Annotated in this window: 54 protein-coding genes (1 of these 54 running past the window's edge); 19 read left to right on the top strand and 35 right to left on the bottom strand. The window is 58.0% G+C overall.

What is annotated here, in order from left to right:
- Positions 1-135: 135 nt before the first annotated feature.
- Positions 136-465, bottom strand: coding sequence for a hypothetical protein (locus C8N45_RS08190; protein WP_108385716.1), 330 nt, complete (start codon positions 463-465; stop codon positions 136-138).
- Between the two features lie 449 nt (positions 466-914).
- Here C8N45_RS08190 and C8N45_RS08185 point away from each other — a divergent pair, with 449 nt between their 5' ends.
- Genes C8N45_RS08185 through C8N45_RS08170 form a run of 4 tightly spaced genes read left to right on the top strand, consistent with a single transcriptional unit; the run spans position 915 to position 4137 of the window.
- Complete coding sequence (locus tag C8N45_RS08185; protein WP_108385715.1) at positions 915-1559, top strand: histidine phosphatase family protein; 645 nt, start codon at positions 915-917, stop codon at positions 1557-1559.
- Between the two features lie 9 nt (positions 1560-1568).
- Positions 1569-2171: a glutathione S-transferase family protein gene (locus C8N45_RS08180; protein ID WP_108385714.1), complete on the top strand. Its 603-nt coding sequence runs from the start codon at positions 1569-1571 to the stop codon at positions 2169-2171.
- Positions 2171-3220, top strand: a complete 1050-nt coding sequence (locus C8N45_RS08175) for a saccharopine dehydrogenase (protein WP_168769428.1) — start codon at positions 2171-2173, stop codon at positions 3218-3220. The genes C8N45_RS08180 and C8N45_RS08175 overlap by 1 nt, the downstream gene beginning before the upstream one ends.
- Positions 3220-4137, top strand: a complete 918-nt coding sequence (locus C8N45_RS08170) for a glutathione S-transferase family protein (RefSeq protein WP_108385712.1) — start codon at positions 3220-3222, stop codon at positions 4135-4137. Before C8N45_RS08175 ends, C8N45_RS08170 begins: the two co-directional genes overlap by 1 nt.
- Positions 4138-4185: 48 nt before the next feature.
- On the opposite strand, the gene C8N45_RS08165 is transcribed toward C8N45_RS08170, so the two are convergent.
- From C8N45_RS08165 to C8N45_RS08140, 6 genes are all read right to left on the bottom strand, one after another.
- A complete protein-coding gene (locus C8N45_RS08165; RefSeq protein ID WP_108385711.1) occupies positions 4186-4512 on the bottom strand; it encodes a DUF3775 domain-containing protein in 327 nt (108 codons plus the stop codon).
- 71 nt (positions 4513-4583) lie between these two features.
- The gene (locus C8N45_RS08160; RefSeq protein ID WP_108385710.1) at positions 4584-5321 is read right to left on the bottom strand and encodes an SDR family NAD(P)-dependent oxidoreductase; all 738 of its coding nucleotides are present in this window, start codon (positions 5319-5321) and stop codon (positions 4584-4586) included.
- A 1-nt stretch (position 5322) separates the two neighbouring features.
- Positions 5323-5895: a DUF3833 family protein gene (locus tag C8N45_RS08155; protein ID WP_108385709.1), complete on the bottom strand. Its 573-nt coding sequence runs from the start codon at positions 5893-5895 to the stop codon at positions 5323-5325.
- Positions 5896-5898: 3 nt separating this feature from the next.
- Positions 5899-7125, bottom strand: coding sequence for an MFS transporter (locus C8N45_RS08150; protein WP_108385708.1), 1227 nt, complete (start codon positions 7123-7125; stop codon positions 5899-5901).
- The gene (locus tag C8N45_RS08145) at positions 7122-7880 is read right to left on the bottom strand and encodes a DUF1365 domain-containing protein (RefSeq protein ID WP_108385707.1); all 759 of its coding nucleotides are present in this window, start codon (positions 7878-7880) and stop codon (positions 7122-7124) included. Before C8N45_RS08145 ends, C8N45_RS08150 begins: the two co-directional genes overlap by 4 nt.
- Positions 7877-9175, bottom strand: a complete 1299-nt coding sequence (locus C8N45_RS08140; RefSeq protein ID WP_108385782.1) for an NAD(P)/FAD-dependent oxidoreductase — start codon at positions 9173-9175, stop codon at positions 7877-7879. Before C8N45_RS08140 ends, C8N45_RS08145 begins: the two co-directional genes overlap by 4 nt.
- A 281-nt stretch (positions 9176-9456) precedes the next feature.
- Between C8N45_RS08140 and C8N45_RS08135 the strand changes: the two genes are divergently transcribed.
- Positions 9457-9981: a sigma-70 family RNA polymerase sigma factor gene (locus tag C8N45_RS08135; RefSeq protein ID WP_211095460.1), complete on the top strand. Its 525-nt coding sequence runs from the start codon at positions 9457-9459 to the stop codon at positions 9979-9981.
- Between the two features lie 8 nt (positions 9982-9989).
- Entirely contained in the window at positions 9990-10640 is a 651-nt protein-coding gene (locus C8N45_RS08130) for a ChrR family anti-sigma-E factor (protein ID WP_108385705.1), read from the top strand.
- Between the two features lie 632 nt (positions 10641-11272).
- On the opposite strand, the gene C8N45_RS08120 is transcribed toward C8N45_RS08130, so the two are convergent.
- The 9 genes from C8N45_RS08120 to C8N45_RS08080 all read right to left on the bottom strand — a co-directional run bounded on the left by C8N45_RS08120 (position 11273) and on the right by C8N45_RS08080 (position 23091).
- A complete protein-coding gene (locus tag C8N45_RS08120; protein ID WP_108385703.1) occupies positions 11273-12511 on the bottom strand; it encodes a DNA recombination protein RmuC in 1239 nt (412 codons plus the stop codon).
- Positions 12508-14334 carry a DNA mismatch repair endonuclease MutL gene (gene mutL / locus C8N45_RS08115; protein ID WP_181868909.1) on the bottom strand — a complete coding sequence of 609 codons (1827 nt, stop codon included), beginning with the start codon at positions 14332-14334 and terminating at the stop codon, positions 12508-12510. Before mutL ends, C8N45_RS08120 begins: the two co-directional genes overlap by 4 nt.
- Before the next feature lie 101 nt (positions 14335-14435).
- Positions 14436-15746: a M16 family metallopeptidase gene (locus tag C8N45_RS08110; RefSeq protein ID WP_108385701.1), complete on the bottom strand. Its 1311-nt coding sequence runs from the start codon at positions 15744-15746 to the stop codon at positions 14436-14438.
- A complete protein-coding gene (locus C8N45_RS08105) occupies positions 15746-17077 on the bottom strand; it encodes a M16 family metallopeptidase (protein ID WP_108385700.1) in 1332 nt (443 codons plus the stop codon). Before C8N45_RS08105 ends, C8N45_RS08110 begins: the two co-directional genes overlap by 1 nt.
- Before the next feature lie 85 nt (positions 17078-17162).
- Positions 17163-17672: a DUF3035 domain-containing protein gene (locus tag C8N45_RS08100; protein WP_108385699.1), complete on the bottom strand. Its 510-nt coding sequence runs from the start codon at positions 17670-17672 to the stop codon at positions 17163-17165.
- A gap of 54 nt (positions 17673-17726) precedes the next feature.
- Positions 17727-18215, bottom strand: coding sequence for a signal peptidase II (lspA, locus tag C8N45_RS08095; RefSeq protein ID WP_108385698.1), 489 nt, complete (start codon positions 18213-18215; stop codon positions 17727-17729).
- A gap of 10 nt (positions 18216-18225) precedes the next feature.
- A complete protein-coding gene (purH, locus tag C8N45_RS08090; RefSeq protein WP_108385697.1) occupies positions 18226-19815 on the bottom strand; it encodes a bifunctional phosphoribosylaminoimidazolecarboxamide formyltransferase/IMP cyclohydrolase in 1590 nt (529 codons plus the stop codon).
- A 15-nt stretch (positions 19816-19830) separates the two neighbouring features.
- Entirely contained in the window at positions 19831-21570 is a 1740-nt protein-coding gene (locus C8N45_RS08085) for a heparinase II/III family protein (RefSeq protein WP_309498695.1), read from the bottom strand.
- Between the two features lie 243 nt (positions 21571-21813).
- Entirely contained in the window at positions 21814-23091 is a 1278-nt protein-coding gene (locus tag C8N45_RS08080) for an RsmB/NOP family class I SAM-dependent RNA methyltransferase (RefSeq protein WP_108385781.1), read from the bottom strand.
- A gap of 70 nt (positions 23092-23161) precedes the next feature.
- Between C8N45_RS08080 and C8N45_RS08075 the strand changes: the two genes are divergently transcribed.
- Complete coding sequence (locus C8N45_RS08075) at positions 23162-23335, top strand: DUF1674 domain-containing protein (RefSeq protein WP_108385695.1); 174 nt, start codon at positions 23162-23164, stop codon at positions 23333-23335.
- Between the two features lie 27 nt (positions 23336-23362).
- Positions 23363-23620: a hypothetical protein gene (locus tag C8N45_RS08070; protein WP_133175957.1), complete on the top strand. Its 258-nt coding sequence runs from the start codon at positions 23363-23365 to the stop codon at positions 23618-23620.
- 13 nt (positions 23621-23633) lie between these two features.
- Here C8N45_RS08070 and C8N45_RS08065 read toward each other — a convergent pair whose 3' ends face one another.
- From C8N45_RS08065 to dapB, 3 genes are read right to left on the bottom strand one after another with little or no spacing between them, the layout of a single operon-like run.
- Positions 23634-24299 carry an aspartate/glutamate racemase family protein gene (locus C8N45_RS08065; RefSeq protein ID WP_108385693.1) on the bottom strand — a complete coding sequence of 222 codons (666 nt, stop codon included), beginning with the start codon at positions 24297-24299 and terminating at the stop codon, positions 23634-23636.
- A gap of 31 nt (positions 24300-24330) precedes the next feature.
- On the bottom strand, positions 24331-24687 hold the full coding sequence (locus C8N45_RS08060; RefSeq protein WP_108385692.1) for a dihydrodipicolinate reductase: 357 nt from the start codon (positions 24685-24687) through the stop codon (positions 24331-24333).
- A gap of 55 nt (positions 24688-24742) precedes the next feature.
- The gene (gene dapB / locus C8N45_RS08055) at positions 24743-25567 is read right to left on the bottom strand and encodes a 4-hydroxy-tetrahydrodipicolinate reductase (protein ID WP_108385691.1); all 825 of its coding nucleotides are present in this window, start codon (positions 25565-25567) and stop codon (positions 24743-24745) included.
- Between the two features lie 98 nt (positions 25568-25665).
- Between dapB and rbfA the strand changes: the two genes are divergently transcribed.
- Positions 25666-26064, top strand: a complete 399-nt coding sequence (gene rbfA, locus C8N45_RS08050; RefSeq protein ID WP_108385690.1) for a 30S ribosome-binding factor RbfA — start codon at positions 25666-25668, stop codon at positions 26062-26064.
- A 1-nt stretch (position 26065) separates the two neighbouring features.
- Entirely contained in the window at positions 26066-26779 is a 714-nt protein-coding gene (locus tag C8N45_RS08045) for a phosphodiester glycosidase family protein (RefSeq protein ID WP_108385689.1), read from the top strand.
- Here the strand turns inward: C8N45_RS08045 and C8N45_RS08040 are convergent.
- Positions 26773-27213 (bottom strand): NUDIX hydrolase, encoded by a 441-nt coding sequence (locus C8N45_RS08040; RefSeq protein ID WP_108385688.1) that lies wholly within the window; start codon positions 27211-27213, stop codon positions 26773-26775. The two genes, C8N45_RS08045 and C8N45_RS08040, sit on opposite strands and share 7 nt — an antisense overlap.
- On the bottom strand, positions 27210-27833 hold the full coding sequence (locus C8N45_RS08035) for an SGNH/GDSL hydrolase family protein (RefSeq protein WP_245882597.1): 624 nt from the start codon (positions 27831-27833) through the stop codon (positions 27210-27212). Before C8N45_RS08035 ends, C8N45_RS08040 begins: the two co-directional genes overlap by 4 nt.
- Positions 27834-27958: 125 nt before the next feature.
- On the opposite strand from C8N45_RS08035, the gene C8N45_RS08030 reads away from it, so the two are divergent.
- Genes C8N45_RS08030 through C8N45_RS08015 form a run of 4 tightly spaced genes read left to right on the top strand, consistent with a single transcriptional unit; the run spans position 27959 to position 30068 of the window.
- Positions 27959-28867, top strand: a complete 909-nt coding sequence (locus C8N45_RS08030; protein ID WP_108385686.1) for a thioredoxin family protein — start codon at positions 27959-27961, stop codon at positions 28865-28867.
- A 27-nt stretch (positions 28868-28894) separates the two neighbouring features.
- On the top strand, positions 28895-29536 hold the full coding sequence (locus tag C8N45_RS08025) for an LON peptidase substrate-binding domain-containing protein (RefSeq protein ID WP_108385685.1): 642 nt from the start codon (positions 28895-28897) through the stop codon (positions 29534-29536).
- Complete coding sequence (locus tag C8N45_RS08020; RefSeq protein ID WP_108385684.1) at positions 29533-29712, top strand: Trm112 family protein; 180 nt, start codon at positions 29533-29535, stop codon at positions 29710-29712. Before C8N45_RS08025 ends, C8N45_RS08020 begins: the two co-directional genes overlap by 4 nt.
- 56 nt (positions 29713-29768) lie before the next feature.
- Positions 29769-30068, top strand: a complete 300-nt coding sequence (locus C8N45_RS08015; protein ID WP_108385683.1) for a hypothetical protein — start codon at positions 29769-29771, stop codon at positions 30066-30068.
- Here the strand turns inward: C8N45_RS08015 and C8N45_RS08010 are convergent.
- The gene (locus C8N45_RS08010) at positions 30046-30948 is read right to left on the bottom strand and encodes a LysR family transcriptional regulator (RefSeq protein WP_108385682.1); all 903 of its coding nucleotides are present in this window, start codon (positions 30946-30948) and stop codon (positions 30046-30048) included. The genes C8N45_RS08015 and C8N45_RS08010 overlap by 23 nt on opposite strands.
- 108 nt (positions 30949-31056) lie before the next feature.
- Here C8N45_RS08010 and C8N45_RS08005 point away from each other — a divergent pair, with 108 nt between their 5' ends.
- Together C8N45_RS08005 and C8N45_RS08000 are read left to right on the top strand one after the other, a co-directional pair.
- Positions 31057-32583 (top strand): trimethylamine methyltransferase family protein, encoded by a 1527-nt coding sequence (locus C8N45_RS08005; protein WP_108385681.1) that lies wholly within the window; start codon positions 31057-31059, stop codon positions 32581-32583.
- A gap of 9 nt (positions 32584-32592) precedes the next feature.
- On the top strand, positions 32593-33492 hold the full coding sequence (locus C8N45_RS08000) for an NAD(P)-dependent oxidoreductase (RefSeq protein ID WP_108385780.1): 900 nt from the start codon (positions 32593-32595) through the stop codon (positions 33490-33492).
- A gap of 70 nt (positions 33493-33562) precedes the next feature.
- On the opposite strand, the gene C8N45_RS07995 is transcribed toward C8N45_RS08000, so the two are convergent.
- The 3 genes from C8N45_RS07995 to C8N45_RS07985 are packed head-to-tail and all read right to left on the bottom strand — an operon-like array spanning position 33563 to position 38464.
- Entirely contained in the window at positions 33563-35803 is a 2241-nt protein-coding gene (locus tag C8N45_RS07995; RefSeq protein ID WP_108385680.1) for a glycosyltransferase family protein, read from the bottom strand.
- 39 nt (positions 35804-35842) lie between these two features.
- Positions 35843-36121 (bottom strand): hypothetical protein, encoded by a 279-nt coding sequence (locus C8N45_RS07990; RefSeq protein WP_133175956.1) that lies wholly within the window; start codon positions 36119-36121, stop codon positions 35843-35845.
- Between the two features lie 51 nt (positions 36122-36172).
- On the bottom strand, positions 36173-38464 hold the full coding sequence (locus C8N45_RS07985; protein ID WP_108385678.1) for a radical SAM/SPASM domain-containing protein: 2292 nt from the start codon (positions 38462-38464) through the stop codon (positions 36173-36175).
- 104 nt (positions 38465-38568) lie between these two features.
- Here C8N45_RS07985 and C8N45_RS07980 point away from each other — a divergent pair, with 104 nt between their 5' ends.
- Together C8N45_RS07980 and C8N45_RS07975 are read left to right on the top strand one after the other, a co-directional pair.
- On the top strand, positions 38569-40680 hold the full coding sequence (locus tag C8N45_RS07980; RefSeq protein ID WP_108385677.1) for a caspase family protein: 2112 nt from the start codon (positions 38569-38571) through the stop codon (positions 40678-40680).
- 2 nt (positions 40681-40682) lie between these two features.
- On the top strand, positions 40683-41141 hold the full coding sequence (locus C8N45_RS07975) for a hypothetical protein (RefSeq protein WP_108385676.1): 459 nt from the start codon (positions 40683-40685) through the stop codon (positions 41139-41141).
- Here the strand turns inward: C8N45_RS07975 and urtE are convergent.
- The 6 genes from urtE to C8N45_RS07945 form a co-directional block, all read right to left on the bottom strand.
- Positions 41138-41833: an urea ABC transporter ATP-binding subunit UrtE gene (gene urtE / locus C8N45_RS07970; protein WP_108385675.1), complete on the bottom strand. Its 696-nt coding sequence runs from the start codon at positions 41831-41833 to the stop codon at positions 41138-41140. The genes C8N45_RS07975 and urtE overlap by 4 nt on opposite strands.
- Positions 41833-42576 carry an urea ABC transporter ATP-binding protein UrtD gene (gene urtD / locus C8N45_RS07965; protein ID WP_108385674.1) on the bottom strand — a complete coding sequence of 248 codons (744 nt, stop codon included), beginning with the start codon at positions 42574-42576 and terminating at the stop codon, positions 41833-41835. Before urtD ends, urtE begins: the two co-directional genes overlap by 1 nt.
- The gene (gene urtC, locus C8N45_RS07960) at positions 42573-43736 is read right to left on the bottom strand and encodes an urea ABC transporter permease subunit UrtC (protein WP_108385673.1); all 1164 of its coding nucleotides are present in this window, start codon (positions 43734-43736) and stop codon (positions 42573-42575) included. The genes urtD and urtC overlap by 4 nt, the downstream gene beginning before the upstream one ends.
- 90 nt (positions 43737-43826) lie before the next feature.
- A complete protein-coding gene (gene urtB, locus C8N45_RS07955; RefSeq protein WP_108385672.1) occupies positions 43827-45761 on the bottom strand; it encodes an urea ABC transporter permease subunit UrtB in 1935 nt (644 codons plus the stop codon).
- Positions 45762-45827: 66 nt separating this feature from the next.
- Positions 45828-47057 (bottom strand): urea ABC transporter substrate-binding protein, encoded by a 1230-nt coding sequence (gene urtA, locus C8N45_RS07950; RefSeq protein WP_375342464.1) that lies wholly within the window; start codon positions 47055-47057, stop codon positions 45828-45830.
- Positions 47058-47399: 342 nt separating this feature from the next.
- A complete protein-coding gene (locus C8N45_RS07945) occupies positions 47400-48317 on the bottom strand; it encodes an alpha/beta fold hydrolase (protein WP_108385670.1) in 918 nt (305 codons plus the stop codon).
- Between the two features lie 169 nt (positions 48318-48486).
- Between C8N45_RS07945 and C8N45_RS07940 the strand changes: the two genes are divergently transcribed.
- On the top strand, positions 48487-52869 hold the full coding sequence (locus C8N45_RS07940; protein ID WP_108385669.1) for an ExeM/NucH family extracellular endonuclease: 4383 nt from the start codon (positions 48487-48489) through the stop codon (positions 52867-52869).
- Positions 52870-52938: 69 nt separating this feature from the next.
- On the opposite strand, the gene C8N45_RS07935 is transcribed toward C8N45_RS07940, so the two are convergent.
- From C8N45_RS07935 to C8N45_RS07920, 4 genes are all read right to left on the bottom strand, one after another.
- Positions 52939-53721, bottom strand: coding sequence for a hypothetical protein (locus tag C8N45_RS07935; protein WP_133175955.1), 783 nt, complete (start codon positions 53719-53721; stop codon positions 52939-52941).
- Positions 53722-53756: 35 nt separating this feature from the next.
- Positions 53757-54119: a hypothetical protein gene (locus tag C8N45_RS07930; RefSeq protein WP_108385667.1), complete on the bottom strand. Its 363-nt coding sequence runs from the start codon at positions 54117-54119 to the stop codon at positions 53757-53759.
- Between the two features lie 86 nt (positions 54120-54205).
- Positions 54206-55045 (bottom strand): dynamin family protein, encoded by an 840-nt coding sequence (locus tag C8N45_RS07925; protein ID WP_108385666.1) that lies wholly within the window; start codon positions 55043-55045, stop codon positions 54206-54208.
- On the bottom strand, positions 55045-56857 hold the 3' portion of the coding sequence (locus tag C8N45_RS07920; RefSeq protein ID WP_108385665.1) for a dynamin family protein. It continues 272 nt past the right edge of the window; 1813 of the gene's 2085 nt are visible here — the last part of the coding sequence; its start codon lies beyond the right edge, outside the window — the gene reads right to left on this strand; it ends in the stop codon at positions 55045-55047. The genes C8N45_RS07925 and C8N45_RS07920 overlap by 1 nt, the downstream gene beginning before the upstream one ends.

The following is a 56857-nucleotide window of genomic DNA, read 5'->3' as shown; positions in this document are numbered from 1 at the left end:
ACAATCCCACGCGCGGAATCGGTAAACAAGTCACCGTGGCCGCTAATTTTAAGAAACATTGAACAAAAAAGCCCCAGCCACGACATCGGGCTGGGGCTTGACGGTGAACAGGTCCGGCTGGCCGGACCCATCACATCAGTAAATGTAGAAAGACTTTTTTGCCGCTTCCTGACCATCAACCTTGACGACGGCCAACACGTTGCTTGTTGCTGGCAGGCCGGTTTTGACGCGCACGTTCGGGTTTGCACCTGCATTCAGCGTCTTGGTGCCCAGCAGCGCGCCTTGTGTGCCGGTGCGGTAGTCATAAATCTCGACCACACCGTTGCCTTCGGCCGTAATCAGGCCCAGCTCCAGAATATCTCCGGCTTCAAGGTTCGGACCAACTTCGAAATATGTTTCTGCGGCGGCGGCTGATGCTGTGACGGTTGCTGCGGCTGCGGCGAGTACGAGTGTCTTGATGGACATGATATTTTCCTTTTTTTGTGCTCACTTAGAGCGATGATTTCCATGGCGACTTTCCTGTCTGCCGCCGTTCGATGAGTTGGATATTGTCGCAAATCCCGTCGCTGTGTAGGGGCTGGGCGATCACGAAAATGGTGATAGATGTGATGCGCTTTGGTGCTTGACATGCGGCTGACCGGACTTTTCGGTGCTTCATGTGCGATTTCACACACAAATCGAAAGACCTCTGTGCGTCGTTTCACCCATTTGATGGGCAAAACCGCACCGCAATATGTCAGGCGATCACATATGACAGCCGCACTTTTTTCCGTGATTGTCAGATATTTCAGCCAGTTCACGGAAATGACAGAAAATTCGCTGAATTTCAGGGCCGCATCGCGGGCCAATGGTACATCTCAGCCGTTGCCAAGAGAGAATCCTCACCGTAACCCTGTGCATTCAGGAGGGCCGATATGGGCGAAATTATTCTGGTACGACACGGGCAGGCCAATAGTCAGGCCAAGGACGAGGCAAGTTATGACAAACTATCCGATCTGGGGCATACTCAGGCCAAGTGGCTGGGCGACTACCTATCTGACCGCGAAGCGCCGTTCGACAGGGTCATTTGCGGCAGTCTGCGTCGGCACATGGAAACAGCAGCGGGCATTGGCTATGCCACCCCGGACGTTGATCCGCGCCTCAACGAGATGGACTACTTCAATCTGGGCCAGTCTTTGGAAGATGTGCATGGCGTCCCCTTTCCCGGCCCTGATGAATTTGCAGCCCACGTCCCGCAGGTGATGGAGGCATGGCATCGCGCCGAAATTATGGGGGTCGAGACATTCGCATCATTTGAGGACCGCGTCACCGGTGTCTTGCAGGCCGCTGCGGAACCGGGCGTGCGTGTACTTTGTGTGACGTCCGGTGGCGTGATCGGCATGATCATCCGCCATCTGCTTGACCTCGACCCGACGCGCATGGCCCATATTCTGCTGCCAATCATGAATACGTCGCTTCATCGGGTGCGGGTCATTCCGCAGGGCCCTATATTGGCCAGCTACAATGCTGTCCCGCATCTGGATCACCCTGACCGCGCCCACGCCATCACACATTATTAAGGAACCGCCATGCTCAGGCTGCATTATGCCCCCCGCACGATTTCAATCGCTGTTGCCATCACGCTTGAGGAAGTGGGAACCCCATACGAGGCCGTACTTGTCGACTTCAAGGCAGGGGCGCAGACCAAGCCGGACTACCGCGCCCTCAACCCCAAAGGCCGCGTGCCTACGCTGGAAACGCCCGATGGCGTCCTGACGGAAACCGCCGCACTGCTGGAATATGTGGCACCGTCGCTGGTACCAGCCGATCCGTTTGCCGCGGCCAAAATGCGGGAGTTGATGTGCTATCTCAATGGCACGATGCATCCCTATCATGCCCACGGCCTGCGCGGTGAACGCTGGGCGGATCAGCAGGCATCCTTTGCGGACATGAAGCAGAAGGTTCCCGAAACCATGGGTGCCGCCGCCGCCTATCTTGAGACCTGTCTACCCGATCTGCCGTTTGATGCCGGTGCGGGGCAGGTCGCGTCTGACCCCTACCTATATGTTGTGCTGTCATGGCTGAAGGGTGACGGCGTTGAAATCGCCGACTTTCCCAACCTTGCGGCATTTCAATCCAGAATGGCAGCGCGCGCTTCGGTGCAGGCGGTCCACGCCAAGGGTATGATCTGATGGTGCATCTTTGGGTTAGATCAGAAGGGCGCGCCAACGAGGAACGGGTCGGGCTGACCCCGCAGGGGGCGGCGAAACTGATCAGGGCCGGGTTTCGGGTGACCGTCGAGCAAAGCAAGCAGCGCATCTTGCCGATAGACGGCTATGTGGACGCAGGCTGCGCCATCGCCGAAGAATTCGCGTGGCCCCATGCACCGGATGACGCAATTATCTTTGGGCTGAAAGAGCTACCCGATGATGGCACGCCCTTACGCCATCGCCACATCATGTTTGGGCATGCCTACAAAGGGCAACCCGCAGGGCAGGTTCTGCTTGATCGTTTCAAGGCGGGCGGTGGCACGCTTTATGATCTGGAATATCTGGTGGATGACGAAGGTCGCCGTGTCGCGGCCTTTGGCTATTGGGCGGGTTATGCCGGGGCCGCCGTTGCGCTTATGTGCTGGATTGCCCAACAAAGGGGCAGCGTCGCAGGGCCGGTCACCGCTTATCGCAGTGCGACACAGATGCTGGCCGACCTGCAAACCCGCCTGACACAGCTTGGCACCCAGCGGCCCACCGCCCTTATCATTGGCGCGCTGGGACGCGTCGGCACGGGTGGGGCGGATTTGTGTCAAACCATGGGTGTTGCGACAACCAAATGGGATATGGCCGAAACCGCGAGCGGGGGCCCGTTCCCCGAAATTCTGCAACACGAGATTTTTCTCAACTGTATTCTGGCCCGGCCCGGCACCCCGATATTTGTACCCGCCAGCGCCAAGGTCGCTGACCGACGCCTGACGGTGATTGGCGATATCGCCTGCGACCCCGACAGCGACTTTTCCCCGATCAAGGTTTATGATCGCACAACCACATGGGATGCGCCTGCGCTGCGGGTCCATGACCAACCGGCCCTGGATGTCACGGCCATCGATAACCTGCCTTCCATGTTGCCTGCCGAAAGCAGCGCAGATTTCGCCGACCAGCTTTTGCCGCATCTGCTGACGCTCGACAGGTTGGAGGCAGGTGTGTGGGGCCGCGCAAGGACCCAGTTTGACAGGGCAGTCGGCTGATGGGGTATATGGTCGACGGAATTTATCATCTTGGGGATGACCCGACCGCCACACTTCCGTCAGGAGAGTTTGAGCGCAGTCGCAGCACTGTTCGCAATTGGATTGGCGAGAGTGATTTCCCCGTAGAGGTGGGCCGCTATCATTTGTTCGTGGCGTGGAATTGCCCTTGGGCGCACCGGGCTTTGCTGACCCGTGCCCTGCTGGGGTTGGACGATCTCACTGTGTCCTATGCCCGCCCCAACCGGACGGACCAAGGGTGGGTGTTTGATGCCGACGGTGCGTTTTCTGACCCGATACTAGGCGCGCAAGCCATCCACAATGTCTATAGTGCCGATCCGATGGGATACACCGGACGTCTGACTGTGCCGGTCTTGTGGGACAAGGTCGCCGGACGCATGGTGAGCAATGAATCCGCTGATATCGTGCGGATGCTGGGCGCGTTGTTCGGACAGGATGCATTGTATCCGGCGGCGCTGCGCGACGACATCGACCGCTGGAATGACCTGATTTACCGGACCGTCAATAACGGGGTCTACCGGGCCGGATTTGCCACGACGCAAGAGGCATACGAGAATGCCGCGCGCGAGGTCTTTGCCACGCTTGACGAAATTGACGCGCATCTGGCGACCAGTCAATTCCTGTGCGGCGACCAGTTTACCGAAGCCGACCTGCGCTTGTTTCCTACACTCGCCCGCTTTGACGTGGCCTATCACTATGCGTTCAGATGCAACCTGCGCAAGATCGCCGACTATGCGCATCTCTGGCCCTATGCCAAAGCGATCTATGCGATGCCAGGCGTGGCAGATACGGTGCGATTTGACATCTATAAACAGGGCTATTTCAGCGCGAGCGAGAAACGCAATCCACTGGGGATCATCCCGATCGGACCGACGCTGGATTGGGAGGGCGGCACTTAAAGCGTTTCACGAAACGCCCTGCGCCACCGCAGATGTCATGACACAGCGCTACCTATGCCCAAGCAACGCATCCTCTGCATCACTCGCATCAATGCCCAATGCCTCCAACCCCGATATCAGATGGTCGGCCAGATGCGGCGAGCCTTTCAGGTAGTCCTTGGTCGGGGTGCTGCGCTCTTGCCTTGCAGTCTGAATAGCCTCTTCGAGATCGTCAGCGTCGAAACTGCCGCGCCCGATCCAGAAGATCGCGACAAGGGCGGTTTGTTCATCCTCGTTGAGGCGATCAACAAAGCCGTCGAATTCCCGCTCCGCGCGATCAAGCTCGCGCGCCAGAATAATGACTTCGGCAACTTTATCGGTCGAAATGGGTAGCATGTGCGCGTCCTCCTGACAGCAGAATGCACCTGCGGGGGATTGCACGCTTTGATTTGGCGCAAGGTGCCTGCTTATTTCGCGCCAAACAGTCGGTAATACATCCAGTCGGGCATGAATTGCGACAATCGGAAGACCCAAGAAAACACGGTCGGAAAGCTCTTCTTGAAATGGTCGGTGTTCATATGTTCGAACACTTCGCGGGCGGCATCTTCGGCAGACATGATGAACGGCATATGAAAATCGTTCTTTGCCGTCAACCGCGTTTCGATGAAGCCGGGGTTGATCAGCTGAACCTCAATCGGGGAGGTGCGCAAATCGGCCTGCATGGATTCCGCCAAGGCCATCAGCCCCGCCTTGGACGCTGAATATCCAATTGCCCCCGGAAGGCCGCGGAAGCCGGACAGCGACCCGGTTAGCACTATATGGCCAGAACCACGCGCGACCATGTCGTTGATCACCGATCCCACGACACGCGACGCACCAAGGAAGTTGATTTCGCCCATCATGTCCGATTTTTCATTGTCCCATTCACTGGCTTTCATTGGCCAATAAACGCCCGCCAGATAGACAACACCGTCAAGTTCGCCAATTTCGGCAGCGGCGGCTTCAACAGCGGCACGGTCCATGACATCGACTGTGACATATGATGCCTTGCCGGGCAGCTCCGCGACCAGTTCCTTGAGACGGTCTTCGGATCTGGCAGACACGATGACTTCGGCCCCGGCGCGCGACAGACAAAACGCAACCTCGCGTCCCAACCCTTCGCTCGCGCCAACAAGCCAGTACCGTTTTCCCTGCCACTCTCTCACGTTATTCTCCTGCGTATGCGTCGCCTTTGGGTCGCATGGTGGCGACCATTTCAGCGACCTTGATCCCAAACTTGCGGAACTGGCTGCGATTCATGATCGACCCGTTGGACATCAGATACATCCAATCGGTCGCGTTGAGAACATGGCCGCCGGCTTCGTCCGTCAATTTAATCTGATAGTTCAACAAAACCGCGTTGCCTTCCTGTTTCCCCTGCCCGGTGCCCACAACATCAGGGGCTTCGGCTTTGATCGAGCCATCATTGCCAAGGGTCAGGGTCCAGCAGCGATCCTGGACAAGGCCGCTGTCGTAATGGAACTTTTCAACCATTGTGCCCACGTTACCATTCCAAGTGGCATGGAAATCCGCAACAAAGCGCGATGCAACGCGGCCTGTGGGGCCATAGATCACGCCTTCGCAGACGATGGGCCCCTGAAACCGTTCGCGAATGTCAAAGATAGGCCCGTCTGCGTAATCGTCAGATTTCTGTGCCCAGAACGACAAATAACGTTCCTTTGCCATGAACGCGATCGCCGTCAAGATTGCCCCAATCAGTATATAGGTGATAAACGACATCGTTTATTCCTCAAGTTTCGTGGCGACCAGCAAGCCGATTGCCACAAGTTTCAAAAGCGACGGCACAAGTGCGTAAAGCACCGTCAGCATGTACAAGGCCCCTTCAGGCAGATCATTTGCGCCGGCTTCAAATCCGGCCCGTTCCAAAAGCGGCAACAGCAGCACCGCAGCGAACGCCAAAGTGAACTTGTTCACCAAATTCCAAAGCCCGAACCCCTGCCCCCCATTGGGTGAGATCACGGACATCCGTTTTGCAAACATCGCAGGCAAGAGCGTTAGGTCTGCCCCGATCGTTGCACCACTTAATACGCACACGATTGCAAAAGGGATCACATCGCCTGTCGATAAAGTCAGGGTGTATGCAAATGACGCGACGGCCAGCACCATCGCAACCAACAGCACCGGCTTTTCCCCGAACCGCCGCGCAAGTGCGGACCACACCGGGGACGACACTGCCGCGGCAAGGAAAAACAGCAATAAAAGAGGGCCTTCCCAGCCAACTGCGCCCAATCTGCTTTCGACGTAGAACAGGAAAAGCGTGCTTGAAACGGCCAGCGGGGTCGCATTGACCAGCGCCAGGATCAGCAGTTTGCGTGCTGTTGCATCTGCGACAATTTCGCCCAGCTGCGATGGCTCTTGCTGCACCCGGTCTTTCCATTCCGGCCACATGAACAGCGCTGCAACCATTGCTGTCGCTGCAAACCCATATGCAAAGGTGGCATAGGGGTCAGCCACGACCCCGATCAGGGCGGTAGGTATGACCGCAGCGATGCATACCCCCATCAGCGCTCCGCTTTCGCGCCACGCAGCCAGCCGCACATGGCCTGTCGGGCTGTCACCGGCCTTGCTGACCCCTTGGGCGTAGAAATTGATCGTCAGGAAGCTGAAGGCGCTGAAAAGGCCAGTCACCGTAAGACCGAACCACCAGATTGGCGAAATCGGCGGGGCTATGGCGAAAAGTCCGATCATCGACAGGGCGAGGACCACCGCCGTCAGCGTGATGATCAACCGCTTGCCTTTGGTCAGCCGTTCGCTGATCCAGCCCAGAAACGGGTCTTGCACCACGTCGAACAGCCGCAGAGCAAACAAGAGCCCACCAAGCGCTGTCAGGCTAACGCCGTAAGTGTCGGCATAATATTTCGGGGCATAGATATAAATCGGCAGACCAGCACCCGACAAGACGGCTGCGAACCCGGTGTAGGCAGGCAGCCGCTCTGACAGGGCTTTCATCTGCTGACCTCTTCGGTGGGCGGGGGCGGCTGCGACCGGAAGGTGGCCCCTTTGAACCAGAGTTTGAGTGCCTGCCAGTGGATCAGTGCCAGTACACGGCGCGACCCGAAGGGACGGCGCAATGCGGCCCACAGGATTGACCTGTTGCTGATTTTGGCGCGTGGCCCAGTCAGAGTGGCGATCAGCCCGCCATTACCGCGTGTATAATCAATCCAAATGCCGATGCTGTCAGGCTGGATATCAAAGCGAAAGCTGTAACCGCCCTCTATCGGCTGAAAGGGCGACACGTGCATCAGCTTTTTGGCCGACAGGGTTTCATCTTTGGTGATTTCGCGCCCGTCTTCGTGATGGCAAAGATAGGAATGGCGGTCGCCAAAGGTGTTCGTGACTTCAGCGATGACGCTGCGCAGGATGTCATCTGCATCAAAACATAGCCAGAATGAAACCGGATTGAACACATGACCCAGCACGCGAGGCTGGGCGAGCAATGCGATCCGGTCAGGCGCGTCAATGCCGTGGGCTTGCAGGACATCACGCACCCAGCCAGCCCCGCGCCCCTGTTTGGGGGGGCCGCCATGGTCGGTGTCATGTAGCGACATCAGGCCAGCGCGGTTGCGGGAAAAAAGGGAAGGTGTCGCAAGGTCGGCTTCTGCATCCAGCAGCACATAGTCTATGGAATAGCGAAAGGCATTTTTCGTGGCCCCGCGTCGCCCGTGATAGGTTTCGCCCGCGATATGATCGACGGTTGCGGTCACTCTGCCGCTATCTCCACACGTTCGTTCGCGTTCAGGGCGTGGACCACGTCCAATGCGCTGGACAGGCCATCTTCGTGAAAGCCGTTCTTCATCCATGCGCCGCAGAACCACGTGCGGTTTGACCCGTTCATAGATGCCGCCGTCTTTTGCGCGGCAAGGGCCGCCAGATCATAAACAGGGTGGTCAAGTGTGACTTCATCCCAGATCAGGTCTTCGCGGATGGAGCGGTTGCTGTTGAGCGTCACCATCATGTCATCAGCTTTCAGCCATGGCTGCAAAGAGTTCATCCAGTAGGTCAAGTCGATTTCACCGCCCATATGATTGCTGTCTTCGGTGTAAATCCACGATGACCAGACCTGCCGGCGCTTGGGCATGATCGCGGTATCTGAATGCAGGACAATCTTGTTGGGCTGATACCGGACAGCACCCAGCATCGCCTTTTCCGCAGCCGTGGCATCGGACAACAGGCGCAGCGTCACATCGGAATGGGTGGCAAACACCACTTCGTCGAACTTTTCCCACTCACCGCTCTCTGCCTTGACTTCAACACCCGCCGGGGTGCGGCGGACGGCGTTGATGGCCGATCCCAGTCGCATATCAACACCGCGCTTGAACATATCTGCGCCAAGCCGCGTCACATATTCCTGAGATCCACCATCGACAGTGTACCATTGATGTTGACCTGTCGCGCCCAGCAGGGCGTGATTGTCAAAGAACTTCATCAATGCGTAGGCGGGAAAATCGAGGATCTTTTCCTTGGGCGTCGACCAGATCGCACCAGAGAAGGGCAGCAGGTAATGGTCGCGGAAGTAATCCGAGAGGTTCAGCTTGGCCAGCAATTCGCGGATCGTCAGACTTTCATCTGCGCTTGCCGCAAGACCTTTGGCATTGAATTTGAAGATGTCGCGGACCATGCGCAGGAATTTCGGGTTCGCAGCGTTTCGGCGCTGTGCAAACAGCGCATCAAGGCTGGTCAGGGCATATTCCATCCGGCCACCACCAAAAGACGCGCCAAAGCTCATGTTGCTTTTGGTGACCGGCACTTTCAGCTCGTCAAACAATGCTGTCAAACTAGGGTAGTTCGCATAGTTGAAAACGATGAAACCCGTATCAACACATTGGTCGCGGTTCGGGCCTGCCATCCGCGTGCGGGCATGGCCGCCCAAACGCTTTTCGGCCTCGAACAGGACGACATGATGGTTCGGCGCCAATGCATGTGCCGCCCCCATTCCCGATATGCCTGCCCCGACAACCGCAACTTTTCTGGGCGCGGTGGTCCCTGTCTCGAATGGCATATGTGTCTGCTCCAGTGATGTGTTTTCGTTTTTTTTTACGCGGCCGTTTGTGCGCATCCTATAAGATACGGCGGGGGCGGGAAGATGGATCACTGAAAAAACTTCATTGCACCGGTGATCCAATAGATGCCCTGTACCGTAAACAGGATATGAGAATGAATTTGGATGCCCCGACGAAGATGGATGCACCTTTCGGCGCGCTGGAATATAGTGCCGAGGAAGTGGTTGAACCATGCAATGATGGGGCAAGGAAATTGGACACAGAAGTGACCTCAAAACGTATGGCCTGGATCGCCCAGGTCATTGCGGTCCGCGACAAGAAGGACAAGTCAGCATTTGCCGAGTTGTTTGCCTATTTCGCGCCGCGCGTGAAGTCTTTTCTGATTTCATCGGGTGCCAGCCCGGATCTGGCGGAGGAATGTACGCAGGAGGTCATGGCGACCCTTTGGAACAAGGCGCATATGTTCGACCCAACAAAGGCGAGTGTGTCGACATGGATTTTCACGATCGCCCGGAACCGTAAGATCGATCTGCTGCGCAAACAGCGCAGACCGGAACCAGAAGATTTGCCGTGGGGCCCCGAACCAGAGCCTGATCAGGCCGATGCGATGGGGTTGCAGCAGGAAACGCAGAAATTGGGCGAAGCACTTGCGACACTTCCGCCCGAACAGAGAAAACTGATCGAAAAGGCCTATCTCGGAGAATTGAGCCACAGCGAAATTGCGGCTCAGACGGGTTTGCCGCTTGGCACGATCAAATCAAGGATACGATTGGCGTTGGAACGCTTGCGCCACAAAATGAAGTGAAACAGTAGATGACACAGATTAAACACCACCTCTCAGATGCGCTCTTGATGGGCTACGCCGCAGGCAGTTTGCCGGAAGCTTTCAACCTTGTCGTGGCGACGCATATTTCAATGTGTGACGAATGCCGTGCCGCCTTGGCCGAGTATGACGCCATCGGCGGCGAAGTCATGCTGGACGCGGACCCGATTGATGTGGCCGAGGAGTCGCTGGCAGCAACGATGGCCCTGATCGAGAGTGGTGCTGTGGACGCCACCCGTGCACCCAAGCCCGTGAGCAGCGGCATTTTCCCGGCCCCTTTGGCCGAATATGTGCAGGGCGACGTTGACAGTTTGAAATGGCGCAAGGTCGGGGGCGGCGTGAGCCAGATGATCCTGCCAACATCAAGCGACGCCAGCGTGCGTCTGCTGCGTATTCCTGCGGGCACAGCCGTACCCGACCATGGGCATCATGGCACTGAACTGACGCTTGTGCTGCAAGGTGCGTTTCGCGATGAGGAAGACCGTTTCGGCGCAGGCGATGTCGAGGTTGCAAACGAAGACTTGCATCACACCCCTATCGCCGAAGAGGGTGTGGACTGCATCTGCCTTGCCGCCTCTGACGCACCGCTGAAATTCAAAGGTGTGCTGCCGCGCATCGCACAGCGTTTCATGCGAATATAAGAACTTTCACAAATGCCACTCACCCAAGATGCCCCGGTTGTTGCCGGGGTTTTCTTTTTTTGACGTCTGCACGTTTTCCTAGTCTGTGCGAGATCTTGTTTCGACTTGCGATGCAAGCCGACAGGCCGGGGGCTTTGCCCCCGGACCCCCAGGATATTTTTGGCCATAAGAAGTTGCAACAATCATGCCAAAGCGAAGTAGCCCAAGGCACTGATGCACAGGCCGTTACAGCGTTTCGCGAAAAACCTGAATCACAGCTTTTCGAGAAGCGCCGTGCAAAGTTCATATGTTGTGGGCGTTTCACCATTATCTGATGCCTCAGGTTAAAGGTGAAACGCTTAGGTGGACATCGCTATTTTGGTGCGCGCCATTGGCTATAGCGTCTTGGTGTGCCGAGGCTGTCGGGGGATTCATTGACCGTTACAGGCCGAATCCCTGGTCCGCTCGCCATATCCTGCAGATACTGCGCCTCTGCCGGATTGTCATGTTGAGCAACGCTTCCGGACTTCCACCGTCGACCCGCCGCGTGCACCCGCTAAGCCGTCATTTTTCTCGACCGTTTCCAAGCGATTCATTTGTAAATGCCGGAAGTTATGCTGTTGGGAATGCTGTCTTGCGTGCAACGCAGGGTGTCAGCCCTTTGGGGCTGCAATCGGAACAATGTTGGGTTCTGCGTCCGTGGCAAGTTCCTCAAAATCAAAATTGTCCAGCCGGTCGGCACGTTTCCCTGCGCGGGTGGCGGCTGTCAGCACACCGGATACATCTTCACCAGCCTGACGCAGGTGTGTTTCCAGTTTACCGGCCTTTTCTCCGATCAGTTCCACATCGCGGTGCAAAAGGCGCAGAGCCTTGCGAATTTCGCCCGCCTGTTCACGCATCCGCGCATCCTTAAGTATCGCCCGCATTGTGTTCAACGTGGCCATGCAGGTCGTGGGTGACACTATCCAGACACGGGCGTTGAAACCGTCCCGTACCACTTCGGGAAGCCGCGCGTGCAATTCGGCATAGACTGCCTCTGATGGGAGGAACATGATCGCCCCGTCAGCGGTTTCCCCTTCGATTATGTATTTTTCACTGATATCCTTGATGTGTTTGCGCACCGCGACAGCAAGATCACGTAGTGCCGCTTTTTGATGGTCAGGGGTCTGGGCCGCAGTCAGTAATTCGTAGGCCTCGAGCGGGAATTTGGCGTCAATGATGATATGACCCGGCGGATTGGGTAGTGCGACCAGACAGTCGGCCCGCTTGCCATTCGATAGGGTGGCCTGAAGGCTGTAGCTATCCGCAGGCAGTGCCTTGGAGACGATATCCGTCAGTTGAATTTCACCAAACATGCCCCGTCGCTGCTTGTTGGACAGTATGTCCTGCAAAGACAGCACATCGCCAGAAAGCTTTTCGATGTTGGTCTGCGCCTTGTCGATTGTCGCGAGCCTTTCCTGCAATTCGGTCAAGCTCTTGGTCGTTCTGTCACTGCTGCCAGTGAGCGTATCTTTCATCCGTTCCTGCATGTCGGCCATGGTTCGGGCGGATTTCATGGCGTTGTCAGCCAGCCGTTCTGCCATTTGCGCCTGAACCTCGGCCAGACGGGCTTCCATTGTTTGTACAACATGCACCTGTGCGTTGGCCTGTGCGTCGCTCACGGTCTGGATGTTACCTGCAAGCTGGTGTTGACCCTGACCAAGTGATTGCATGTTCTGCGATAGTACGCCCACTTGGTTGGCGACCAATTGTACCGCCGCGTGCGACTTTCCCGCGCGTTTGACTGTGATCAAAAGGAGGGTCAGCACCAGAAAAATAATCAACGCGCCTGCAATGGCGGCGACAACCATCGGGTCGCTGAGGGCATAGGTTGTGTTACCGATCTGGATCATGTGCGCCCGAAGAGCCGTTCAATATCGGACAGCTTCAGTTCAACATAAGTCGGCCGCCCGTGGTTGCATTGCCCCGAAAGCGGTGTCGCCTCCATTTCGCGCAGGAGCGCATTCATCTCGGCCCCCTGCATCCGGCGGCCAGAACGGATCGACCCGTGGCAGGCGACCCGGCTGAGGATGGCTTCAATCCTGGTCTGCACGGTGGCGCTGTCACCCTGATCTGCCAATTCATCCAGAATGTCGCGCAACATGCGACAGGCATTCACCTCACCGAGGATCGCTGGGGTTTCGCGTACTGCGATTGCACCGCCGCCAAAGGGTTCAAGCGTCAGGCCAAGCCGCGACAGATCAGCAGCAATCTCCATCAGTTGGGCAACTTCACCTTCCGTCATTTCAACAATTTCCGGAATCAGGAGTGCCTGCGCCGCGACCCCGTTTTCGGCCATCTGGGCTTTCAGTTTTTCATACACCAGTCTTTCGTGGGCAGCGTGCTGGTCGACGATGACGACCCCTGTTTCGGTTTGGGCGATGATATAGTTTTCATGCACCTGCGCCCGCGCCGCACCCAAAGGCAAATGCACGGGCTCATCCATTTGGGGCGGCTCAATGCGGGCAGATGCCGTCTCTTCGAAACCCGACGCATGAAAGGACGGAGCCTGCGACTGAAATGTCATTGAACGTGCGCTGAAGCTGGGCCGGTCCATTTGATAGATGCGCGGCTGGGTTGGTTCGGGGGTCATGGCCCCCAAGGTCGCATTCGCAACCGTGGTCGCGGCCCGATGGCCAGCTTCGGCCAACGCATGCCTCAGGCCCGATATAATCAGGCCGCGGACCGTTGCTGGCTCACGGAACCTGACCTCTGATTTGGCGGGATGGACGTTCACATCCACAAGTGTGGGGTCGCAATCCACAAACAGGGCCGCAACCGGATGGCGGTCGCGAGACAGCACATCCATATAGGCCGCCCGCAGAGCGCCAAGCAGCATCTTATCGCGCACGGGTCGTCCATTCACGAACAGGAACTGTGCCACCGCGGCGCCACGCGAATAGGTCGGTAAGGCCGCATAGCCAGTCAGATGAAATCCGTCGCGCCGGGCATCAATGGACAGCGCATTTTCAGCGAAATCCTTGCCCAGAACGGTCCGTAGTCGGCCGTGAAGCGCATCAAACAGATCACCTGTTTCAGCATCAGCCCGGAATGTGGTGCGGTTATCACCACCAGAGGCGTCGCGCAGCACGAAACTGACGAACGGCTCGGCCATGGCAAGCCGTTTGACCACATCACTGATTGCCTGACCCTCAGCCCTATCGGTGCGCAGGAATTTCAGGCGGGCCGGCGTGGCGTAGAACATGTCACGGAGTTCAACCACCGTGCCTGTGGACAGCGCCGCCGGGCGCGGATTGGTGGCTTGGCCACCAGCCACGGATATCGCAGCGGCCTCTGTACCGTCCACCCGTGACGTGATCGTCAGGCGGCCGACTGCACCTAACGACGGGAGTGCCTCGCCCCTGAACCCGAAAGAGTTGATGTTCAAAAGATCGGAGCCGTCGATTTTTGATGTGGCATGGCGCGACAGAGCCAGTGGGAGGTCTGCTGGGGCAATGCCGCATCCATCATCAGTGACCCTGATCAGTGTCTTGCCGCCATCCGCGATGACCACCTCAATCCGGTTGGAACCTGCGTCAATGGCGTTTTCGACAAGCTCTTTTACGGCAGAGGCAGGGCGCTCCAGAACCTCACCGGCCGCAATCCTGTTGATGGCGGCGTCATCCAGTTGCCGGATAACCGGTTGGGGCTTTATCTGGGGGTCTGCAATGGACATGGCACAACTTATAGCATGATCCGCGATGATTCTGCGAGCGCCCCAAAAAAGAATTTTCTCGAAAATTCTTGGGTCAAAAATCTGCTAGAAGATTTTTCGCGTCACTGCGTTTGCTCAAGCCCTTCCGGCTTTCCGACCACCACAAAATGCAGGTCATCGGGACGCAGCAATTCAGCCGCGACCCGGTTCACATCTTCCAGTGTCACAGCCTCGATATAATCATTCCGGCGCACGACATATTCGGGCGACAGGCCGATCATTTGCATGCCCACCATAATCTCGGCGATTTCGCTATTCCCATCAAATCGCAAAGGGTATTCCCCGGTGAGATAGGTCTTGGCCGACGAAAGCTCCTCTGCAGTCAAACCATCGCTGGCCATACGCGCCCATTCGGCGCGTGTGACCTCTATGGCCTCTGCAATCGTGCCATTGGCCGAGGCAACTGAACCAATGATCATCTCTGAATGAAACTTGGGCACAAGGAATGATCGGATACCATAGGTCAAGCCGCGCTTTTCGCGCACTTCCGTCATCAGTCGGCTTTCGAAACCACCTGCGCCCAGGACCTGGTTCATGACATATGCGGCGAAGAAGTCAGGGTCATCACGCTTGATACCGGCCTGACCAAACAAGGCAACGGACTGCGGAGTGTCAAAGTCAATGACTGTCACGCCTCCTGCCAGCCCAAATGCCACATCATCAGGCATTGCTGGTCCTGTTTCGGGAAGATCGCCCAGCAATTCATCCAGCATTTCGCCAACAGCATCTACAGTCATGTCACCGACAACGGCGACATACACCCTATCACGCGTCAGCGTGTTTTCATGCGCAGTGAACATGTCCTCGCGGGTCAGGCTGTTCACGCTTTCTGCCGTACCATCAAGGCTGCTGCCATAGGGATGTGCGCCAAAGGCGGCTGCATCGAAGGCAGCGCTGGCAATGTCATTGGGATCTTTTTCAGAGCGGGCAATTCCCGACAAGACTTGCGCGCGGACGCGGTCCAGCGCGTCTTGCTCAAATGTTGGTGCGATCAGCGCCTGCCGTAGCAACGCCAATGCATCATCCTGATTTTCGGTCAGAAAGCGCGCAGAGATTGACAAGCTGTCGTCTGATGCCTGAAACCCGAAACGCGCGGCCAACGCTTCGCGTCTGGTCTGGAATTCCTGCGCCGTCATGTCGCCCGACCCTTCTTCGAGCAGGCCGGTCATCAGATTGATTGCCCCCCGTTTGCCGGGCAGGTCAAGTGACGCCCCGCCCCGAAACCGTATTTCAACCGAAACAAACGGAATGCTGGGTTCTTCCACGACCCATGCGCTGATACCACCGGGCGATGTGACTTCCTTGATGTCGATTTCGGCATGCGCCAAGGACGCACAGAAGGTCAGGCAAAAGGCAATCCAGAAACGGCGCATCACATTGCCTCCTTCTCGTTTGACACAACCCAACCTGTGACGGACTGGTCACGGTTAAAGACCTTGGCGGCGACTGCCTTGATGTCCGCTTCGGTCACCGATTGCAGGATATCGGGCCATTCTTGCACGTCCTCGATCGTCAGCCCCTGCGTCAGGGCGGCACCATAGCGGCGGGCCAGTCCATTCACGTTATCCAGCGCATAGACTTCCGACGCGCGTAGCTGCATGCGGATGCTGTCCATCCGTTCGGGGTCAATCGGTGCCTCCATGAAGTCTGCTATAACGGCGTCCATCGCCGCTTCGGCTTCGGACAGGCTGACCCCTTGCGCAGGCACGACGGTCACGCTGAAAGATGTGTCATCAAGTGAACTGCCCGAGTAGCCGGCGTTGGTATAGATCGCTGTCTGGCTTTCAAATTGCAGCGCACGCCCCAGATCGGATGTAAAGGATGATCCACCCAGCAGTTCGGCCAGATAGACCAGTGCGGCGGCCTCTTTCTGCGCCCCGCTGTCGCGTTCGGGTGCCAGATAGCTGCGGGTTACATAGGGCTGGCTGACGCGGGGATCCTCAAAGGTAATCCGGCGTTCGGCCCGCTGCGGCGGTTCTTCGGGGCGGATACGTTCCGGCAGCGCATCCTCTGCCGGGATCACGCCATAGTAGGTTTCGGCCAGTGCCTTGACGTCGTCGGGTTCCACGTCGCCCGCAACGATCAGAATGGCGTTGTTGGGCGAATAATAGAGGTCGTAGAAATCAAGCGCATCCTGAAGCTCTAGTTGCTCCATCTCGTGTTTCCAGCCGATGATCGGCACGCCGTAGCGGTGGTTTTGGTATAGCGCCGCCCTGAACTGTTCGCGCGCGAGCGCATTGGGGTTGTTTTCGGTCCGCTGGTTGCGTTCTTCCAAAACCACGTTGCGTTCGGTTTCGATGTCGTCTGCGGTAATTGCCAGATTATTCATCCGGTTGCTTTCCATTTGCATCATCAATTCAAGCCGGTCGGCGGCGATGCGCTGGAAATAGGCGGTGTAGTCGTAGCTGGTAAATGCGTTGTCGCTGCCGCCATTGGCTGCGACGGTGGCCGAAAATTCGCCCGACTCCAGAACGTCGGTCGCCTTGAACAAAAGATGTTCCAGAAAATGCGCCACGCCGGACGCGCCGACCGGTTCATCCGCAGACCCGATCTTGTACCAGACCATATGCACGACGACAGGGGCGCGGTGATCCTCGATGACCACGACATCCATACCATTGTCGAGCGTGAATGTTGTCACCTCTTCGGCTGTGGCAGCCAGCGGGGCAGTTACAAAAGCGAGAGCAGCGAACAGTCGTTTCATCGAAAGCCTTCCGGTTGATTTCCCAAGAGTAACTAAGCGCGAGTCGCACAGGATCAAGCGCCCCTACGCGGATGTGAAAAGGCGTTTATTGCACGTCAGGTGCTGCAGGCGTGTTAACGCCAAGGCTGCGCAGGCGCGCAAGCTCTGCAAATGCGTCAAGTGCCTGCCGCGCATAGGCCGGGAAATAGCGGTCTCGCCCAAGTGGGTTGAAGATATTCAACCGGCTGCGCCCTTTGCGGAACGCCGCGTCCGCCGCTGCAAGTTCTGATCTGATGTCGGCATCCACCCCATAACGACTTGCCTGAGTCACCAAAGCGGTATCGCGTGCTGGCACGCCACCCGTGAATTGTGCGGTCTGTGATCCGCCCAATGCGGCGATTGCGTCGGCATTGGGGGTGGGGTCCGCCAGATTGGTACCGCCGGGTGTCGGTTCAGGCAGCAGGTTTGTGTCAGGCACGAGCAAGGGACGCTGTGGAATGACCGCAAATTCATCGGGGCCGCCACCAGAGGCGCGCAGATCACGCAAATTGCGGTCCGTATTGGCGCAGGCTGTCATCGTTACGATGGCCAAGGCAGATAGGATGATTGCGCGCATGAAAACTGTCCCTTTGAAACCGTCCTGTCTGTTTAACCCAAGGCTAAGTCCGCGTCACGCCTTCTTGTTTGATGTTTTGGCTTTGCCGTCATCGGACAGGAACGCCAGCCCGATAGCCCCTACAAAAATGGCAATATCAGCGACATTGAACGCAAAGGGGTTGTTGATCCCGCAGCAGGACATGTTCAGAAAGTCCGCCACCGCCCCATAGAAGACCCGGTCAATCACATTGCCCAAGGCGCCGCCAATCAGGAAGCCGGCGGCAATGTATGTCCATTTGTTGCCGCCATTGCGGCGCATCCACCAGATGACAAAAACGGTGATGGCAAGTGCCACAGCAACCAGAACCCAGCGCATGTCAAAATCAGCGAACAGGCCAAAATTGACCCCGCGGTTCCACGCCATGCGGAATTCAAGAAACGGCGGCCAAACCTCGATCCGGCCATCGCGATCGTTGATCAGGCCAAGCCAGTGGACAACATAATATTTGCTGATCTGATCGAGCAGAAAAATCCACAATGCCGTCCAATATGTCAGCCGCATCGCTCTGCCCTCAGTGCTTGAAGTGGCGCATGCCGGTAAAGACCATGGCGATCCCTGCCTCGTCCGCCGCGGCGATCACTTCGTCGTCGCGCATTGATCCGCCGGGCTGAATAACACAGGTGGCCCCGGCAGCGGCGGCTTCCATCAGCCCGTCAGCGAAAGGAAAGAACGCATCTGATGCCACGGCAGAGCCGATGGTCAGCGGTTGCGGCAGGTCCATCGCATCGGCCATGCGTTCGGCCTTTTTGGCGGCAATCAGGGCGGAATCAAGTCGCGACATCTGCCCCGCACCAACGCCGACGGTGGCCTTGTCCTTGACATAGACGATTGCGTTGGACTTGACGTGTTTGGCGACCTTCCACGCAAACAGAAGGTCGGCCATCTGCGCGTCGGTCGGGGCGGTTTTGGTCACGACCTTCAGATCGTCCATGCCGACATAGCCGGTGTCCTTGTCCTGCACCAACATGCCCCCGGCGACTTGCCGATAGGTGGTGATCGGCGTCTTGGGGTCGGGCAACGCGTCAGTCGTCAGCAAGCGCAAGTTTTTCTTGGCTGCAAACACAGCCTTTGCCGCATCTGACGCGCCGGGTGCAATGACCACTTCGGTAAAAATCTCGACAATTGCGTTGGCTGTGTCTTCGTCCAGAGGCTGGTTTAGCGCCACGATTCCCCCGAACGCGCTCGTGCGGTCGCAATCAAAGGCATTGCGGTAGGCTTCAACCAAGGTTGCACCGCGCGCCACGCCACAAGGGTTGGCGTGCTTGATAATTGCAACGGCGGGGCCGTCAGCGGCGTCAAACTCTGCTACCAACTCGAAGGCCGCATCAGTGTCGTTGATGTTGTTATAGGACAGGTCTTTACCCTGATGCTGCAGGGCGGTCGCTACGCCGGGGCGATCCGTGCCATCGGTGTAAAAGGCCGCGGACTGGTGGCTGTTTTCGCCGTAGCGCATCGTCTGTTTGAAGGTGCCGCTGAATGACCGGCGGCGCGGCATATCGGCACCAATAGCACCCGCCATCCATGTACTGACGGCTGTGTCATATGCAGCGGTACGGGCATAGGCCGTCTGGGCAAGACGCTGACGCAGGGCCAGCGTCGTCTGGCCGTCGTTTGCATCCAGTTCAGCCAGCACGGCGCTGTAATCTTCGATATCCGTGACTACAGTGACAAAGGTATGGTTTTTGGCGGCAGAGCGGATCATCGCAGGGCCGCCAATATCAATATTTTCGATGCAGGTGTCAAAATCGGCACCCTTGGCGACGGTTTCTTCGAACGGATAAAGGTTGACCACCAGCAGGTCGATCGGCCCGATGTTATGTTCGACCATCGCGTCGCGGTGCGCTTCCAGATCGCGGCGGGCCAAAAGCCCGCCATGCACGACCGGATGCAAGGTCTTGACCCGGCCATCCATCATTTCGGGAAAGCCGGTGGCGTCAGCCACATCGCGCACCTCAATGCCCGCATCGCGGATCGCCTGCGCAGAGCCGCCGGTAGAGAGCAATTCAACGCCCCGCTCGGAAAGTGCCTGCGCCAGATCAATCAATCCGGTTTTGTCGGAAACAGAAATGAGTGCGCGGCGCAGTGGTGCAAGGTTGGTCATGGGGTCCCCAATGGCTTAGTCAATCGCATCCATCGGTTCGGTCTGCACAAGATCACGCAACACATCGGGGGTGCTTTGCGCCTTGGCGAGAGTCCAACGGACGCGCTCCGCATAGGACATCGCGCGACCAGTTAAAACCACTTGTGTTGTCTCGCGGGGTTTTAAGCGGCCATTTTCAAGATAAACCGACGGGGCAATGCCCAGTTGTGCGTTGCCCTCATGCTGAAACACCCAGACTTCGCCCGATTTCAGGGTCATGCTGACGGCGCTGTTGTTCATATCCAGTGTGGCATGGACATCGGGGTGGAGGTGAAAGCGCACATGGTACGGGATGCCCTGTCCGCCGCAGCGCGCCATCGTCGCGTCGAACAGGGCTTGGGATTTGGGGTCAAGGGCCGCAAGCACATCTTCGCCCTCCAGGGTGCGACCATCTATGGACAGATCCAGCATCCGCCCGTGCGTCAGGCCCACCCGGCTGCAATATCCGTCATGGGACATCTCGAAACGGCGGTCGAAATGGCCTTTGGGGACATAGCAGCGCACATCAGTCGGTGTCTTTGATAAAAGTTCGCGCCCTGCAATGTTCTCGCCCAGTTGCGACGAAGAAACCCCTTCGATCCCGAGGGTTGAATGGCTGGGCGTGGCGCGGCAGGCACGCCGCCATTCGGGGCCAAACATCGCACCTGACCCGCAGTTCACAATCAGCGGGCGGCGGCCCGAGGTCAGTTCGAACGCCAGCGTGCTGGCGTGCGCCTGCACGGACGCGGCACCTGCGGGCGGTGAGCTGGCATCGACGATCACCGTTGTGCGCGCGCCCTTAAGCCGCAGATACCCCATGTGCAGAGGCCCCGGTGACAGAGCCTTGGTGTCGGCGGCGGCAAGGGCTGCGTCCAGTTGGCCTTCGATCCCCGGACCACCGCCATGAAACCGGGCAAGGGCGCCGTCGGCGTGCCGCAAGGCGCGCAAGGTTGGCGCAATCCGCGTGATCGCAGCGGTCATTGCGCTGGGCACGGTGCGGTTGGTTTCGGTCAAAGCCTGCACCGCCCAGATAATCAGGTTGAGGACCGCAAGCAGTTCCTCGGGGTTCCGACTGGCTATGCTGCCTGTTACATCCACCGCTTTGTCGCAATCGGCCGCCAGCGCCGTCACGGCTTTATGGACGTGACCCTCCATCCCCTCAAGCGCGAGGCCGGCATAGATCGTGCCTGCCAGCGCTTCGAACCGGGGCAATCCGGCGGGTGCGATGCGCCAACGGCGGGACAGGAATGTCGCCTGGCCGGCGAGGCTGCGAAAAAACGCGTCACTTTCGGGTTTGCCGCGCCCGCGCAACAAAAAGAACCCATGATTGATCCAGCGGATCAGCCTGCGGCCAGTCAGATCAGGGGTCCAGCCCGGTCCACCGCCTTTGCCATAGCGTGCGATCCAGTCAAAAACCCAATCCTGCGCCTTTTGGCGGGCTTTTTGAGTGGAAACGGCGGCCAAATCATCGAGCCACAGGCAGCCGTGGATTTCAGCGGCAATGTCCGGCTTTTGCTCTGCAATGTCCCAGATCGAAAGCTCCTTGCTTGCGGTCAATTGCCCGGAGAACAGGAAATTCCCGGCCATCAACTGCCGTCCGCGCGCGATGTCGCCAATCGTGCGTGGTTCGGGCGCGGAGGCAAAGGCCGTGGCGATCCCCGACATACCAGCGCGGCGGGCGTGAAACCGATCAATCAAGCCGATTCGATGGTCTGGTATCGTTTTTGTGTCTGCCACCGGTCGTCCGCCCCGCCCTGTTTTGGCGAATCATAGGAAAGGAATGCGGGCAAGTCACTGTGAAACGTCGCAGGCGGCGGCGATTTGGGTCAGGTTCCACTGTAACGCAGGCAAAGCCTGTGCTCCGAACCAAGGACGCAAGGTTTCTTGTTTCGACTTGCGATGCAAGCCGACAGACCGGGGGCTTTGCCCCCGGACCCCCAGGATATTTTGGCCAAAAGAAGTCGAACCCTGTGTTTGTGATCAGGCCGCGTTGTGCCGCAGTACGGACATGTAAAACCCGTCCATACCGCCAAGATCAGGCCAATAGTCAGGCCGCAGGCGGAGCCCGCCTTCGTCCGTAATCCATGCGGGGTCTACGCCGGGAATATCCAGCGCGCTGCGGTCTGCTTGCAAATGCGGGTGTCGCTCCAGCGCGTCTTCGACCTGCACTTCGCCTTCATCTGGCAGAAGCGAGCAGGTGCAGAACACCAGCCGCCCGCCGGGTTTGAGCAATGTCAGCGCGTGATCGATCATGGTTTCCTGCTGCGCGATCAGTGCGCCGAATTCCGACCCGTCCTTGGCGTAGGGCAAATCCGGGTGGCGGCGGATCGTGCCGGTGGCCGAACAGGGCGCATCAAGCAAAACTGCATCGTACCCGCCCTCATCATATTCAAAGGCATCGCTGATGACTGTTTTGGCCTGCAAACCGGTACGCTGCAGGTTCTCTTGGACCCGCGCCATGCGTCGTGCGGACATATCCACGGCCGTCACCTGTGCCCCACCCGCAGCCAGTTGCAGCGTCTTGCCGCCGGGGGCTGCGCACAGGTCAAGCACGCGCAATCCGGTGACGTCGCCCAGCAGTTTGACCGGCAGTGCCGCTGCCGCATCCTGCACCCACCAATCGCCTGTTTCATAGCCTGGCAGGGCAGACACCTGCCCATGATCCGCCAGTCGGACGGACCCTGTCGGCAGCACCGTGCCGCCGACCGCATCAGCCAAAGCTACGGGGTCGGTTCTAGCGGTCAGGTCAAGCGGCGCCCCTGCGAAATGCGCAACCTCTATGCCCGTCACAGCTTCGCGCCCCCATGCCGCCACCAGCGGCTGTCGCAACCAGCCCGGCGTAAGCGGCAGGGCGCGTTTTGCCCAGCCTTCGGGACCTTCATCCGCGATCTTGCGCAAGACTGCGTTGGTCAGCCCCTTCATGGCTTGCGTACGCTTGTTCCGCGCTACGATTTCAACATAGGCGTTCACGACACCGTGCGCCGCTGCCCCTGAACAAAGTTCTATCACCCCAAGGCGCAGCGCATTCATCACATGGGTTGGTGGCGTCTTCTTGATGTAGGGTTTCAACATCCGGTCCGCACGGTCCAGACCGCGCAAGGCTTCGGTTGCAAGGCGCTGGGCGCGGGCGCGATCCTCTGGCCCGAGGCTGGCAAGGGCGCCGCTGCCAACAAGTTCGGACATAAGTCGTCCTTCATCGATGATCTGCATCAGCAGATGATGGGCAGTGCGGCGGGCGGACAGACCGGTTTGGCGCATGGAAGCGATCCCTTGAACGTGGCTGATTGCGGGGTATATCAAACCCGTGCGCCTCACAAGGAGACGGGACATGACCGACGAAGCCAAAGACCTGCCGGATGCTGCCAAACGCGCATTGGCCGAAGCCCAAGAGCGGCGCATGCAAGCAAGCGCCGATCTGCCGCCCGAATTGGGAGGACGTGACGGGCCGGAACCGGTGCGATATGGTGACTGGGAAAGAAAAGGGATCGCCGTCGATTTTTGAACGGGGCCCGACACAGAGGATCAGAGCATGAAACGTATAGCTATTGTCGCCACCATTCTAATGGGCACTGCAGCTCAGGCCCAAGACGCCTGCACGCCCGACGCGATCCAAAGCAAATCAGGCCAAGCCACAGCCGCGATCCAGACCATCGCGTCGGCCAACCCGAGCCGTGGTCAGGAACTTACCGCCGAAATCGAGGCCATGATGACCGCCATTCAGGAAGGCGCGGACATCGCTACGGTGTGTGTCTTTTTCGACAAGGTCATCGCCGAAGCACAAGGCTAACCAGCCAAGCCTATCACGATGAGTTTTCCGCTTGGTGGGATGTGGCGATGGCCGCAGCCTGTTTGGCCGCCATCAATGGTGAAGACATCACCGGCACACCCACGTCAGCCAACGGCTCTTCCGCAACGGTCATGGACGCCTGTGCCAGCAAGATGCAGTCTGGTTTCGCGCCACTCTTCAAAGCATTCCTGACGGCATCCGCAATTTCGGCGGCGTAGCCCTGCGTATCTCCGTTTTCGAAACAGGCCCATGCACTGGCGCAGAGCACCACCTGTGGCCGGATCGCGCGCCCTCGCTCAGCTGCACATTCCTGCAATAGCGCCAGTGTCGATTGACGCGTGCTTTCCAGACAGATGGCGACCAGAATGTCGGGACCGGTCTTGCAGGCCGTTTCCATCATGGGACGGTCAATGCGCAGGATATGCGGCGCGTCCCTTGCCATTTGATCCGCCAGTGGCCCAAGCGTGGAGCAGGTGCAGATCACCGCATCGGCGCCAGACAGGGTTTGCAAGGCGGCGATTGTGTGGGCTTGCACCGAATCCAGACCATATGCGCGCGCATCTTCGAGCAGATCGGGCCGGACAAGGTGCGTTATATTTGCGCCCACGTGCAGGCTGTCAAACAGGGCGTCGAATGTTGCAACGTGAACATCTGCCGTGTGAAGCAGGGCAATTTCCATCGGCTCGTTTCAGGTCTGCGGCGATCACGCCTTAGTTGATGCTGAATGAGGCAGAGTCACCTGCGCCCTGATCAACTGTAAAGCGTATATTCGAACCATCAACTTCGACTAGCTGGCAGTTATAGGGAATAGGATCGTCACCCCAGCGCATTTCGCGACAGAAATAGCCGCCTTTCCACGACCACGACCCTTCGATGGGCCAGCCGATTGCGCTGCCGGCAATCTGTCCATCGTTGAGGACGTTCAGCCGCACGCCGTACAGTCTGTTGCGCAGCAATTTTCCGTCGACCAGCGACATGAATGTGTCCTTGTCGGTGATCGGGGCGTAATCAGCCACCGCCGGTGTGGCCCCGATCATCAAAGCGAGTGCAATCATCGTTCGTTTCATGGCGTACCTCTTTTGGTGCGATTTGAAATTTATACGACTAAACTTTCGTTTCGGTTCACTTGTTATGCAATGACAAGCCCAGCACATCGAGCATGTTATACAGGCCGCTGGGCTGATTCTGGGCCCAGATCGCGGCCTTGAGCGCGCCGCGCGCAAAAATACCCCTGTCGGTTGCCATGTGGCGCAGAATGATTCGCTCTCCGGGGGCCGCGAACAGAACGTCATGTTCGCCGACGATGTCACCGCCCCTGATCGCGCTGAAACCGATATCGCCCCGCTTGCGCGCACCGGTGATCCCGTCGCGCCCGCTGTCGCTGACCTTGCTGAGGGTGACGCCGCGCCCTTCGGCGGCAGCTTCGCCCAGCATCAGGGCAGTGCCGGACGGGGCGTCGACCTTTTGGTTGTGATGGGCCTCGATCACTTCGATGTCGAAATCTTCGTCCAGCGCGGCGGCAACCTGTTTGGTCAGTTGCACCAGCAGATTGACCCCCAGCGACATGTTGCCTGCCTGTACGATGGTAGTCTGTTCGGCGGCTTTGCGGATAGCCGCCATGTCATCATCAGTCAGGCCGGTTGTGCCGATGATGTGGATGATCCCGGCCTTTGCTGCCTGTTGCGCAAAGGCGATGCTGCCTGCGGGTCGGGTGAAGTCGATCACGATTTGCGCATTGGCAAAGGCAGCGGCCACATCATCCGTGACGCTCACTCCGACAGGCTGTCCGCCCATCAAGGTGCCGATGTCCTGCCCGACCCATGCGTGACCCGGCTGTTCCAGCACGCCCGCAAGCGTGCAGCGGTCGGACTCCAGCACGGTCTTGACCAACATTTGGCCCATCTTGCCTGATCCGCCAGTGATCACGATCCCGGGTGTGTCTGTCATGGTGTGGTCCTTTCATTTCCGTCATGTTCTTAGCGGTGCTTTGCCTTCGGCGCAAAGCCTTGCTTGGCATGGGCGCTGTCTGGGCGTAAAGGGGGAGTATGGCAAAGAACAACAGTACCAGAGATGGCAAGGCCCCGACGCAGCGCATGTTGCGGGTGGGCGAACAATTCCGCCGCATCCTGTCAGAGGTGTTGCAGCGCGGCGATGTGCATGATGACGAACTGGCGCGCATGTCGATTACGGTCGGCGAAGTGCGCATGACGTCTGATTTGCGCATTGCGACCGCCTTTGTGCTGCCGCTGGGCGGTCAGGGCAAGGAAGAAGCGCTGGCGGCACTGCGCCGCAACAAGCATGAGATCAGGCATCTTGTGGTCAAGGGCGGATCGATGAAATATGCCCCCGAATTGCGGTTTGAAATTGACGGCACCTTTGACCAGATGGACGCGACCCGCGCGCTTTTGTCGGAAAACCATGTGCGGCAGGATCTGGACGACTAGGATGCGCTGGCTGGCCGTTCTACTGTGGTTCGCGCCCCCTGTCGGGGCCGTGACCTGTACAGATGTCGACTATCGGGGAAAAAGCTTTACCACCTGCACGGTCGATACGACGACCGAAGACCTGCAATTGTTCCATGCGGATGATGACGGCCAGGTTCTGGGCAGTTTCAGTGCGATTGAGGAAGTGCTTGCCGGGCGAAAGCTGGCCTTTGCGATGAACGCGGGCATGTACCATGAGGATCGCGCCCCCGTTGGCCATTATGTCGAGGACAGCGTCGAGAAGATGCGGGTCATCACCAACCCCGGCCCCGGCAACTTTGGCCTGTTGCCCAACGGGGTCTTTTGCATAAACGAAGGCAGTGCGCGGGTCTATGAGACGCTGGATTATGTCGCAAGGGCACCGCAATGCCGTGATGCCACGCAATCGGGGCCGATGCTGGTGATTGATGGTGAACTGCATCCGCGTTTCCTGCCCGACAGCACGTCGCGGTTTATCCGCAATGGTGTTGGCACGACTGCCGACGGCGGGCAGGCGATCTTTGTGATCTCGAATGATCCGGTCAGCTTTCACGAATTCGGCAGCTTTTTTCGTGTTTATCTGGGCCTGCCCGATGCGCTGTATTTCGACGGGAAAGTGTCCAGATTATATGCCCCTGACTTGGGGCGGTCTGACTTCGGGTTTCAATTGGGTCCGATTGTTGGCGTTGTTCAGTAGGAGGATGGATCAAGATCCATCTTACGCTGCTTCAAGGTTATCGCCTGTTCGAGCACCAATTCAAGATTTTCAGTAATATCCAGCGCGCCAACCTGCCCCAACGGCACCCAGCGCGCATCGGCGGCATCATCCCTGGCAAGAGGCGTGCCGCTGACATAGTCGCAGCAGACTGCTGCCAGCAGAAAGTGATACTGGATATCCCCCTGCGCATCTCGCTGGATCACATCCACATTCGTCAGATAGGCGGGTGATGTTCCAACGACAGTGGTTTCTTCGTGCAATTCGCGCAAAGCACCGGCCAGCGCCGTTTCCCCCAGCTCCACATGTCCGCCGGGAAATCCCCATTTGCCTGCGTTTGGCTCTTTGCCCCGTTGCACCAGCAGCACGTGGCTGTCGCGGATCACAACCGCGATCACACCAAGGACGGGTTTCATAGGGTTGCGATCTTGTCTGCGATGGCGTGGCCCAGAGCCACATGTGCGTCCGCGTCGAAATGCACGCCATCAATCGGGCTGGCCTTTATGAATTGCCCCGCATTCAGGAAATGCACACCCCATGTGTCTGCCAGCGCCGCATAGTGCATTGGCAGGTCCGCTGATTTGCTGGCCCCCAGATAAAAATCGCGTCCGAATGTGCCGCATTCGATCACAGGCGGCGGGCAAACCATCAGGATCTGAAATCCATCATGCCGGGTCTGATATTCCGTGCTGTGCGCGATACTGAGCAGACTTGCCATGCCGCCGGTGACCATCTGCGCTGTTGCCCCGAATTTGGCCTGCAAGTCATTGGTGCCCAGCATCACCACCAGCAGATCAATTGGCCCGTGGCTTTCCAGCGCGATCCGCAGGCCGGTTTGCCCGTTCATATGCGGCCCCATGTCCGGACAGTTCCGATTGGTCGTGCGGCCGGGCAATCCTTCTTCGATCAGCGCCCATTGGGGCCCGAGTGCCGCATCAGTAACCGTAGGCCAGCGTACCCCCGCGGGCAGCCGCCCGTAGCTGTCGCGGACCGGCATTGGCGGTGTGCCGTGGGTGTTGCTATCACCAAATGTCATGAAAACCTGTGTCATTTGTCAAAGCTAGGACGGTGATGCCAAATGGTAAAGCGCCATTGCCCCTTGGCGTTTGCCTTGGAAAGGCACATATATGCCCCAAACCTGAGACATAGGAGAATTGAGCGATGCTGGAACTGGGCGATACGAAGGCTGCAACCGATCTGGTGATTGAGGGATCTGACGCCGGTTTCGCGACCGACGTGATCGAAGCATCCCAGACTGTCCCGGTGATAGTCGATTTCTGGGCGCAATGGTGCGGGCCATGCAAAACGCTGGGTCCGGCATTGGAAGCCGCTGTGCAAAAGGCGGGTGGCCGGGTCAAGATGGTCAAGATCGACGTGGACGCCAACCAAGTCTATGCCGGGCAATTGCAGGTGCAGTCCATACCGACAGTCTATGCCTTTTATCAGGGCCGTCCGGTTGACGGATTTCAGGGCGCCTTGCCCCCGTCCGAGATTGAAGCCTTTGTAAACAAGGTCGCTGATCTTGCGGGCAATCCCGAAGCCGAAGGGCTGGCGGAAGCGATCGAGGCGGCAGAGCAAATGCTGGCCGAGGGCGCGGCAACAGATGCCGCCGAAACTTTTGCCGCGATCTTGCAGGAAGAACCAGCCAACCCGGCAGCCTATGCGGGGCTTGTTCGGTCTCATCTGGCAATGGGCGATGTGGATCAGGCCGAAGCGATCCTGAACGGGGCCCCTGCGGAAATTTCCACGCATGCAGCGCTTGAGGCGGCACATGCGCAAATTACGCTTTCCCGTGAAGCGGCCAATGCAGGGCCCGTTGCGGAATTACAGGACACAGTGGCCGCAGAGCCCGACAACCATCAGGCCCGATTTGATCTTGCGACCGCCCTGCACGCCAATGGCAAAGTCGAAGAAGCTGTCGCCGAGCTACTGGAGCTTTTCCGGCGCGACAGGGACTGGAACGATGGTGCAGCCAAGACCCAGCTTTTCACCATCTTTGATGCGCTTGATGCCAAGGACCCGGTTGTGCTGAACGGCCGGCGCAAATTGTCGTCACTTATATTTGCCTGATCAAACCTGCGGGCTAAATAACTTGCTATGATTTCATCCACCGACCTGCCAGACACACTTCCTGTGTTTCCCTTGCCGGGCGCGCTGCTTCTGCCGCGCTCGCGTTTGCCGCTGCATTTGTTTGAGCCGCGCTATCTTGCGATGCTAGATGATGTGTTGAAAACTTCTTCCCGGTTAATCGGGATGGTGCAGCCCTACGACGCACCGGGCCAGTCCGGTAAATTGCATACAATCGGATGTGCCGGCAAATTGACTGCCTTTTCGGAGACCGAAGACGGCCGTTATATGGTCACCTTGTCGGGGGCCTCGCGCTTTCGGATCGTGGAAGAGGTCGAAGGATTCACCCCATACCGCCGCTGCAAGGTAAACTGGGACGGCTTTGACCGTGACCTCGGCACCTGTGAAAAGGACCCAGAATTTGACCGCCCGGCCTTTATGTCGGCCCTGAACCGGTTTTTCGAGGATCGCGGACTCTCGACCGATTGGGACAGCCTGAGCGAGGCGGATGATGAGTTGTTGATCAATTCGCTGTCGATGCTGTGCCCGTTTGAGCCCGAGGACAAACAGGCCCTGCTCGAGGCACCATCCTTGTCCACACGGCGCGAAACCCTGACCACGCTGATCGAATTTTCCCTGCGCGGGGGATCAGGCGAGGAAATGATGCAATGAGCGAAACGCAAGTCGATCCCAAAATGCTCGAGGCGCTTGTCTGTCCGATGACACAGGCCACCCTGACCTATGACGCGGAAAAACAGGAACTGGTGTCAAAGCCTGCGAGGCTTGCCTTTCCAATCCGCAATGGCATCCCTGTGATGCTGGTCGATGAGGCGCGCAAACTGGATTAAATCTTTGTTCAGGTTTTTACGGTTCTTCTGCACCAAGGGGTACAGGAAGGATTCAGATGCAAAGTAACCTCCATCCGGCTGACGAACTCGCGCTTGTGCGCGAAGATATGAAACGATTGCAGGAGCGCGAGGCGTTTTTGCGCGACGGTTTCCTGCGGCAAAGCTGGTCACGCCGCGGCAGCGAGGCAGAGGTCGAAATCAAGGCAGTGCATTCGCGCGTCCTGCGCCGGGACAAGCTCCCCCGTGAAATCGTCAATGACCCGGAATATTGGGAGGACAGGCAGGTGCGTCACGTCCGGACCAAGCCGCTGGGCTACGATCAAACGGATGATGTCAGCCTTTTTGAACAGTCCTAGCAACTGTATCTTTCAGGGACGCGTCGGCGCCCCAACCGGAAAAATGCGACCGCAAGATTTTTTGCAATCGCTTGTAAGGCGTCCGGTGTCTGTTGCGCAGGTTCACACCGGCATAGACAGGCTGGGTGATGCGGGGGGCACCTTGTACCAATGTGCAATGCCCGGCATCCACAAGGGCCTTGGCGGAATGGGCGAGCACGTATCCCGTCGCGTTCATCGACATGAGCAAATCCAGCATCGCTGCGTTTTGTCCGACTGACAGCGGCACGGCCGAGAGTTCAGGTAAAAGCGTCGCATGGGTCAGAGCAAATGCGGGCGCGAAATTACCGAGGATGTAGCTGTCCGGAGCAATTTCGGTACGGTTTTGAAACCGTGTGGATACCATCACATAGTGCGTTTCGGCCACTGCTTCACAAAAGATGTCGGGATGGGTCTGCGGTGAATAAAGCACCGCAAGGTCCTGTGTCCCCCGCGCCAGATCGGCACACATTTGCGACGAATAGTCCCCTTCGAAGTAAAACGCAGTGTCCGGCATGGCAGCCCGGCAATCCGCAATCAGGCGATCAAACCCCAACCCGACCAGATCATGTTGAAGCCCTATACGCATCGACACGCCCGACGGCCCACTGTTGCGCGTCGCTTGCAGTGCTGTGTTCCATGAATGCCGCAGACTGCGGGCATGTGGCTCAAACCGCAGCCCATCAACCGTTAGCGACGTGCCCGAACGGGACCGCCGGAACAAGCGACGGCCGATGGTCTGTTCCAGTGATTTGATACGCCCCGATACCGTTGACTGGGTGATGTTCAGCCGGTCCGCAGTCTGATTGAAGCTCTTGGTTTCGCACAAGTCCAGAAATGTTTCGATCAATTCAATCTGCACGCCAGACTCCCTCTAATCGGATATGCCGATTAATATTATACGGAATGGCGAATTGATCTAATGGAAAATTCTCAGCACTCTTTTTTACATGCTGCAGGAGGTGTCATCATGGGATCAATCAGACGCACCGGAGGTCGAGCGGCGCGGGTGGCACTGCGCAGTGCCCCTTTGGCCGACAATGTGCGCCCGGTTCGCGCGGGGCTTTCCGGCGGTCAGTACAAGCCCCTGTCGGATGCAGATGTGCTGTGTATTCATGGCGCCGCTCTTGATGCGCTGGAACAGATTGGCCTGTCGCAGGCGCCCCCTTCGGGAATAGAAATCATGACGAGGGCCGGCGCAGTTCTGGGCGATGATGGCCGTCTGCGTTTCCCCCGCGCATTGGTCGAAGATATGCTGGCCCTTGCCGCGCGCAACATCACATTGCATGGACGGGATCCAAAGCATGACCTGCTTTTGTCAGGTACGCGGGTGCATTTCGGGACGGCAGGTGCAGCGGTTCATGTGGTTGATCTTGAAACCAATACCTACCGCGAAAGCACAGCACAGGATTTACATGATGCCGCCCGCATCACCCATGCGCTTGATAATGTGCATTTCTTTCAGCGGGCGATGGTCGCGCGTGATATCACAGACAATCTGGAACTGGATCTTAACACGATCTACGCCAGCGTGGCGGGCACGACAAAACATATCGGCACGTCCTTCAGTGACCCCAGCCACGTGGCCCCCTGCATGGACATGATCCATCGCCTTGCAGGCGATGAGGCGACCTACCGCGCGCGACCTTTTATTTCGAATTCGAATTGTTTTGTAGTCCCGCCGATGAAATTTGCCGAAGAAAGCTGTATCGCAATGGAACATTGCATCAGGGCCGGCATGCCGGTTTTGCTGCTGTCCGCGGGGCAGGCCGGGGCAACAGCCCCTGCCCCGATTGCGCTGGCGATTGTGCAGGCGGTGGCCGAATGTCTGGCGGGCGTTGTCTATGTCAATGCGCTGGCGCCGGGGCATCCGGCGGTCTTTGGCACTTGGCCATTTGTGTCTGATCTGCGCACTGGTGCCATGTCCGGCGGATCGTCTGAGCAGGCGTTGCTGACAGCAGGCTGCGCCCAGATGCACCGTTTCTACGACCTGCCCGGCGGGGCGGCGGCAGGAATATCCGACAGCAAACTGCCCGATATGCAGGCCGGATGGGAAACCGGGATTACCAATGTCATGGCGGGGCTTTCGGGGCTGAATATGGTTTACGAGGCTGCCGGGATGCACGCTTCCCTGTTGGGCTTCTGTCTGGAATCGCTGGTGCTGGGCGACGATGTTTTGGGGCAGGTCTTGCGCGCCGTCCGGGGGATTGACGTGACCGCCGACAGCACCTCGATTGAAGCGATGAAGTCTGTCTGTCTGGACGGTCCCGGCCATTATCTGGGGTCCGACCAGACCCTGAAACTGATGCAGACCGAATATATCTATCCGACCCTTGGCAACCGGATGAGCCCCAAGGAATGGGGCGAAGCCGATAGGCCGATGCTGCTGGACAAGGCCATCGCGCGCAAGAATGACATTCTGGCCAAGGCTAATCACCAGATTGACCCCGCGCTTGATGCGGCGATCCGCGCGGACTACAACATTTACTTCAACTAGGGATCGATGATGCACTACGGCTATATTGGACTGGGCAATCTGGGGGCTAACTGCGCGGCCTGTTTGCTCAAGGGGGGATTTGCCGTCACGGTGACGGACCTAGACAAGGGCAACGCCGGCGCACTACTGGACGCGGGGGCCATCTGGGCCGATACCCCTGCAGAAGTTGCCGCGTCGGTCGATCATGTGATCACCTGCCTGCCGTCGCCAGCTGTGACACGCACAGTCCTGTTGGAAATTCTGCCCGCGATGCAAGCCGGTGCAAACTGGATCGAGATGTCAACGCTCAGCCGCGATGATGTGCTGGCCATGGCGGCACTTGCGGCGTCCCATGAAGTACGGATGATGGAACTGCCTGTGACCGGCGGCGTACATCTGGCCGCACAAGGCAAGATCACCATGTTGGCAGGCGGTGATCAGGACCTGTTCGACCTGCATCTGCCCGCGCTTGAAGCCATGGGCGATCAAGTATTTCACATCGGCCCGCTTGGGTCGGCAGCGATCATCAAGGTCATCACGAACATGCTGGCCTTCATTCATCTGAAAGCCTGTGGCGAAGCGCTGATGCTGGCCAAACGCGGCGGGTTGGATTTGGGGCAGGCCTGGCACGCGATCAAGGCATCATCGGGCAATTCCTTTGTGCATGAAACCGAAGGTGCGCTGGTGCTGAACGGATCCTATGACATCGGCTTTAACATGGATCTTGTACTCAAGGATTTGGGGTTTGCGATGGATTTCGGCCGCGAATTCGAAGTGCCACTCGACCTTGCCGGGGCAACGCGCCAAAGCTATATCGCCGCACGCGCGGCCTATGGCGCAGAGGCACAATCGCCAATGGTCGTCAAACTGCTGGAAGATATGCTGGGAACCGACCTGCGCGCGGACGGGTTTCCGGCAAAGCTGCGCTAGAGCGTTTTGCTAAAAACCTGGATCATCTAGCGCGATAAAGGCCGGTTTTCCGATTTGGCTAGTGTCCGCCCTATCCGCTGCGGGCAAGTGCAAGCCCGAGTGGGCGGTTGGTGCGCACTGATGCCAGTTGTTCGGCGATGGCCACGGCGGCCTGTCGTCCGCCGCTTTCATAGGGCAAGTCGCCTGCCGCAGCTTTGACCTGCGCACGGAAATCCGCTGTCAGGCAGGGACCAAGCGTGGCGTCCAGCCTTGGTGCGTCGCTGTTGCGGATGCACGCCGCCAGCCCGCTGACAGCTGCGAAATGCGCGCGCACATGTTGATGATCCATCTCGGGTGCTTCATTGGGTACGAATAATGTTGGGATGCCCCCATAAACACTTTCATGAAACCCGTTGTAGCCCGCCGTTGTGATCAGCAGATCAATGGCGCTTCCGTAACGGGCCAGAGGGTAGATCTGCCTTTGCGGCAGGCCCATCCCATCGTCCTTTTTGGCCAGCGGGTTCACGATTTCGATGGCGCTGACATCCTGCTGCAAAAGGCTATTGGCAATCTGCGCGCGCAGCTGCGCGAAATCCATATTCTGGCGCGACCCAAGCTGTACGGCGACGTTGCACCTCTTGGGATCAAGATCAAGAGCCGCCGCCGCAGCTTCCCTGTCCAGTGCCTCGCCGGGTTCAACCAACAGGACCGGTCCGACGCGAAGCGCCCCGCGCAGTTGCGCTGTCGGTCCGTGGTCGTGGTCACGGGCCATCTCGCCGGGTTCAAGGACCAGATCGAATGACTTTTCGATGCCGGGGTCAAGCTTGTGGTGTGGCTGCCATAGCCCGCGCCGGACCCAGACCCATGACAAATCCGTGCGTTTGTTCAGCACTGTCATCAGGCCCGGAAACGGGTGATTGCTGTCAAATACGACCCCTTGCGCGCCCGTGGCATCCAATGCCGCCAACAGTTCCAGCGCAAAAACGTCGTTCCAAGAACTTTCTGTTACGCCCGATTTGCCAAAGGACGGGATGTAATCCGCGCTATAACCTGCCTTGCGGACGATGCTTGTGGCGAGCGACAGGGTCAGGAAAACAGGTTCGATCCAGTCGGGCAAATGTTTCGCGATGGCCATCAGGCGGGTGACATGGCCAAGCCCGATGCCATTGCTGGCCACCATCAACACACGGGTACGCGCAGGTCCCGCAGGCATTTTGGCCTGTGTCGTGACGGCAGGCGGCGGCGTGTCGACGCTTTTCAATCGCAGCGGATAGGGCAAGCGCGCGCCGATATCTTCAGCCAGTTCCTGCATGCGCTTACCATAGGATTTGATCGCATAATGTGTATGCACAATGCGGCGTGCAGCAAGGCTCTGTCTGCGGTAATCGTCGGGTTGGGCCCTGAAACGATCAATGACCGACATCACCTCGTCAGGGTGGGCATAGACTGCGCCATCACCGAAAAGCTGCCGAAATCGGGGTGGGAGGATAACCACAAGCCCAGAGGCCATGGCCTCTGCGATGGCCAAACCAAATGCTTCAACCCAGCGGCTGGAATGGAAATAGACGTAGAAATCCAGCCCGGCCAGAAAGTCGGCCACGCCCGTTTCTGTGAATTCCTGAACATACATGTTGCGCGGCCATTCCATCCCTTGGGGCAGGTACGCCTCGCCCAGAATGCGGATCGTGATGTTATCGGCAACCGGATAGGCGGCTTGACAGTCAGTTGCATCATCCGGCCATTTCAGCGGGTCTTTGCGCGAATGCCTTCCAATAACCACTTGATCAACCGGCGCTGGTCTGGTGCGGGCGGGCCATTCTGTTTCATCCACGATGTTCAGGAAATCGTGCCGGACGATGCGTTCTGCCGATACCCCGATTTCAAGCAACTGTTGCCGCACAATTGGCCCGACGGGGGCCAGAAAAACCGGGGCGCAATAGCTCGCCTCGAGTGCGGCAATCAACTTTTCAGTGTCGTACTGCGGGTGATGGCGCCCATCAAGTGGCGGGTGGTGCAGCACGGCGACAACCTTGCGGGGCTGTAGCCGCGGACGTTGCAGCGGTAAATTCTGGAACACGAACGGATGATGCGCGAGCAGGATTTCACAGGTCGCCTGCGCATCGTAGGACAACATCGGGAAATCGAGCGCCGCAACCGCAGCCTGCACACGCGGGGCAAATCCGTAGCAGGGGCGTTCCTTCATTCCGTGATACGGCAACAATGCGGATTTCAGGCCCCATCGATGGGCAGCGACAATTTCTGTGCGCAAGGCAGATGCTGTGCCACCGCGAAATCGCGGGTCTGCGGCATGTACGATATCAAAGTGATCCATGCGCGCCTGTGTTATGCATTGACCGGCAATCCCGTCCGTTCAATAGGCCCTCGCAAGCCTGTCGATATTGGACCGCTCTGACACCACCCGCTGCAATGCGACGGGTTCAACAGGTCTGCGTAACATGAAATTTGCGGCTGGCGCATAGCAGCCGTTGGGGTATTCCGACAGATAGGATTTGTAGGCGTTAGCGGTATTGGACCACCTTGCTGCATCCCAAGCGGACTTTTCGCTTGGGGATGGTTCACACCCATCAGTGGGCTGAAGCAGACCGCAGGCCGATAATGTCAAAGTCAGAAGTGCCGCGACGTATTTCATTTCGATCACCACTCAAATGCACTCAATCGTTAACATTTTTGCGGATTTCGGTCAATAAATTCGCGTTTCTGGGCGAAGCGGGATATCCAACGCAATCTGAAGTTGCTCCCGGGACCTGAGGTTGTTCTTTAGGGTGTTACCGTTTGCGACCCTGTCAAAGATGTCATCTGTGGTGTCCTGGCGCATCAATGGTGGGTCAAAATCATCCCTTATAGGCATACTGACAACCCCTGCTTGCCCCAACTGCGACAGAAGCGCGTTCAGCATCTCGCGGGGACTGCCACGGGTTATCTGATTATAGGTCAGATTTATTGGCGTTTTGCCAAGCCGCTGCATTGCGTCCTCTAACTGCTGGTACCAGCCAATCGTTGCATCCTGCCATTGAAGATAGTCATCAACGTCAATCTCGGGTCGCAGTCCTGTTACATCCTTACGTGCCCAGACGTTTGCCATGCGTGCCTTGGTCCGTGAAATGTAGCTTGCCAGTAGTTGTCGTTTGAGCAGGACAGGCACGACAGCGGGATCGCTCAATATCTCATTGCAAAGGTTGGCGTTCTGAAGCTGGTTATCAAATACTTTGAGCGCGACCGCGTTGCGCCCCATACCGGCCGCCAATCCCCTGAGATGTTGTAAGGTCTCGGCCGGATCGGCCCGCACATACTCACACAGGCGCGGGTCACGCTCCGACGTGAAAGTCTGCCCCAGTAACGCGCCGAAATGCCGTAGCCCCATTTGCTTGTGGAAGGTCATGCCGAACGCCCCAAGTGGGTTGAAAACCTCGCGCAGCGTGTAGAATTCCTTGACCCGATCAAGGCAGCCGAACAGGTAGTTTGATCCGGTCCTTTGGACACCAAGCACAAGGATCAGTTTTGCGTCCTTCGGGTCGCCCATCGGCGGGGTTTTGGTGGTGCGCACCGCTGGCGCGCCGGGTTGTCGCAATTGCCCGAGGTTCCCAAGATCGACCCCCGGTGCGTTCAGTCGAGGGTCATTCAGGACCTCAAGAAATTCTGCATGATCGGGATGGGTGTCAAATGTGACAGCCATGCTTTGAAAGACCTCAGGCGTGAAGGTACCCCAGTTGCGCAGCATCAGGAAATGGACACCGTCGGCACCAATATCGCGCGCCATCTCGGCAAATGCGGGCATCTGCCTGAAATTCGCGACCTGCACAACAAAATCCAGCCGCAGTTCTCCGATCTGACCTGCTTTCCGCTTGCTCGCCAGAAATTGCAGGTTCGCCATCAGCCGGTCGAAATCACCGTCGCGGCGCAAAATGGCGTAGGTCTCCGGTTCGGTCGCATCGACCGACACCCAGACCGATTTGACATGTCCTTCCAGCCCCAGTTCATCCCACGCGCGGGCATCAAACAGCACGCCGTTTGTTTGCAGCTGCAGGCGCGGTGCCTCCACTTTTTGCGCTGTCAGGTGCCGCAATACGTGGCGGAAGTGGTTGCTGCCGAACGGATCACCGCTGCCTGTGATCTTGATCCGGCTGGCGTTCGTCAAAAGCGGGGCAACGTGAGCCTCGTAAAAACTGTCCAGTTTGGTGGCCTGACTGCGCCCCAGACTGATCAGCTTGACCCGACAAGACGGGCAGGACAGGTTGCAGGAGGTATCGTATGACAGCAAAACCCGGTCCGGGTCCGGCATGATCGCCGGGGTTTGCCGGTCGATATGGCGGCGCATTTGCGGGTCGCCCACCGCGTCCCTGCGGGGCAATTGGCGGCCCGCAATCTTGGGGCAGTTCAGGCGGCTGCAATAGGAAAAGTCACCATCCAGTACCGACCGCCGCAGCTCTTGCGCGCGAGGGCCGCGCCAAGGGTCTGTGTCTGGATCATCCGCCGCGCCGATGGCTGCGGGCAACCATGCCGCACAACAGGTATAGATATCGCGCGACTGTATCACTTCGACATCGGTGAAGGGGTTTGAACAGAAACGGTCAGCCAGCCAATCATCCACGGCAAGGTGCAGATCGCGACGTTCTTCCTTGGCCGACAGAAAGATGCGCTGGGCGAAAATCTCGTGTTGGTCTGCGGCATAGGCCCGTTCGGCCAGTGTGGCGGCTTGGGCAAACCGCCCCTGCCGCATGGCCAAAAGGGCCGCTGCAACCAGTCCCAGACCGTTCAGACTGTCGTCGGCTTCTGCCATGTCAATCAGACCGATGGGATCACACTCACCCGTTTCACGCGCCAGCCAGTCGCGCACATAAATATGCGCCTGATCAGGGATCAGGTCAGGCAACTTGCCACGAAACACGGCGCGATAGGCAAGCCAGTCACGCTTGCTGGCTGCCGTGAAAAGGGCATAGGTCTTTGGCGCAGTCAGGTCCGGTAATATCTGCATTTTCGCCTGTGAATGAACGGAAACGACATCCAAAGGATGACCGCGCGCGCAAAACCTGTCAATCTGGGTAGATATCTACGCGCAACCGGAAAGGAACATATTACATGATCCGCCCAGCTATTTTTTGCATGATATTATCGGTTTTGCCTGCCCAACTGGCAGCCCAGACCAAGGCCGCCGTTGTTATCGGGAACGCCCGATATGAGGGTGCCCCGCTTGATAACCCGCGCAATGACGCGGGGCTGCTGGCGGCGACCCTCACCGAATTGGGTTTTGACGTCAGCCTGTACTACGATGTGACAAAGGCGCAGGTCCCGCTGCTCAAAGAAAAAGTTGCAGCTACGCTTGCCACGGCAGATATCGGTATTTTGTACTACGCGGGCCATGGGCTGCAATATCAGGATCAGAACCTGCTGATGCCGGTTGATGCGGACTTGACAAGCGTGGCAGGGATTTCCGAGGCGGGTATCACCCTCAGCGATATGCTTGCAACGGTCACGACCAGTGAAACAGGGGTCAAGATCGTCATACTGGATGCCTGCCGCAATGCGCTTGTGCCGGACGAAAGTGCGGACCTTAAACCGGGTTTCAGCTTTGAAGAAGCGCCACGCGGCGAGGTTCTGATCGCCTTTTCCACGGGCGCGGGCGAAGTTGCGTATGACTCGACCGGTGGGACCAACAGCCCGTACACCACGGCCCTGACCAACGCGCTGCAACAAACAGATGCGGATATCTATGATACGTTTCGGGCCGTGCGCGGGTCTGTCCGGTCGGCCACGGGTGGCAAGCAAATCCCATGGATCACCGGATCGATCGAGAATGACTATGTGTTCCGTCCCCGCATCATTGATGTGGTGGCGCCCGATGGCTCAAACGCGCCGCCGATTGATGAAGTGCTGTGGGAATTCCTGCAAACAAGCATCGACCAGCGCGACGTTGAATTGTTCCTTCAGACTTTTCCCAACAGCCGCTTTGCGGACGAGGCTGCAGCGTTGCAGACCATTCAGTTGGCGCAAGTCGACGGTGAAACCCTATCGCGGGATGGCGTTGATCTGTCCGCCCAGTCCATCGCCCGCGATGTCGAAGCTGATCCCACAACGGCACCAGATCAGGGTGGACGGCAAAAGCCCATCCTTGACCAGTCCGGTGCCTATGTCTTGCGCGATTCATTCCGGATCTGGCCGTTGGAGCTGCCACAGACGCAAACCGGATTGTCGGCCATCGCGACGCAATGCGACGAAGAAGCCGCCGACCCCGTTGACCCGAACAAACTGTCGCCCGGCGTGTCCGCCGGGGTGATGGACATTCGCCGCGCCCTGCGCGCCTGTGCATTTGAACTGGCTGACGACCCCGATAACCCGCGCCTTTTGTTCCAGTTTGCACGCACGCTTGATCAAGCCCGCCGCTTTGAGTGGGCCAACGCCTTTTATGATCAGGCGATTGCCAAAGGGTACAGTGCGGCAATGGTGAACCGGGGTTTCAATGCCCGGCTTGGTCGCGGTGGCGAACGTGACCTTGACCTGTCGTCGGCGCTGTACCGGCGGGCGGCCTTGGTGGGTAACCCGCGTGCGCGCACCAACCTTGGCAATGCTTACCTCAACGGGCGGGGCGTGGAAAAAAACCTTGATGAGGGGGTGCTGTGGTTGCGTCTTGCGGCGTCAATGGGATGGCCTCATGCGACCAATGCGCTGGCTGATGTCTATTGGTCGGGGCGCGGTTTGACGCAGGATCGGGCTGAAGCCGTGAGCCTGTACCGATCAGCCGCTGAACAGGGGCAAACAACGGCGATGGCGAACCTTGGGCGCGCCTATGTGCAGGGCGAAGGTGTTGCGCGCGATACGGCATTAGGTCTGTCGTTGCTTGAGCAGTCGATGGGGCTGGGCAACGGTTTTGCGCCTTTGCATGCAGGCCGCTTCTATCTGAACGGCAACGACGACGTTGCCGCCAACCCAGACCGTGCCCGCGACATGTTTCTGGCCGCAACGCGCCGTGGCGCAAGGGCGGGATATATAGAACTTGCGCGCGGCTATGAACGTGGGGTGTTTGAAGGGGGCATTGACCTTGAGGCCGCGTTGCGCAATGCGCTGTTCGCCAAGGCAGGTCGGCACAGACGCGCAGACGAGGTGCTGGAACGCATCATCCCGCAACTGGACCCCGACAGGGTTGTCGCAATCGAGAATGAGGTGCGCCAGTTTCTGGCGCAAAACGGCCTGTGAAAATGCCCACGCTCTTCAGGCGCAGATATGTGCCTGCGCCACCCGCGGAAGCATTGCTTGAAAAATCCCTGCCCGCCGCATCCACGGTTGCTTATGCACTTGACCATCATGACCCCGAAATGGAGACGCGGCCAAGGGTCCTTGTAACCGCCTTGGGCAGCGACAGCCCGCGCATGGCCGAAACCATAGATGCGACCTGTGCGATCTCTTTCACCGATGGGCTTTTCCCTATCGTGGTCACATCTGTGCTGGACACGGCGTTTCTGGTCAACGCGCCAATGCCCATCGAAACATTGCCATGCCGGTCAGATCTGGGGGTCTTGAGCAGGCTGGAATATGCGCAGTACGTCGAACGGCGCTGGACGATCATTCTGGGCAAATGGGGGGTCAGCGAAACGATTGATCTTGGGCAGGATTTCACCGCATTTCTGGCCGATCAACTGGCGCAGGACATCAGTTAAAGGGCCAATTCCTGCAACAGACGCTCTGCAGTCATGTCGGCCTTGTCGGCGCGTGTCTTGATCTCTCCGCGGGTCATGACAGCGAAACGATCGCCCAGGCCGTATGCAAAATCAAAGTTCTGTTCGACCAGCACAATTGCCATTTCCCCCTGCTCGCGCAGCAGGCTGATTGTGCGGCCGATTTGCTGGATGATATTGGGCTGGATGCCTTCGGTCGGCTCATCAAGCAGCAGCACCTTGGGCTTTGTGATCAGCGCGCGCGCGATGGCCAACTGCTGCTGTTGCCCGCCAGACAGATCACCGCCGCGCCGCGCTTCCATGTCTTTCAGGACAGGAAAAAGTTCGAAAATCTGGTCGGGGATAAACTGTTGATCCTTGGGTAGGCAGGCAAAGGCGGTTTCCATATTCTCGCGCACGGTCATCATCGCGAAAATCTCACGGCCTTGCGGGACATAGGCGACACCGGCGCGGGCGGCCTTGAACGCCGTCGGGTGGTGCATGTCTGCCCCATCGACCAGCAAATTGCCGCCCGAATAGGGGTGCCGCCCGGAAATCGCCTTGAGCAGGCTGGTTTTGCCAACCCCGTTGGTGCCCATCACCGCAGTGACTTCGCCCACGTTCGCCGTCAGATCGATTCCGTTCAGGATTTGGCTTTGCCCGTAATGCAGGGTCAGATTTTCGACATCCAGCATCAGCCACGCCCCAGATAAACGTCGATGACCGTCTGGTCGGCGGTGACATGGTCAAGACTGCCTTCGGCCAGCACCGACCCTTCGTGCAAAACAGTGACTTTGCAATCAAGACGGCGCACGAATTCCATGTCATGTTCAACCACCACAACGGCACGAGTTTGTGCAGCCCTTTTCAGCAGGTCTGTGGTGTGTTCGCGTTCCTGACTGGTCATGCCGGCGGCGGGTTCATCAACCAGCAGCAGGCGCGGGTCCTGTGCAAGCAACATGCCGATCTCAAGCCATTGCTTTTGTCCGTGGCTGAGTTCCCCGGCGGGCCGGGTAAGCGAATCGGTCAAACCCACCTCTTCAGCGATTTCCTCGATTCGGGCGGCACCGTTGCGGGATTTCTTGTAGAACAGGACCGAAAAAGGGCCACGGGGGTTGCGCAAGGCCATGGCCAGATTTTCACGCACTGTCTGCGCCTCGAACACCGTCGGTTTCTGGAATTTGCGCCCGATGCCTGCCATCGCGATCTGGCTCTCCGACATCCCCAACAGCGAGATATTTCGCTCACCCCAAATGACCTTGCCTTCGTCCGGTTTGGTCTTGCCCGTAATAATGTCCATGAATGTGGTCTTGCCCGCACCGTTGGGGCCAATCACGGCGCGCAGTTCCGGCTCACCAATCTGGATTGACAGGTTGTTGATCGCGCGGAACCCGTCAAAGCTGACCGAGACGCCATCGACTTCGAGAAGCGTGCTCATGATGGTTTCCTCACCAGATAGTCAAACAGCCCGCCGATGCCCTTGGGGAAGAAAAGCGTGACGGCCACGAAAGAGACCCCCAGCAAGACCAGCCACCAGTCCGTCCACTGGATCGTGTAGAAGCCAAGATTGACGGCGGGCACGCCGCCGCTGGTGAACCAACTGGATAACAGCGACACAAACGCCGCGCCGATCACGGCCCCGTAGAGCCGCCCGCGCCCGCCGATGGCGACCCAGACGGCCAGGTAAATCGATGCAATGGGGGCAATTTCGGCCGGGTTGATGATACCCGCCTGCGGATAATAGAGCGCACCCGCGATGCCCGAGACGATGGCCGTCAGTGTAAAGACGAACAGCTTGTAGCTTTCCACCTGATAACCCAGAAACCGGACACGTGCTTCATCGTCGCGGATTGCCTTGATGACACTGCCCATCTTGCCCGACACGACCCAGGCGAAAAGCAGATAGCCAAGCCCCAGCGCCAATGCAGAACCAAGGAAGAAGGCCAGCGAAATGGTGGATTGGGGTGTGTCCTCAAAACCCGGAATATTCTGTAGGCCCGACAGGCCGTTGTTGCCCCGCAACCCGCTGTCATTCTGGAAAAGGTAGAGCGCGAGGGCGAGCGTCATGGCTTGCGTCAGGATCGACAGATATACCCCTGTCACCCGACTGCGGAAGGCCAGCCAGCCAAACACAAGCGCCAGCAGCCCCGGCACAAGAATGACCATAAGCAGTTGCAGAAACAGGCTGTCGGCAAAGGCCCAGATCGCGGGAAATTCAGAACTGCCAACGACGCCGAAAATCTGGTTTCCAATCGCGTCGGTGATTTCTTGCGGTGTGGGCGGGATCACTTGCGACGACAGGCTTTCGACCACGATCCCTTCGGTGCGGGCATACATCAGCCACATGCCAATGGCATAGCCGCCAATCCCGAAAAAGGCGAAATGTCCCAATGACAGGATACCGCAATAGCCCCAGACCACATCCATTGCGATGGCGATCAGGCACAGGCACAGCGTCTTGCCCAATGTCTTGACGAATGAGGTCGAGATCACGCTGAGCCCGGCTTCGGACAGGATCGTCACGCCTGCTGTGAACAGCCCAAGCGCCAGCAGGAACCACAACACGGAGGGGTTGCGCCCGATGAATGTCTTATCCATTTGCGCCACCTACGGTGTCGCCCCGCTGGAGGGGTTTCACCCCTCCAGACCTCCCCAGGATATTTTTGGCCATAAGAATTGTCATTGCCTTTAGTCCGCTGCCGCCCGGCCTTTGAGGGCGACGATGCCCTTGGGCCGGAATTGGATGAAGAGGATGATGAACAGGATCATGTAGGTCTGGGCTGCCAATGTGTTGGAGGGGTTGAGCCATTCGATCCCCTTTTGCAGGAAGCCGATCAGCGAGGCCCCGGCCAGCGTGCCCCAGACATTACCAACGCCGCCGACCACAACCGTCATGAAGCTTTGTACGATGTAATCCGCCCCCATTTCGGATGTGACCTTGGCGTAGAGTCCGATGGCGACCCCTGCAATCCCGGCAATCCCGGACCCAAGTCCAAAGGTCAGCATGTTGATCCGGTCGGGGTTGATTCCCATAGATGCGGCCATGCCGGGGTTTTGCGTGACCGCCCGCACTTCGAGCCCGAGCCGGGTGCGTTTAAGCACATAGAGGATCAGCCCCAGAAAGATCAGCGCGAGGACGAAAATGGCGATCCGGATATAGCTGATTTGCACGACGTCACTGAAGACCAGTGCGCCATCCAGCCATTCAGGCGATGTGAGCGGCCGCGCCTGTGTGCCGAATATATTCTTTGCCAGCTGTTGCAGGGCGATGGAAATGCCGAAGGTGGCCAGCAGTGTTTCCAGCGGCCGGTGGTAGAGGTGGCGGATCACCAGCCTTTCCATCACGACACCGGCCCCGAAGGTCACAGCGAAAGCGAGCGGCAGGGCGATGATGATCGAAGCTGTATAGCTGGGTACGAACAGCTGGACCACATAGCCGGTGTAGGCCCCCATCATGATGAATTCACCGTGCGCCATATTGATGACCCGCATCACCCCGAAGGTAATCGCCAGCCCGATGGCTGCCAGAAAGTAGATTGAGGCAAGGGAAAGCGCGTCAAGTGCGAGATCAATCGTCTGTCCGGCCGCAACCCGGTTTTCAACCGCACCAAGTGCTGCTGCGGCGGCCTGTGTGATGGCTTTGTCTTCTTCATCGTAGGTTTCAAAGAAAATAAACTCGTCGATCGCCGCATTCCGGTCGGATTGGGTGACCAAAGGGGCGACAGTCCCTACCGCCGCCAATTGCGCATAGGCGCGTTCACGATTTGCAGTGCTGCCAAGCTGTGCCACTGGGATGTTGCCGACACGCCCGTCAACGACATTTGCTTCGAGTGCAGCACGGATGACGTCGGGCGGGGTGCGGGGGGCGGCAAGCTCTGCCTCGACGAGAAGCCTATAGGCTTCATCGCGCGTCATGTCTTCGCCCGGGGTCAGGACCCCGGCCACGTTTTGGTCAGTCGGCAAGGACGTGGCCAGACCGGGGGATGTGGTGAGTATCTGGTTAAGGACGGCGCGTGCTTCGACGCTGGTGTCGGTCGAGAGGCTGTTGATCGCTGCGATCCGGTCCTCTGTATTTTCTGCAAAGCTGGCCGAGAGGAAGTTGGCAAGCTGAATCTTGCGGGCCTTGAGGGCGGCGTCCGTTTCACCGTCGATGGCGCCCAGCAGTGGCCCCAACTGGGATGCATCCGGCCTTCGCGCGATGGATGCGACTGCCGTGGTGCGCCGTTCAACGTCCGGGTCCATCAATTGGAATTGCACCAGCGCGGTTGCGATGACACGGCGTACGCCCCCGTTCGGCTTGAGCTGCGTAAATGTATCCTTTGCTGCGCTGGTTTCCTCGCCGCTATCGATGTCCGTCAGTTGCAGTGTGTCGGCTTGTTCAGCTGCGATAAAGAATTGCCCATCGTCGCGCTGCCAGACCGACTTGTCCTGCCATTTTTCAAGGAATACGGCCACGCCAGGCAGGCCGGAGGCCGCCAGATCATCAAGCACGACACCGACGGTGCGCCGGCCAGGTTTGGCTACCTCATCGGCGTGGGTTTGCAGGATGTCTTGCAGCGTTTGTGCGCTGACAGCCGGGGTCAGGCCCAAAAGCAGAGCGAAGGCAAGGATCAGGCGATGCATAAGGGGGCTTTCTGGATATCAGAAAAGTGACGGGCGCGCTTGGATGCCCAGCGCGCCCGGCAATGGTTAGTAGTTAGAGGTCAACTGCACGCAGGTTTCTGTTTCTGTGTTGTACATCCCGCAGCCAAGGTCTTTCCAATCCGACGTCAGCACGGCGGACTCGGGCAGGAAGTCGGTCCAGGCATCGCCGGGGACTTCGCTGGTTTGGCTGATGATATCAAACTGCCCGTCAGCCTGAATTTCACCGATCAGAACAGGCTTGGCCAGATGGTGGTTTGGCAACATCACGGCTGTGCCACCTGTCAGATTCGGGAATTCCTGCCCGTACATCGCTGAGCGCACCGCATCAACGTCAGTGGTGCCTGCTGCCTCGACCGCGTTCACCCACATATTGAAGCCGATATAGTGGGCCTCCATCGGATCGTTGGTTACGCGGTCTTCACCGGCGAAGGCTTTCCATGCGGCGATGAATTCCTCGTTCGCTTCGGATTCTGCGGACTGGAAGTAGTTCCATGCAGCGAGGTGGCCCACAAGGTTGGATGTATCCAGACCAGAGAGTTCTTCCTCACCCACGGAGAATGCAACGACCGGAATATCGTCAGCCGAGACACCGGCGGCGGCCAGTTCCTTGTAAAAGCCAATGTTCGCGTCACCGTTGATGGTCGAAATCACGCCGACCTGCTTGCCGTCTTCACCAAGGGCCACGACGTCGGCCACGATGGTTGCCCAGTCGGAATGACCGAACGGGGTGTAGTTTACAAAGATATCTTCCTCGGCGATGCCCTTATCCTTGAGGTAGGATTCAAGTATGTTGTTGGTGGTACGCGGGTAGACATAGTCAGTGCCCAGCAGCGCGAATTTCTCGACGCCAAGCTCTTCGAGGAAATAGTCGGTCGCCGGGATCGCCTGCTGGTTCGGCGCCGCACCGGTGTAGAACACGTTTTTGGAGCTTTCTTCACCTTCATACTGCACAGGATAGAACAGCAGGCCGTTGAGCTCTTCGATCACGGGCAGCACGGATTTGCGCGAAACAGATGTCCAGTTGCCAAAGATCACGTCGACTTCTGACACAGTCAGCAATTCGCGGGCCTTTTCGGCAAAAAGCGGCCAGTCAGAGGCAGGGTCAACGACGACGGCCTCGATTTCGCAGCCCAGCAGGCCGCCCGCCGCGTTCTGCTGTTCGACCAGCATCAGCATAGCGTCTTTCAAAGTTGTCTCGGAAATCGCCATTGATCCCGAAAGTGAGTGAAGTACGCCGACCTTGATCGGGTCTGCGCAGTCCTGTGCGGCAACCATGGAGGTGCTGGCCAACAGTGCAGCGCCGATGGCAGCGGAAAATGATTTTTTGGTCATCGAAACGATTATCCCCGTGTCGGTGTCGCGTTGCCCTTTATTTGGGCAGGTGCGCGTGATACGCGCAGCCCCGCAACAGTGATGTTGTCGTCGCGCGGCGGGAGGTTTCTGCCAGGAAAGCCCGCTGCGCGGCATTTGATTTGTCCGTAACAGACGCACAATGGGTATTGGCGACGGGGTGCAGAGTCCCGATTTGACCACGCGGATATGCGTGACTCCGGTCGCTATGCGGGATTATTCGCCGCTAAATCGTGCGAATGGCTAATTTTTGAGCGCAGTGTGTTTTCACGTTGGGGCGGCGCCAAAGAAGGGGCGCCATGCGGCAATGACCTCTGTGGGGGATTGCTCGGCCAGATAATGGCCGCCAGGAATGGCTTGTCCTTGTACGTCGTCTGCCCTTTCTTTCCACAACGCGAGGCAATCAAAGTGGGCCTCGATCGCGCCGGATTTTCCCCAAAGCGCAAGCAGTGGCATTTGCAGCTTGCCAGGGTCGGCATCGTCATGGGCGATATCGATTGTGGCCGCGGCGCGGTAGTCTTCGCATGCACCGTGGATTGCAGCCGGATCGGCAAAGCAGGTCAGATATTCATGCAAGGCCTGCTGGACAAAGGGTGTCAGTCCTGCCGACCCCGCGCCGCATTTGCCAAGCCAGAAAAAATCCGGATCAGCGCCGATCAGCGTTTCAGGAAAGGGCTGCGGCAGGGTCAACCAGTACCAGTGCCAATAGGTATGGGCAAAACCGCTGCGGGCGTCGCGATACATTTCGCGGGTCGGGGCAATGTCCAGTGTGGCAATGGCGCGCACGCGGTGGGGGTGGTCAGCCGCCAGCCGGTGCGCCACCCGTGATCCGCGATCATGAGACCCCAACAGGACCCTGTCATGCCCTAGATGATCCATCAGGGCGATGACATCACTGCCCATGGCGCGTTTGGAATAGGGGCTGTGCTGCGCGTCGGTGGCGGGCTTGACCGACCGCCCGTAGCCCCGCAAATCGGGGCAGATCACGCAATAGTCGCGGGCCAGATCAGCGGCGACCGCATGCCACATCGCCGACGTCTGCGGGTACCCATGCAGCAGGACCAAAGGCGCACCTCTGCCGCCGATCCGATAGAATACTGGTCCATCAGGTCCATCAAAAAACCGTTCTTCGAAGCCTTCAAAAAACGACGGGGCGATTGCAGCAGTTTGCGCGGCAGGATGCATGATTATTTGTTGCCTTACTTCTTTGCACCTCAGCGCTGCCGCGACGTCAGGCTAGCCAAGCGCCGCTCAATGCAAACTTAATAATTGATTAACAGGTGCGTCGTCTGAGACAATGCTGTTACAGTTTAGGTTCAATTAATACAAAAAGTTCAATTGGTGGGGATTATTAATGACATTTCAACGCAAAAATTTCGTGTTCGGTTCATTCGGGGATGACATCCTGACAGGGTCCGATCGCAGCGATTACATATTCAGTTTCTTCGGTAATGACGACATTTCAACCGGTGCTGGCAATGACCGGATCTTTGCAGGGTTCGGGGATGACAAGATCACGGGCGGGGCCGGGAACGACCATATTTTTGGTGGCTTCGGTTTCGATATCGCCCGCTACGAAGGCGGGATTGCTGACTATGATGTGCATGTGGGGCGTGGGCGTTGGGGCCCAACGACTGTAACCTCTATTGGTGAGGTGTCAGATGCGGGCCGCGACCGGCTTCATAGTGTTGAGGCGCTTTATTTCGCCGCCGATGACTACACCTTCTATCTGGATGGCACCAACAATGCCGCCCTTGCTGGCGATGATGCGGTCGAAACGGACGAAAATGGCATCCAGGCAATCGCGGCGGCGGATTTGCTTGCCAATGACCGCGAATTTGACGGGGACACGCTGGCGATCACTGCGGTTGACGCAACCAGTGCATCGGGTGCGACTGTCACCTTCATTGACGGTCAGATCAGTTATGATCCGGGCACACTGTTTGACGGCCTGAATGTCGGCGACACGGCCACCGATACGTTCAGCTATACCGTTGATGACGGCAAAGGCGGCACGGATGTTGCCACGGTCACAGTGACCATCGCAGGCACAAACGACGCGCCGGAACTGACGGCAAATGACGTGACTGTCGACGAAAACACCACGGCCGTTCCAGCCGGGATCAGTGCGACCGATGTGGACAGTGACGATCTGACCTTCAGCCTTGGCGGGGTTGATGCCGCCCTTTTCCAGATTGATGCGCTTACCGGCGCGCTGAGCTTTATCACCGCACCGGATTTTGAAGCGGCCGCAGACGCGGACGCCGACAACAACTATGATATCACGATCAATGTGGAGGACGAACAGGGGGCTGTAACGTCTGAATCCATTGTCGTGACTGTCGCTGATGTGTCGGAAATCACGGCGCGTATCAACGAATTCCACTATGACAACGAAGGCGGCGACACCGGCGAATTCATCGAAGTGCGCGTCAATGCAGGCGACGATGTCAGCGCCCTGACGATAGAGCGTTACAACGGCAATGGCGGGGCGCCCTACGGCACACCGCTGAATGTCGGCGATGGCGTCAGAACCAGCGATGCCGATTTTGACTATTACGTTCTGGCGCTGCCATCCAACGGCCTGCAAAACGGCTCTCCTGACGGGATCGCCCTGTCAAACGCGGGCACATTGATTGAATTCCTCAGCTATGAAGGTGCTTTCACTGCCGTGGGCGGCAGCGCCGATGGCGTCACTTCAACCGACATCGGTGTCAGCGAGCCGGGGTCAACGCCTGTTGGCTTCTCGCTTCAGCGCAATGAGGACGGAAGCTGGGACGACCCCGCAGAAAACACAGCCGGCGCCGAGAATGTGCCAGTGCCGGTCGCCCTGAACGCCCGGATCAACGAACTGCATTACGACAACGCAGGCAGTGACACAGGTGAATTCGTCGAGCTGCGCGTCAATGCGGGTGCTGATGCATCCGCGCTCAGCCTTGCTTTCTATAACGGCAGTAACGGCAGCCTGTACCGGACGGCAGCTGTTGCAGACGCCACCCTGACGACAGATGGCACTTTTGACTATTACGTTTTCAACCTGCCATCGAACGGCATCCAGAACGGCTCCCCCGATGGGCTGGCGCTTGTTGACGGGGGCACCGTGCTTGAGTTCCTCAGCTATGAGGGCACCTTGACCGCAACGGATGGTCCGGCGGCAGGGCAGACGTCGATTGACATCGGCGTCAGTGAACCGGGAAGCACCGCGATTGGCGACAGCCTTCAGCGCAATGATGACGGAAGCTGGGCAGAGGCCGCAGCCAATACAGCGGGGGCTGCGAATGCAGCCGGGCCGCTTGATCTGAACGCCCGCATCAATGAATTCCATTATGATAATGCAGGTAGTGACGTCGGCGAGTTCATCGAAGTGCGCGTGAATGCCGGGGCAGATGTCAGCGGATTGTCGGTTGTGGCCTATAATGGCAACAACGGAGCGGTTTACCGGACTGAACAGGTTGGCGCTGGCGATCAGACGACCGATGGCACCTATGATTATTACGTCATCAACCTGCCCACCAATGGGCTTCAGAATGGAGCGCCTGATGGGCTTGCGCTGGTCAATGGCGACACAGTGATTGAATTCCTCAGCTACGAGGGCACGTTGACCGCAGCGGATGGTCCGGCGGCAGGGCAAACATCAACCGATATTGGTGTTGCCGAAACGGGCTCTACGCCTATCGGCTTTTCATTGCAGCGCGACGATGATGGCACGTGGCTGGCTCCAGCGGATGCAACACCCGGCGAGGCCAATGACGATGTAATCGTCGACCCGCCTGCAACCGACCAGCTGATCAGTGCGATTCAGGGGGCGGGTGCGGCCTCTGCCTTGGATGGGCAGACAGTGCGCGTTGAAGCGGTCGTCACGCATATCGTGTCAAACGGCTACTTCATACAGGAAGAAGACAGCGACGCTGATGGTGACGCAGCCACGTCCGAGGGGATTTTTGTCTTTACCAGCACCGTGCCCACAGTGGCGGTTGGTAACCTCGTCAGCCTGACCGCAGATGTGCAGGAACGGTTCGATCAAACCCAGTTGACCAACGTCAGCAGCGAAGTCGTCACAACCACGCTTGCGGCAACCCCGACAGCTGCCAGCATCCTGCTTGGGCCGGATACAATGCCAGACTACGAAGCGGTGGAGGGTATGTTGGTCACGGTGACCAGCGGCACACCCGACCCGCTGACTGTGATTACCAACTTTAACTTTGACCGCTTTGGGCAGTTGGTGATCAGTGCCGGGGTACAGACGCAACCGACCCAGTTGTTTGATGCACAAACCGAGGCAGCCGAAATTGCGGCCCTGCAAGAGCAGAATGAAAACAACAGCCTGATCCTTGATGATGGCGAGAGCAGCCAGAACCCTGACCAATTCGAATTTGTGTCCGGTGGAACGGGTGACAACGGCAACGGCTTCCTTGATGTGGATGATGATTTCGGTGACGGCGGAACGACCATCCGTCTGGGCGCTGAAATCAATGACAGTGTGACCGGCGTCATGACCTATGCCTTTGGTGACTACCAGTTGGTCGTGACCGAGACACTCGATATCGACGAAAGCACAAACGGTGGTGCCCGTCAGGATACGCCCGATGATGTAGGCGGCAGCTTGCAGGTCGCCAGTGTCAACGTGTTGAACTACTTCACGACGATTGATGTCTCAGGCGCCGGTACGGGGCCAAACGGTGATCTTAACCCGCGCGGTGCTGATAATGATGCGGAGCTGGTGCGCCAGACCGAAAAACTGGTGGCTGCTATCACAGGAACAGGGGCGGAAGTCTTTGCCCTCCAAGAGATCGAAAACAACGGGTTTGGCGCAGGATCAGCCGTGGACACGCTGGTTGACGCGTTGAACGCCGAAGCTGCTGTTACGGGGTCAGGCGCATCCTATGCCTTTGCAGCACCTGACACAGGCACCGGATTTGTGGGCACCGATGCGATTTCAACAGCGATCATCTATGACGAAAACGCGGTGCGGCTGGTCTATACAGAGGCGCTGGTGTTTGACGAGGCATCCGCCCAAACCACCTATGATCTGGCCAGTGTGATTGATCCGGGTTTCGGGGATTTCCAGCGTAACAGGCCATCGGTCGCGGCAACCTTTGAAGACCTCGCAACGGGCGAACAGTTTACCGTCGTGTCCTCACACTTCAAATCAAAGGGGTCAAGCGGGCTTGAAGCGCTCGCCGATGATGCGCAAACGGCATTGGATAGCGGTACTGCCACCGGCTTTACACAGGCAGATGTGGATGCGTTGCGTGCTGATCCCAACTTTGACCAAGGCGATGGGCAAGGCTTCTGGAATCAGGTGCGCTTGGATGCAGCGGTCGAATTGGGCGACTGGATCGCGAATGACTACAACGGAACCGGCGTGACCAACTATCTGCTGCTTGGCGATCTGAACGCCTATGCCGAAGAGGACCCCGTGCAACATCTTGACGATGATGCCGGATTGGTTGACCTGATCGACACATTTATCGGTCAGGACGAAGCCTATAGCTTTGTGTTTGACGGGCAGCGCGGGACGTTGGATCAGGGCCTTGCCGATGATGGACTGGCCGCTTTTGTGACCGGGGCGACAGAATGGCACATCAATGCTGATGAACCGGACCTGATCAACTATGACACATCGTTCAAGGACGAGCGGTTCTATAATGATGGCATCTTTGCATCGTCAGATCATGATCCACTGATTGTGGGTCTGGATTTCACACCGTTGCCCGGTTCCGACGGCATAGGATAAGGATCAAATGGAAGCCCGGTCGATCGGCCGGGCCGCCCTTTGCGAGGCGTTTCAGTTATGGGGAGACGTTTAGGACGTCACAGCGTTCCAAGATGAAATCAGATCAGGCAGGTCGATGGGCAGGTAGGAAAACAGACAGCTTTCCTTGCCGAAACTTCCAACCGCGACGCTTGTCTGCCCCCCAAGAACCGCATCGAGACAGACCAGCACCGGGCCGTCCAGTTTGGGCTGGGCAGCCTTGTGGCGCTTGCGGAACATGTCAATCTGGGTGTCCCAGACTTCCTGTAGTCGGGCAGTGTCTCCGCTTGAGCCAATGACATCATTGCCGGACATGTAAAGATGGCCGATCATCTTGTCTTTGTTGGCTGTCAGGAAACGCTCCATCGGGGGGGCGGCGCGGGCGTCCATATTGACCTGCCAGACCTCGGCAAGGGTCGCCACCGAAAGGCCCTTTTCCGCACTGCTGCCCAACATCTGCGGCGGCCCGCTAAGCACAGTGATCCTTTTTGCGTTGGCGCAAAAATCGTTCAGCATTGCACCCGTAGCCTTGAGCAGGTCAGGCTCTTCCTGACTGAGTATGTGGCCAATGATCTTGTCCTTACCGGGCATGTCGCTGTCGATCGCAACAACACCGCGCAAACGGCGACCTGCCGCAGAAATGCTGACGGTCACATCATCCAGACCAAACTCCAACGTGCGTTCCAGCACGGTGTTGTCCACCTCTCTGAGGATCGCGACCATCGCGGGCGGATCATCCCCGTGGCTGATGACACGCTTACCACCGGCGACAAAGACGTCATCCTCTGAAATCAATGCGGCCAACTTGGTGGCAAGGGCGGTCAAGTCGGTCACGCCTGCGGTCCTTGATGTGTTCGAGACATTTCCAGTCATGTACCACTACTGATCTTGGCAAGACAGGGTTTTGCGTCTGACAGAAACGATGCCACATCCACGTCGGGTTTGCACACGCAGCACAATACGTCAGAGGGTTCACCCGGGGCCCGTAGGAAAATGCGCAATTGGTTCTTGGTCGCCACAAACGCGGCGGGGCTGGGTGTGTCGCCCAACGCAGGTTTGTCAGCAGAACCCAAGGCAACCGTGGCCTCTGCGCAAAGCATCTCCAAGGCTTCGCGCCGTTGGTTCGAATTTGAATTCGTCACAAGTATCATCTGCGTGGACAAGTCGGCAAATGCCACGGTTTCTATACCTTCAAATTTGCCCTGCAAGGCGTCTAAATCATCCACAACCATATCATTAGCCCACTGAAAAATCCCACTACATATGTCGATACGCGAAATCGGTCAGGAGTGGAAGGCCGCGAAAAGCCGGATAATTGTCAACTCTTGTTCAGGTCTTCACTTGGTCTGCTGGGCGGGCGGCTGCGTTTTGGCTGATCGGGGTCGATCATGCGGGTGACGCGCCGAGGAGCGACTGGCGGTGCCGCAGGTTCCGGCACAGCGTTGTCGCCGGTGATGTTATAAAGCGGTTGAGGACTGCGCGCGGCCAAGGTTGAAAGCTTCTGGATCGTCTCCAGCAGATGGTCAACAAAGGGGCCTGCGCCGCTGCCGTCCCATTTATCGTAGTCGTCGCCAGCCTCGAGCGCTTGCAGCAGCGAAATAGGAAAGGTGCCGCCAAACTGGCCGTCAGTTTCGCGGCGCACCCTTTTAAAGACACGACGACGGTCTTTGTCGGTGGTCAACTTGTCATAGCGGGTAATCAGCAAAATCGAATGTTCGCGTACGGGCTCGGGCATGGTTTCCCACACTGCGGCCTCGGACTGGCGCCAGGCTTGCGTGGCATGTGTACACCATATCACAGCATCGACCTCGGGCAGGACGCGTTCCCAAACCGTCGAGGCCATGTTGGGGTCGGAAATACCCGGAAAGTCGATCAGGTCGATAACGTCCAGAATGTCGGCATCCAGAAACAGGCGGATCACGCGGGTTTCGTCAACGGGTATGTCTTCAAGCGCATCAAGGGACACAGGTTCGGTGCTGCCATCCATCGCCTCGCGATAGGGGGCTTGGGTGCCGTATGACATCCACACAGGCGATAGCCGTGTGGCTGTCACCTTTTCGGGAAGAGGCCGAGACCCCAGCAACAGGTTGGACAGGGTACTTTTGCCCGCGCTGAATTCGCCCATCAGCGCAATGCGGGGCTTGCGCGGCTCCGCCATCAGGTCACTTCCCCAGCCTTTTCGGGAGCGCCGTCGCTGAGCTCATCATAGATATAGTCGAACAGTTCTTCACGTTCCTGTTGCGCGGTTATTCCAAAGATGTCCTTCAAATCGCTCGCGCCAAGCGTGCTTTTGGCGCTGATATCGCTGAGCGTACTGCGCTGTTCCGCAAGGAATTCGCGCAATTCGGCTTCGGCCATTTTGCGGATGCCCTCGGCCTGCCGTATCTTCAATTCATCAACGATGGGCGATGTTTCCGCTTCGATCAGATCATAGAACCCGCTGGCAAACGCGCGGTAGCCTTTGCGACGTTTCCACCAGCCTTTCCACCATGATGTTTGCAGATCCAGAGCGATCGTTTGGCCCAGCGAAACCGGGGCCGGAATTTCCGGCGCGGCAGGCGGTGTGATTGAAAAGTTCTCAACAGATACGCCAAAGGCGGAGCGGTAAGTTTCGGCCAAATCGGCTGCCGCAGAGGCAAACACCTGATCACAAGTCGAGGCCACATCGCGGCGCATCACCTGATAGCTGGTACGGAGCAACATACGCAAACCATCCGGGCTATATTGCCATATCTGGTCCTCACCATTGGTTTCCAGATGCTGAAGGAGGGATTCCAGCGCACGGTCAAGAAACCGTTTGTGGGATTGGTCAACGCGCGACCCAAAGCGCTGAAACACGATATCAAGTCTGTCATTCAGGAACTTCGTATTGTCGGCTTCAAGTTTATCCAGATGCGCCATCAACTGGTCTGCCGGCATCACCTCGACCTGATCGCCGTCCATCCGCATCGACACCATCGAATTGGACGCACGCACGCCTCCAACGAGGTTCCGCGCGCGTTTGCGCGAGGCAGCAAGTACTTCGGCACCGGGCCCTTCGACTACCCGCTCTGCCAGCGCGGCATAAAGCGCGGGAACACCCGACAGGTGCCAGACAAGTTCATTCGTCTGCATGCCAGCAGTGCCAGCGTCCAAGGCGACCTCTGCCCAGTTGAACATGGCTTCAGCGCTTTCCGCGACGATATCGTTCAGGTCTTCTGACAGGGCGATATTGGCCCAATACGCACTCCCAAAAATCAGCTCTGGATCTTCGGGGCCGTTGTGATCGGCAAGGGTTTTCAGGATACTTTCGCGGATTTCAGGAACCTGCTCAGCGGGGTTGGACAACTCATCAATCCGGTTGACAAAGATGATGACTTCGCGGGATTTCACGTTTGCGATCAAACGGATCAGGCCCATATCCATCGAACTGAGTGCCTGGTGGGCCGACAGGACCACAACGCAAATCCGGCTGTCGCGCAGGGCATTGATGGTGATCTGCTCGCGCATCATAAAGGTGTCGTTCACGCCGGGCGTGTCACGCAGGCACAGCGGCATCGGGATCGACGGTGCCGTCAGATAAACGTCAGCGGATTTGGTGATATCGGCGAATTGACCCTGCTGGTCTTCGTCCTCCATATCCTCAAAATCGTCGCCCATACAGACATAGCGCTCGACCAATTCGTCTGTCAGTTCCGCATAATTATGCTTTTGCCCCAAGAGCAGTTCAAACTTCCGGCCAAGGCGGGCCTTGGTCTTTTCACGCATCGCCGCGATCTGTTCGCGGACTTTTTCCAGTTCTTCATCGGCACCGGCCCGCGCGGACAATTCACCGATTCGGCCGCCGTTTTCGACCAGATGGTCCCACTCGCCCTGACTAAAGAACTGAAAACTGGCCGTCGGCGAATCCGGCGGCAAGGGCGCATTCAAGTGCAGCGATGTCACGACCGAAGTCCAAGGGTTCACATCCGCAGGCAACAAGGCCGGACGG

This window comes from Yoonia sediminilitoris (genome assembly GCF_003058085.1).
Classification (GTDB): Bacteria; Pseudomonadota; Alphaproteobacteria; order Rhodobacterales; family Rhodobacteraceae; genus Yoonia; species Yoonia sediminilitoris.
This window is presented reverse-complemented; position numbering and strand designations above follow the sequence as displayed.

Bases quoted from the DNA above. Each gene is read 5' to 3' on its own strand.
- C8N45_RS08190 (WP_108385716.1), bottom strand. From the start codon at position 465: ATGTCCATCAAGACACTCGTACTCGCCGCAGCCGCAGCAACCGTCACA.
- C8N45_RS08185 (WP_108385715.1), top strand. From the start codon at position 915: ATGGGCGAAATTATTCTGGTACGACACGGGCAGGCCAATAGTCAGGCC.
- C8N45_RS08180 (WP_108385714.1), top strand. From the start codon at position 1,569: ATGCTCAGGCTGCATTATGCCCCCCGCACGATTTCAATCGCTGTTGCC.
- C8N45_RS08175 (WP_168769428.1), top strand. From the start codon at position 2,171: ATGGTGCATCTTTGGGTTAGATCAGAAGGGCGCGCCAACGAGGAACGG.
- C8N45_RS08170 (WP_108385712.1), top strand. From the start codon at position 3,220: ATGGGGTATATGGTCGACGGAATTTATCATCTTGGGGATGACCCGACC.
- C8N45_RS08165 (WP_108385711.1), bottom strand. From the start codon at position 4,512: ATGCTACCCATTTCGACCGATAAAGTTGCCGAAGTCATTATTCTGGCG.
- C8N45_RS08155 (WP_108385709.1), bottom strand. From the start codon at position 5,895: ATGTCGTTTATCACCTATATACTGATTGGGGCAATCTTGACGGCGATC.
- C8N45_RS08150 (WP_108385708.1), bottom strand. From the start codon at position 7,125: ATGAAAGCCCTGTCAGAGCGGCTGCCTGCCTACACCGGGTTCGCAGCC.
- C8N45_RS08140 (WP_108385782.1), bottom strand. From the start codon at position 9,175: ATGCCATTCGAGACAGGGACCACCGCGCCCAGAAAAGTTGCGGTTGTC.
- C8N45_RS08135 (WP_211095460.1), top strand. From the start codon at position 9,457: ATGGCCTGGATCGCCCAGGTCATTGCGGTCCGCGACAAGAAGGACAAG.
- C8N45_RS08130 (WP_108385705.1), top strand. From the start codon at position 9,990: ATGACACAGATTAAACACCACCTCTCAGATGCGCTCTTGATGGGCTAC.
- C8N45_RS08120 (WP_108385703.1), bottom strand. From the start codon at position 12,511: ATGATCCAGATCGGTAACACAACCTATGCCCTCAGCGACCCGATGGTT.
- mutL (WP_181868909.1), bottom strand. From the start codon at position 14,334: ATGTCCATTGCAGACCCCCAGATAAAGCCCCAACCGGTTATCCGGCAA.
- C8N45_RS08110 (WP_108385701.1), bottom strand. From the start codon at position 15,746: ATGCGCCGTTTCTGGATTGCCTTTTGCCTGACCTTCTGTGCGTCCTTG.
- C8N45_RS08105 (WP_108385700.1), bottom strand. From the start codon at position 17,077: ATGAAACGACTGTTCGCTGCTCTCGCTTTTGTAACTGCCCCGCTGGCT.
- C8N45_RS08100 (WP_108385699.1), bottom strand. From the start codon at position 17,672: ATGCGCGCAATCATCCTATCTGCCTTGGCCATCGTAACGATGACAGCC.
- lspA (WP_108385698.1), bottom strand. From the start codon at position 18,215: ATGCGGCTGACATATTGGACGGCATTGTGGATTTTTCTGCTCGATCAG.
- purH (WP_108385697.1), bottom strand. From the start codon at position 19,815: ATGACCAACCTTGCACCACTGCGCCGCGCACTCATTTCTGTTTCCGAC.
- C8N45_RS08080 (WP_108385781.1), bottom strand. From the start codon at position 23,091: ATGCGCCAAACCGGTCTGTCCGCCCGCCGCACTGCCCATCATCTGCTG.
- C8N45_RS08075 (WP_108385695.1), top strand. From the start codon at position 23,162: ATGACCGACGAAGCCAAAGACCTGCCGGATGCTGCCAAACGCGCATTG.
- C8N45_RS08070 (WP_133175957.1), top strand. From the start codon at position 23,363: ATGAAACGTATAGCTATTGTCGCCACCATTCTAATGGGCACTGCAGCT.
- C8N45_RS08065 (WP_108385693.1), bottom strand. From the start codon at position 24,299: ATGGAAATTGCCCTGCTTCACACGGCAGATGTTCACGTTGCAACATTC.
- C8N45_RS08060 (WP_108385692.1), bottom strand. From the start codon at position 24,687: ATGAAACGAACGATGATTGCACTCGCTTTGATGATCGGGGCCACACCG.
- dapB (WP_108385691.1), bottom strand. From the start codon at position 25,567: ATGACAGACACACCCGGGATCGTGATCACTGGCGGATCAGGCAAGATG.
- rbfA (WP_108385690.1), top strand. From the start codon at position 25,666: ATGGCAAAGAACAACAGTACCAGAGATGGCAAGGCCCCGACGCAGCGC.
- C8N45_RS08045 (WP_108385689.1), top strand. From the start codon at position 26,066: ATGCGCTGGCTGGCCGTTCTACTGTGGTTCGCGCCCCCTGTCGGGGCC.
- C8N45_RS08040 (WP_108385688.1), bottom strand. From the start codon at position 27,213: ATGAAACCCGTCCTTGGTGTGATCGCGGTTGTGATCCGCGACAGCCAC.
- C8N45_RS08035 (WP_245882597.1), bottom strand. From the start codon at position 27,833: ATGACATTTGGTGATAGCAACACCCACGGCACACCGCCAATGCCGGTC.
- C8N45_RS08030 (WP_108385686.1), top strand. From the start codon at position 27,959: ATGCTGGAACTGGGCGATACGAAGGCTGCAACCGATCTGGTGATTGAG.
- C8N45_RS08025 (WP_108385685.1), top strand. From the start codon at position 28,895: ATGATTTCATCCACCGACCTGCCAGACACACTTCCTGTGTTTCCCTTG.
- C8N45_RS08020 (WP_108385684.1), top strand. From the start codon at position 29,533: ATGAGCGAAACGCAAGTCGATCCCAAAATGCTCGAGGCGCTTGTCTGT.
- C8N45_RS08015 (WP_108385683.1), top strand. From the start codon at position 29,769: ATGCAAAGTAACCTCCATCCGGCTGACGAACTCGCGCTTGTGCGCGAA.
- C8N45_RS08005 (WP_108385681.1), top strand. From the start codon at position 31,057: ATGGGATCAATCAGACGCACCGGAGGTCGAGCGGCGCGGGTGGCACTG.
- C8N45_RS08000 (WP_108385780.1), top strand. From the start codon at position 32,593: ATGCACTACGGCTATATTGGACTGGGCAATCTGGGGGCTAACTGCGCG.
- C8N45_RS07995 (WP_108385680.1), bottom strand. From the start codon at position 35,803: ATGGATCACTTTGATATCGTACATGCCGCAGACCCGCGATTTCGCGGT.
- C8N45_RS07990 (WP_133175956.1), bottom strand. From the start codon at position 36,121: ATGAAATACGTCGCGGCACTTCTGACTTTGACATTATCGGCCTGCGGT.
- C8N45_RS07985 (WP_108385678.1), bottom strand. From the start codon at position 38,464: ATGCAGATATTACCGGACCTGACTGCGCCAAAGACCTATGCCCTTTTC.
- C8N45_RS07980 (WP_108385677.1), top strand. From the start codon at position 38,569: ATGATCCGCCCAGCTATTTTTTGCATGATATTATCGGTTTTGCCTGCC.
- C8N45_RS07975 (WP_108385676.1), top strand. From the start codon at position 40,683: ATGCCCACGCTCTTCAGGCGCAGATATGTGCCTGCGCCACCCGCGGAA.
- urtE (WP_108385675.1), bottom strand. From the start codon at position 41,833: ATGCTGGATGTCGAAAATCTGACCCTGCATTACGGGCAAAGCCAAATC.
- urtD (WP_108385674.1), bottom strand. From the start codon at position 42,576: ATGAGCACGCTTCTCGAAGTCGATGGCGTCTCGGTCAGCTTTGACGGG.
- urtC (WP_108385673.1), bottom strand. From the start codon at position 43,736: ATGGATAAGACATTCATCGGGCGCAACCCCTCCGTGTTGTGGTTCCTG.
- urtB (WP_108385672.1), bottom strand. From the start codon at position 45,761: ATGCATCGCCTGATCCTTGCCTTCGCTCTGCTTTTGGGCCTGACCCCG.
- urtA (WP_375342464.1), bottom strand. From the start codon at position 47,057: ATGGTTGCCGCACAGGACTGCGCAGACCCGATCAAGGTCGGCGTACTT.
- C8N45_RS07945 (WP_108385670.1), bottom strand. From the start codon at position 48,317: ATGCATCCTGCCGCGCAAACTGCTGCAATCGCCCCGTCGTTTTTTGAA.
- C8N45_RS07940 (WP_108385669.1), top strand. From the start codon at position 48,487: ATGACATTTCAACGCAAAAATTTCGTGTTCGGTTCATTCGGGGATGAC.
- C8N45_RS07930 (WP_108385667.1), bottom strand. From the start codon at position 54,119: ATGGTTGTGGATGATTTAGACGCCTTGCAGGGCAAATTTGAAGGTATA.
- C8N45_RS07925 (WP_108385666.1), bottom strand. From the start codon at position 55,045: ATGGCGGAGCCGCGCAAGCCCCGCATTGCGCTGATGGGCGAATTCAGC.